The sequence below is a fragment of the Colwellia sp. MB02u-10 genome (assembly GCF_014077185.1).
GTDB lineage: Bacteria > Pseudomonadota > Gammaproteobacteria > Enterobacterales > Alteromonadaceae > Cognaticolwellia.
This window is the reverse complement of the sequence record NZ_JACGVK010000104.1, coordinates 173,015-230,685: the sequence shown is the minus strand read 5'-3', so window position 1 is coordinate 230,685 and position 57,671 is coordinate 173,015. Positions and strand designations below refer to the sequence as shown.

General features: G+C 40.1%; 44 protein-coding genes and 1 tRNA gene (2 of these 45 running past the window's edge). 22 read left to right on the top strand and 23 right to left on the bottom strand.

Annotated features, from left to right (window positions below):
- From H4J59_RS05110 to H4J59_RS05070, 9 genes are all read right to left on the bottom strand, one after another.
- Window positions 1-704: the 5' portion of a carbohydrate kinase gene (locus tag H4J59_RS05110; protein WP_182237354.1), read on the bottom strand. Its footprint begins 229 nt before the window's first position; only the first 704 of its 933 coding nucleotides appear in the window; the start codon lies at window positions 702-704; its stop codon lies off the left edge, out of view.
- A gap of 117 nt (window positions 705-821) precedes the next feature.
- The gene (locus H4J59_RS05105; RefSeq protein WP_182237352.1) at window positions 822-1,781 is read right to left on the bottom strand and encodes a sugar-binding transcriptional regulator; all 960 of its coding nucleotides are present in this window, start codon (window positions 1,779-1,781) and stop codon (window positions 822-824) included.
- A gap of 3 nt (window positions 1,782-1,784) precedes the next feature.
- A complete protein-coding gene (locus H4J59_RS05100) occupies window positions 1,785-2,495 on the bottom strand; it encodes an HAD family phosphatase (protein ID WP_182237350.1) in 711 nt (236 codons plus the stop codon).
- 21 nt (window positions 2,496-2,516) lie between these two features.
- Complete coding sequence (locus tag H4J59_RS05095; protein ID WP_182237348.1) at window positions 2,517-3,983, bottom strand: mannitol dehydrogenase family protein; 1,467 nt, start codon at window positions 3,981-3,983, stop codon at window positions 2,517-2,519.
- Between the two features lie 28 nt (window positions 3,984-4,011).
- The gene (locus H4J59_RS05090; protein WP_182237346.1) at window positions 4,012-5,040 is read right to left on the bottom strand and encodes an ABC transporter ATP-binding protein; all 1,029 of its coding nucleotides are present in this window, start codon (window positions 5,038-5,040) and stop codon (window positions 4,012-4,014) included.
- Window positions 5,041-5,051: 11 nt separating this feature from the next.
- A complete protein-coding gene (locus H4J59_RS05085) occupies window positions 5,052-5,882 on the bottom strand; it encodes a carbohydrate ABC transporter permease (RefSeq protein WP_182135254.1) in 831 nt (276 codons plus the stop codon).
- Between the two features lie 3 nt (window positions 5,883-5,885).
- Entirely contained in the window at window positions 5,886-6,758 is an 873-nt protein-coding gene (locus H4J59_RS05080) for a carbohydrate ABC transporter permease (RefSeq protein ID WP_182183070.1), read from the bottom strand.
- A gap of 70 nt (window positions 6,759-6,828) precedes the next feature.
- On the bottom strand, window positions 6,829-8,139 hold the full coding sequence (locus tag H4J59_RS05075; RefSeq protein WP_182237344.1) for a sugar ABC transporter substrate-binding protein: 1,311 nt from the start codon (window positions 8,137-8,139) through the stop codon (window positions 6,829-6,831).
- A 182-nt stretch (window positions 8,140-8,321) separates the two neighbouring features.
- Window positions 8,322-9,662 (bottom strand): hypothetical protein, encoded by a 1,341-nt coding sequence (locus H4J59_RS05070; protein ID WP_259369391.1) that lies wholly within the window; start codon window positions 9,660-9,662, stop codon window positions 8,322-8,324.
- Window positions 9,663-10,590: 928 nt separating this feature from the next.
- Between H4J59_RS05070 and H4J59_RS05065 the strand changes: the two genes are divergently transcribed.
- From H4J59_RS05065 to greA, 7 genes are all read left to right on the top strand, one after another.
- Complete coding sequence (locus tag H4J59_RS05065; RefSeq protein WP_182237339.1) at window positions 10,591-11,595, top strand: ketopantoate reductase family protein; 1,005 nt, start codon at window positions 10,591-10,593, stop codon at window positions 11,593-11,595.
- A 156-nt stretch (window positions 11,596-11,751) separates the two neighbouring features.
- Entirely contained in the window at window positions 11,752-12,375 is a 624-nt protein-coding gene (locus H4J59_RS05060) for an FKBP-type peptidyl-prolyl cis-trans isomerase (protein ID WP_182189130.1), read from the top strand.
- A 71-nt stretch (window positions 12,376-12,446) separates the two neighbouring features.
- The gene (locus H4J59_RS05055) at window positions 12,447-12,896 is read left to right on the top strand and encodes a hypothetical protein (RefSeq protein ID WP_182237337.1); all 450 of its coding nucleotides are present in this window, start codon (window positions 12,447-12,449) and stop codon (window positions 12,894-12,896) included.
- A gap of 39 nt (window positions 12,897-12,935) precedes the next feature.
- A complete protein-coding gene (gene dapB, locus H4J59_RS05050; protein WP_182135267.1) occupies window positions 12,936-13,745 on the top strand; it encodes a 4-hydroxy-tetrahydrodipicolinate reductase in 810 nt (269 codons plus the stop codon).
- Window positions 13,746-14,048: 303 nt separating this feature from the next.
- Entirely contained in the window at window positions 14,049-15,206 is a 1,158-nt protein-coding gene (gene carA / locus H4J59_RS05045; protein ID WP_182237335.1) for a glutamine-hydrolyzing carbamoyl-phosphate synthase small subunit, read from the top strand.
- Window positions 15,207-15,235: 29 nt separating this feature from the next.
- Window positions 15,236-18,454: a carbamoyl-phosphate synthase large subunit gene (gene carB / locus H4J59_RS05040; RefSeq protein WP_182237326.1), complete on the top strand. Its 3,219-nt coding sequence runs from the start codon at window positions 15,236-15,238 to the stop codon at window positions 18,452-18,454.
- Window positions 18,455-18,608: 154 nt separating this feature from the next.
- The gene (gene greA, locus H4J59_RS05035) at window positions 18,609-19,085 is read left to right on the top strand and encodes a transcription elongation factor GreA (protein ID WP_146878345.1); all 477 of its coding nucleotides are present in this window, start codon (window positions 18,609-18,611) and stop codon (window positions 19,083-19,085) included.
- Window positions 19,086-19,246: 161 nt separating this feature from the next.
- Here greA and H4J59_RS05030 read toward each other — a convergent pair whose 3' ends face one another.
- Together H4J59_RS05030 and yhbY are read right to left on the bottom strand one after the other, a co-directional pair.
- Complete coding sequence (locus H4J59_RS05030) at window positions 19,247-19,591, bottom strand: rhodanese-like domain-containing protein (protein WP_182237324.1); 345 nt, start codon at window positions 19,589-19,591, stop codon at window positions 19,247-19,249.
- A 161-nt stretch (window positions 19,592-19,752) separates the two neighbouring features.
- Window positions 19,753-20,049, bottom strand: a complete 297-nt coding sequence (yhbY, locus tag H4J59_RS05025; protein WP_182135275.1) for a ribosome assembly RNA-binding protein YhbY — start codon at window positions 20,047-20,049, stop codon at window positions 19,753-19,755.
- 217 nt (window positions 20,050-20,266) lie between these two features.
- Between yhbY and rlmE the strand changes: the two genes are divergently transcribed.
- The 12 genes from rlmE to H4J59_RS04960 all read left to right on the top strand — a co-directional run bounded on the left by rlmE (window position 20,267) and on the right by H4J59_RS04960 (window position 30,201).
- Entirely contained in the window at window positions 20,267-20,896 is a 630-nt protein-coding gene (gene rlmE / locus H4J59_RS05020; protein WP_182135277.1) for a 23S rRNA (uridine(2552)-2'-O)-methyltransferase RlmE, read from the top strand.
- Window positions 20,897-20,973: 77 nt separating this feature from the next.
- Window positions 20,974-22,926 carry an ATP-dependent zinc metalloprotease FtsH gene (gene ftsH, locus H4J59_RS05015; RefSeq protein ID WP_220469722.1) on the top strand — a complete coding sequence of 651 codons (1,953 nt, stop codon included), beginning with the start codon at window positions 20,974-20,976 and terminating at the stop codon, window positions 22,924-22,926.
- A gap of 190 nt (window positions 22,927-23,116) precedes the next feature.
- Window positions 23,117-23,896, top strand: a complete 780-nt coding sequence (gene folP, locus H4J59_RS05010) for a dihydropteroate synthase (RefSeq protein ID WP_182237576.1) — start codon at window positions 23,117-23,119, stop codon at window positions 23,894-23,896.
- A gap of 68 nt (window positions 23,897-23,964) precedes the next feature.
- Window positions 23,965-25,302: a phosphoglucosamine mutase gene (gene glmM, locus H4J59_RS05005; protein WP_182237320.1), complete on the top strand. Its 1,338-nt coding sequence runs from the start codon at window positions 23,965-23,967 to the stop codon at window positions 25,300-25,302.
- Window positions 25,303-25,428: 126 nt separating this feature from the next.
- Complete coding sequence (gene tpiA, locus H4J59_RS05000) at window positions 25,429-26,199, top strand: triose-phosphate isomerase (RefSeq protein ID WP_182237318.1); 771 nt, start codon at window positions 25,429-25,431, stop codon at window positions 26,197-26,199.
- Window position 26,200: 1 nt separating this feature from the next.
- A complete protein-coding gene (gene secG / locus H4J59_RS04995) occupies window positions 26,201-26,596 on the top strand; it encodes a preprotein translocase subunit SecG (protein WP_259369390.1) in 396 nt (131 codons plus the stop codon).
- A 138-nt stretch (window positions 26,597-26,734) separates the two neighbouring features.
- Window positions 26,735-26,819, top strand: a tRNA-Leu gene (locus tag H4J59_RS04990).
- Between the two features lie 240 nt (window positions 26,820-27,059).
- Complete coding sequence (locus H4J59_RS04985) at window positions 27,060-27,587, top strand: hypothetical protein (protein ID WP_182237316.1); 528 nt, start codon at window positions 27,060-27,062, stop codon at window positions 27,585-27,587.
- A gap of 588 nt (window positions 27,588-28,175) precedes the next feature.
- A complete protein-coding gene (locus tag H4J59_RS04975; RefSeq protein ID WP_182237314.1) occupies window positions 28,176-29,045 on the top strand; it encodes an MBL fold metallo-hydrolase in 870 nt (289 codons plus the stop codon).
- A gap of 16 nt (window positions 29,046-29,061) precedes the next feature.
- Entirely contained in the window at window positions 29,062-29,478 is a 417-nt protein-coding gene (locus tag H4J59_RS04970) for a YeeE/YedE family protein (protein ID WP_182237312.1), read from the top strand.
- 5 nt (window positions 29,479-29,483) lie between these two features.
- A complete protein-coding gene (locus tag H4J59_RS04965; RefSeq protein ID WP_182237310.1) occupies window positions 29,484-29,894 on the top strand; it encodes a YeeE/YedE family protein in 411 nt (136 codons plus the stop codon).
- A 97-nt stretch (window positions 29,895-29,991) separates the two neighbouring features.
- The gene (locus H4J59_RS04960; RefSeq protein WP_310733160.1) at window positions 29,992-30,201 is read left to right on the top strand and encodes a hypothetical protein; all 210 of its coding nucleotides are present in this window, start codon (window positions 29,992-29,994) and stop codon (window positions 30,199-30,201) included.
- Window positions 30,202-30,587: 386 nt separating this feature from the next.
- Here the strand turns inward: H4J59_RS04960 and putA are convergent, their stop codons facing one another.
- From putA to H4J59_RS04945, 3 genes are all read right to left on the bottom strand, one after another.
- The gene (gene putA / locus H4J59_RS04955; RefSeq protein WP_182237308.1) at window positions 30,588-34,418 is read right to left on the bottom strand and encodes a bifunctional proline dehydrogenase/L-glutamate gamma-semialdehyde dehydrogenase PutA; all 3,831 of its coding nucleotides are present in this window, start codon (window positions 34,416-34,418) and stop codon (window positions 30,588-30,590) included.
- Between the two features lie 297 nt (window positions 34,419-34,715).
- Entirely contained in the window at window positions 34,716-37,835 is a 3,120-nt protein-coding gene (locus H4J59_RS04950; protein ID WP_220469721.1) for an efflux RND transporter permease subunit, read from the bottom strand.
- Window positions 37,835-39,097, bottom strand: coding sequence for an efflux RND transporter periplasmic adaptor subunit (locus H4J59_RS04945; protein WP_182237306.1), 1,263 nt, complete (start codon window positions 39,095-39,097; stop codon window positions 37,835-37,837). The genes H4J59_RS04950 and H4J59_RS04945 overlap by 1 nt, the downstream gene beginning before the upstream one ends.
- A gap of 853 nt (window positions 39,098-39,950) precedes the next feature.
- Between H4J59_RS04945 and H4J59_RS04935 the strand changes: the two genes are divergently transcribed.
- Complete coding sequence (locus H4J59_RS04935; protein ID WP_182237304.1) at window positions 39,951-42,500, top strand: excinuclease ABC subunit UvrA; 2,550 nt, start codon at window positions 39,951-39,953, stop codon at window positions 42,498-42,500.
- Between the two features lie 247 nt (window positions 42,501-42,747).
- Here H4J59_RS04935 and H4J59_RS04930 read toward each other — a convergent pair whose 3' ends face one another.
- Window positions 42,748-43,794, bottom strand: a complete 1,047-nt coding sequence (locus H4J59_RS04930; protein WP_182237302.1) for an NAD(P)-dependent alcohol dehydrogenase — start codon at window positions 43,792-43,794, stop codon at window positions 42,748-42,750.
- 524 nt (window positions 43,795-44,318) lie between these two features.
- On the opposite strand from H4J59_RS04930, the gene H4J59_RS04925 reads away from it, so the two are divergent.
- Together H4J59_RS04925 and dps are read left to right on the top strand one after the other, a co-directional pair.
- The gene (locus H4J59_RS04925; RefSeq protein ID WP_182237570.1) at window positions 44,319-45,236 is read left to right on the top strand and encodes a patatin family protein; all 918 of its coding nucleotides are present in this window, start codon (window positions 44,319-44,321) and stop codon (window positions 45,234-45,236) included.
- A gap of 148 nt (window positions 45,237-45,384) precedes the next feature.
- Window positions 45,385-45,960, top strand: a complete 576-nt coding sequence (dps, locus tag H4J59_RS04920) for a DNA starvation/stationary phase protection protein Dps (protein WP_182237300.1) — start codon at window positions 45,385-45,387, stop codon at window positions 45,958-45,960.
- Window positions 45,961-46,868: 908 nt separating this feature from the next.
- Here dps and H4J59_RS04915 read toward each other — a convergent pair.
- The 8 genes from H4J59_RS04915 to nosP form a co-directional block, all read right to left on the bottom strand.
- Window positions 46,869-47,525, bottom strand: a complete 657-nt coding sequence (locus H4J59_RS04915) for a response regulator transcription factor (protein ID WP_182189108.1) — start codon at window positions 47,523-47,525, stop codon at window positions 46,869-46,871.
- A gap of 225 nt (window positions 47,526-47,750) precedes the next feature.
- On the bottom strand, window positions 47,751-48,905 hold the full coding sequence (locus H4J59_RS04910; protein WP_182237298.1) for a porin: 1,155 nt from the start codon (window positions 48,903-48,905) through the stop codon (window positions 47,751-47,753).
- Window positions 48,906-49,109: 204 nt separating this feature from the next.
- Window positions 49,110-49,859 (bottom strand): ABC transporter ATP-binding protein, encoded by a 750-nt coding sequence (locus tag H4J59_RS04905; RefSeq protein ID WP_182237296.1) that lies wholly within the window; start codon window positions 49,857-49,859, stop codon window positions 49,110-49,112.
- Complete coding sequence (locus H4J59_RS04900; protein ID WP_182189105.1) at window positions 49,846-50,571, bottom strand: ABC transporter permease; 726 nt, start codon at window positions 50,569-50,571, stop codon at window positions 49,846-49,848. The genes H4J59_RS04905 and H4J59_RS04900 overlap by 14 nt, the downstream gene beginning before the upstream one ends.
- A gap of 104 nt (window positions 50,572-50,675) precedes the next feature.
- Entirely contained in the window at window positions 50,676-51,734 is a 1,059-nt protein-coding gene (locus H4J59_RS04895; protein WP_182237294.1) for an ABC transporter substrate-binding protein, read from the bottom strand.
- A 64-nt stretch (window positions 51,735-51,798) separates the two neighbouring features.
- Complete coding sequence (locus H4J59_RS04890; protein WP_182237292.1) at window positions 51,799-54,111, bottom strand: TonB-dependent receptor; 2,313 nt, start codon at window positions 54,109-54,111, stop codon at window positions 51,799-51,801.
- Window positions 54,112-54,320: 209 nt separating this feature from the next.
- Window positions 54,321-56,870 carry a PAS domain-containing hybrid sensor histidine kinase/response regulator gene (locus H4J59_RS04885; RefSeq protein WP_182237290.1) on the bottom strand — a complete coding sequence of 850 codons (2,550 nt, stop codon included), beginning with the start codon at window positions 56,868-56,870 and terminating at the stop codon, window positions 54,321-54,323.
- On the bottom strand, window positions 56,863-57,671 hold the 3' portion of the coding sequence (gene nosP / locus H4J59_RS04880; protein ID WP_182237288.1) for a nitric oxide-sensing protein NosP. It continues 358 nt past the right edge of the window; 809 of the gene's 1,167 nt are visible here — the last part of the coding sequence; its start codon lies beyond the right edge, outside the window; it ends in the stop codon at window positions 56,863-56,865. Before nosP ends, H4J59_RS04885 begins: the two co-directional genes overlap by 8 nt.

Sequence of the window (57,671 nt, the reverse complement as noted above, 5' to 3'; positions counted from 1 at the left end):
TTAATATTAAGGTTTTCGGTAATAAAGTGCGCACCCTGTTCACCTAAGGTCAGTACCACCATGCCGTTGGTCATCTGCTTAAGCATAGCGCTAGCGAGATGTTCTGGATCACCCGTTAAACCTTGCAATTGTAAGTCTTCATCACTGACTTTTACAATGTCGGCAAAGGTGACAAATTGTGCAATGGCGGCAACATATTTACCGTGGTCAATTTCAACACCATTACGGACATTGACATCGATACTAATTTTTACGCCTCTAGATTTCAGCACTGTCATCACCGGAATTAATACCTCAAGCATTTCAGGTACGAGTGCTAAAGAACCGGTATGAAAAAGGTCTAAATCTTTTGGCAGCATGGCTAAAAGCTGTTCAGCGCTAATATCTAAGTCAGCAACTGACTTACGATATAAGCTGTAATCTGGGTTACCTTGTTCATCTTTATACACTAACGCTAACGAGGTTTTTTGCACCGAGCGGTTATTAACCGGGATATTGATGCCTTCTTCGACGGCAGACTGGTAAATTTTATCGCCAAATATATCAGTTGAAATAGGTGATAAGTAACTACAGTCAAGTCCCTGTCTAGAAAAGCTTCTTGCTACGTTATAGGGAGAACCACCAATAAAAGGACGGTAATCGTGATTTTCTTGCTCGATCATATCAAAAAGCGCTTCACCGAAAACAGCTACTTTAAATGTCATGTTAATTCCTTTCATTTACCTGTTGTGGGTTTGTTAACACCCCACAGGTTGGTTTTAATTGTTAATGTGCTGAAATCGGTATTTTGAGGTGGAGTATGAATATAAATACCGTCGATTTTAATCTATGCTTAATAAGCGTTCAGCTGTGTATTCATTGGTGATTAAGCCATTGATTAATTTAGATCTAAGCGCACCTAGTATGGCAAATACCTTTTCTTCACCAGCGGCAATAGCATATACCGCCTTGTCAGAGTTTATTTTTAAAGGGGTACTGGCAACCCGTTGGTTAACGGCGCAGTCAATCAAATTACCCTTGATATCTAAAACCCAACTAATTAACTCACCTACAGCACCTTTGGTTTGTAACTCTTTGAGTTCTTTTGGAGTAACAAAACCATCGATATAAAGTGGAGAATTAATAGCTAAATTACCAACGCCAACAAAAGTAACATCAGCTTGTGCGGCTAACTTTAAATTATTAGCGACATAATGTTGCGCGTGCAACTGCTCTTTTTCTTCTTTACTACTGGGCAGTACAGGTAATGGCATAGGATAATGTTTAGCGTTAATTTGTTCAGCCATACGCATAACAACATCGTATGAAGAGGCTGAGCCATCGGAAGCCATATTACCCAATAGCGCCACTATTTGATGTTGCTCACAGTTCAATAAGGCGAGTTCTTCTACACAAGCGCGTAAAACTCGGCCTGTTCCCATCGCTATCACTTTGGGTTCAGATGACTTTAAGTACATCTCTATTTCCTGAGCACCTGCTTGGGCAAGTCCTAGGGTAGATGACGTTTTACCATCGTCACTTGGCACCACAATACACGATTTTAAGCCAAAGCGATTTCTGAGCTTTACTTGAAGATCCATGCACTTAGCTATTGGATGTTCTAGCCTGACTTTAATCAAGCCTTCGCTAACCGATAACGCCACCATGCGTTGTGCAGATTGACGCGAGACATTAAGCTTTTTGGCGATTTCTTCTTGTGTATTACCGGCAACGTAATATAACCAGCCTGCTTTAGCCGCATCGTCTAGCTTTCTTATTTCTGCATTAGATCGCTTTAACATGGTTTACCTCTCGATTTTAAATGATGAACTCAGCGAAGGTACCTGTTCAAACAACTGGTTCCAATGTCCTATTGTACTAACACCCTCAAGTATTTGAGTAGCGCTATCTTTATTTTTTAAATGACTAGCGCCAACATATCTAATGACATGCATGTTGGCTGCGAGTGCAGCACGGATACCTGCGTTGGAATCTTCTATTACTAAACAGTTTTGCGGTGCTACGGCCATTTTTTTCGCCGCATGTAAAAATAAATCTGGTGCGGGTTTGCCATTTTTCACCTCAGAGGAAGTAAATACCTTGCCATCAAAATACTGTTCAAGTTTGGTATAATGCAGTGAGTGTTTTACTTTCTCTGGACTGCCACTGGTAGCAACACAACTGTCGACATTAAGTTGAGACAATAGCCACTGCAAATGATCCGTCTGTTGGAGCTCAGCGGCAAAAACCTCTATCAAGGCTGCTCGATAACGCTGGCGAAATTCACTGGTTAAAATAACCGCGAAATCTGCGAAAACTTTAGCGGTAACATGCTCAAAATTAAACCCTAAGAAGTGAGTAAGAAAATAATCCTCTGACACCACCACACCGATTTTTCCAAGCATATTAAGTAATACGCGCTGGCTTAATATTTCACTATCGACTAAGACTCCGTCGCAATCAAAGATGACTAAATTTATCGCGTTATGTCCAGATAAAACCATAGATTCAGTCATCTTTTTTTTCCTATTGTGTGGTTATTTTAAATAAGTCTTTAGAGTAGCAAGAGTACCGATATCCCAAAGCATTTCCAACCAAAAGGTAAAGTTTTTAGTAAAGTTGTCATTATTACTAAGATTGCCAAAGATATCATTCATTTGTAAAAATACTGACGGGTCTTCTTTGGCTAAAGTCGCTTGTGCTATTAACCTTGTTGCTTGTGGATCATCAAGCGTAAAGTTACTGTCAACATTACCGCCTTCAAAACAAAGTCGGCACCATAAAGCCACCACAAGCGCGAGGCCTTTACCGTCTTTATTATTTGCTATATTGGCGGCTATTATGGGTAGAATAAACTTAGGTAAGCGGTTTGATGCATCTTGGCAAAGCCTAGGCACGGTATCGCGTATCTCTGGATTAGCAAATCTAGCTTCGATAATGGCAAAATAATCATCAAAACTAACCCCAGGTACAGGTGCAAGTGTTGGGATAATTTCATCACTGACCAGCTTTTTAAGGTACTTACTGATCAAGGGATCGGCCATCACGTCATGCACAAAAGCAATATTTAACAGCGCGGCAGGGTAGGCAATAGCGGCATGACCGCCATTAAGAATGCGCAATTTCATTAATTCAAATGGTGCGACATCGTCAACAAATTCAACGCCTACTTGCTCTAAAGGTGGGCGACCATTGACAAAGTTATCTTCTAATACCCATTGTCTGAACGGTTCACAAAAAACCGGCGCTTGGTCTTCAATATCAAACAATGTGGTTAAACGTTCACGCTCTTGAGCCGACGTTGCAGGCGTAATACAGTCAACCATCGAGTTTGGAAACGTCACATGAGTGTTGATCCACAAGGCTAGTTCTGGGTCAATCGCATTGGCCATTTCATTAACCACACGTTGCACTACACGACCATTATGTGGAATGTTGTCACAAGACATGACCGTAAAAGGGGCTATTTCTTGTGCTCGGCGAATTTTAAGTGCCGCAATAATTAAACCAAATACGGTTGAAGGTGAGTCGATATTCGCAATATCGGCTTGAATTTCTGGATGAGCCAGGTTAAAAGCACCTGTTTTGTCATCCATAAAGTAACCACCTTCAGTAATGGTTAATGAAACGATTCGAATTTCACTTTCACTGAGCGCAGCAATTAACGTGGCGGCGTCATTTTCAATAAAATCGATCATCGATGCAGTAACTTGAGCGGTCAGGTTATTATCATCTAATTCAACAACCGTTGTTAACCAGTCTTGTTGCTTAAGTTTATCTCGCATCGCCGCATCGTATGACTTAATGCCAGCACCGCGAATAGCCCAATCGTGAGCCGTTCCTGTGTTAAATAATTTGTGCATATACATAGCTTGATGCGCACGATGAAAATTACCGACACCGATATGAATGATGCCTGGCGACAAAGATTCTCTACTATAGTGAGGTTTTTCAACCTTACTTGGCAGTGTATCTAGGGTTTGATTGTTTAGCTTAATTGACATATATAATTGCTCTTAGGTATTCAACCGGCTAAATAGCAACAACGCTAGCGTGTTGTTGAGGCAAAGTGATACCTGCGGCATCAAAATGTAGCATCTTGTTTTCTACGGCACTTAAATAAATATTGTCGCCATAAACATAAGGGCAATCGCCACCGGCTTTTACGGTAAAGGTGGCTTTACCTTCAACATGCACATGTAAAAAAGTTTCAGAGCCAAGATGTTCGATAACACCTACTTTTCCAGGCCAGGTACCTGACGTTGTTGATATAGTAATATGCTCAGGTCTTATGCCTAAGCAACAAGTGGCATCGGTAGCCGTTGGCTCAACATCTATAAAGTTCATTTTTGGCGAACCAATAAAACCCGCCACAAATTTATTCACTGGCGTGTTGTAAAGCTCAAGTGGGCTGCCAACTTGCTCGATGATACCGGCATTAAATACCGCAATACGATCGGCCATTGTCATGGCTTCTACCTGATCATGGGTAACATAAATCATGGTAGTGGCAAGGGTTTTATGCAGCTCAGAAATCTCTAAACGCATATTGACCCGCAAAGACGCATCTAAATTAGATAAGGGCTCATCGAATAAAAAAGCAGAAGGCTGACGCACGATGGCACGACCAATAGCAACACGTTGGCGTTGACCGCCAGATAATTGCCCTGGTTTACGGTCAAGGTAATCAGATAGGTTTAATGTTTTGGTGACACTCGCTATTTTTTTCTCAATCTCTTCTTTGCTAACTTTCGCACGCTTTAAGGGAAAGGCGATATTGTTGCGCACCGACATATGGGGGTACAAAGCATAAGATTGAAACACCATAGCTAAACCTCTTTTAGCCGGTGGGGTATCAGTCGCATCTTGGCCATCAATTTCTATGTTGCCACTGGTGGTGTCTTCTAAGCCCGCAATCATTCTTAATAAGGTGGATTTACCACACCCCGACGGACCCACAAAGACAATAAACTCACCATCTTTAATGGCTAAATCAATCGGTTTAATGACGCTAACATCACCAAAATCTTTTGTTACTTGTTTTAAATTAATACTGCCCATTTTGAAATTTCCTATTTAACGGCGCCGAAACTTAATCCACGCACTAATTGTTTTTGACTAAACCAACCCAATATCAGGATCGGCACTATCGCCATCATTGACGCGGCAGACAACTTGGCATAAAACAAACCTTCAGGGCTTGAATAGCTAGCAATAAAGGCGGTTAATGGCGCGGCGTCGGCGGCGGTTAAAATTAGCGTCCAAAAGGCTTCGTTCCACGCTAAAATTACCGTTAACAATAATGTTGATGCTATACCCGGTAAGGCGATAGGTAATAGTACATACCAAATTTCCTCAGCAATATTGGCCCCATCCATGCGAGATGCTTCAAGCACTTCACTGGGGATTTCTCTGAAATAGGTGTAGAGCATCCACACCATGATAGGTAAGTTAATTAAGGTCATCACAATCACCAAACCTACTTTAGTATCGAGTAAACCAAAATCACGGAACAACAAGTAAATGGGAATAAGCACACCAACCGGCGGTAACATTTTGGTTGAAAGCATCCACATTAATAAATGTTTAGTGCGTTTAGTTTGTACAAATGCCATGGACCAAGCCGCAGGGATAGCAATGAGTAGCCCTAAAATACTTGACCCTAGTGAAATCACGATAGAATTCCAAAAGTGGTTAAAGTAAGGCGATCGGGCTAATACCTCTTCATAATTCTCCAGCGTCCAGTCAAACATAAATAAACTTGGGCTAGCAGAGATAGCTTCAGCTTCTGTTTTAAAGCTAGTGATCAAGGTCCATAATATTGGGAAAAATATTAAGCTACTGATCGTCCAAGCTAAAAAGGTATAAATAATTTTTGATCTATGACTATTTTTTATCGACATCGCTTAATCCTCCAAGTTCTTACCAATTAATCGCATTAAGAAAATAGCAACTATATTGGCGATAATAACAGCAACAATGCCGCCTGCTGAGCCACCACCGACGTCGAATTGTAATAATGATTGGGTGTAAATCAGATAGGTGATATTGGTTGATTCATAGCCTGGACCACCGCTGGTGGTGACTAATATTTCGGCGAAAATTGACAGTAAGAAGATAGTTTCAATTAAAATTACCGCGGTAATGGCGCGCGATAAGTGCGGCAAAACGATGTAATAAAATTTACTGAAGGGACCCGCACCATCTAAATCGGCGGCGTCAAGTTGCTCTCGATCTAACGATTGAATTGACGTCAGTAATATCAGCGCTGCAAACGGTAACCACTGCCACGAGACAATAATAATGATGGACAATAAGGGTATTTGAGCAAAGAAATCAATTGGCGTCATGCCAAGCCAAGTAGCAAAATGTGCAAATAAACCATTAACCGGGTTCATCAGCATATTTTTCCACACTAAGGCAGAAACCGTCGGCATAACAAAGAAGGGGGCTAGGACCATAATACGGACGTAGTTACGACCCCAAATAGCTTGGTCAAGCAAAATAGCTAAACCAATACCACCGCCAAGGGTGATCAGTAAAACACCACCCACCAGTAATATTGTATTGAAAAATGAGGCAAAAAATGCCGGATCGGTCAGGAAAAATTCATAGTTTAAAAAACCAATAAAGGCATTATTTCCAGGGGTAAGTAGATTGTAATCTAAAAATGAAAAATACAATGTCATGCATAGCGGTACCAACATCCAAGCCAACAGTAAAACAACTGAAGGAAATAACATTAATCGAGCTAGTGTTCGTGAATTTGACGTCGCCATCACCAGAACCTTTTAAAAGTAAAAATTTGGACAAGCCATTACGACTTGCCCACTAAGAAAAACTAATGTTCTATTTTGGATAACCTGCTTTGCGCATAGTACGGTCTACTAAACGCTGAGAGGCTTTTAACGCTTCCTTCACCGTCATGGTGCCGGTTAGTGCCGCCGCAAATTGTTGTCCAACTGCCGTGCCGATACCTTGAAACTCAGGGATAGCAACAAATTGCACACCCACATAAGGAACAGGTTTAACGGTTGGGTTAACAGGATCAGCCGATTGGATAGAATCTATAGTGATTTGTGCAAAAGGTGCCGCTTTCATGTACTCAGGGTTGTTATATAATGATGCTCTAGTACCTGGTGGTACTTTTGCCCAGCCTTTATTTTTAGCCACAAGCGCAGAGTAGTCTTTAGATGTCGCCCAGCTAATAAACTTTTGAGCCGCTGCAGATTTTTCACTACTTGCCGGAATAGCTAAGGTCCAAGCCCACAACCAGTTTCCTCGTTTGCCTAAACCTTTATCCGGGGCTAAAGCAAAGCCAACCTTGTCTGCTACTGCAGAATCTTTTTCGTTAGTAACAAAGGCTCCGGCAACAGTGGCATCAATCCACATACCACATTTACCCGTTTGGAATAAGGCCAAGTTTTCATTAAAACCATTAGCTGATGCGCCCGGAGGACCAGACTCTTCCATCACATCTACATAGTATTGCAAGGTGTCATGCCATTCTTGAGTGTCAAATTGTGGTTGCCAGTTTTCGTCAAACCAACGGGCACCAAATGAGTTAGACATAGAGGTTATTAGGGCCATATTTTCTCCCCAACCCGCTTTACCACGTAAACAGATACCATAAACACCGGCTTCTTTATCTGTCATGGCTTTAGCTGCTTGACGAATAAAGCCCCAACTTGGCTTTTTAGGCATTTCAAGTCCAGCTTTTGCAATCAAGTCGGTGCGATACATCACCATCGAACTTTCACCATAAAATGGGGCGGCAAAAAGTTTTTTGTCTACGGTTAAGCCACTTCTTATCGCTGGTAATAAATCATCAACATCATAGCTCGCGCCTAGGTTATCAAGTTCAGTTAACCAACCTTGTTTGCCCCAAATTGGCACTTCATATGTGCCTATGGTCATCACGTCATATTGCCCACCACCCGTTGCCACATCAGTCGTGACACGTTGGCGAAGGATATTCTCTTCTAAAGTAACCCACTTTAAGGCGATATCAGGGTTCTGGCGGGTGAAGTCATTGCTGAGTTCTTTCATGGTGATCATGTCACCATTGTTAACTGTGGCGATGGTGATCGTCTCTTTTGCTGCGGCTGCGGCACTCATGGTCATCACGCCACAAGCTAGCATCATCAATTTATTTTTCATCAGGTGTTCCCCATATTCAACGTTAATGTCTCACCTAAGGTGTTAAATGAGACTTTTATTATCATTATCATTGTTATTGTAAGTTATCAAAGTCTAGAAAAAAATAGACTTGCCATGTAGCTTGGGCTTAAGCACAGGTCAACATGGCTAGCGTTAATTAGCCGACAACGCCGGCTAATTTCTTAGAACTTAACTGAAATCTCTGAGGTGAAGCCGTCAAAGCCTGTGCCGATTTGGCCACCTGAATTAACGCCTTCTTCTTGATCAACATATTCAAACTTCAACAATGTTTTGTCATTAAACCAGTAACCTGCAGCTACTTGGATACGCTCAACCGTGTTGTCAGTTTGTGCGATTAAATCTGAGGTGTTTTCAGCTTCTGAATAACGAGCCGCTAGATAGAACTTGTTCGGTATTATGTAGTGCTGTGCTTCAAAGGTGTAGTACTCAACAGAAGAGTCGCCTTTAATGACACTATTTGAGTCGAAAGTTGTACCATTAGTATCGGCAATACCGTCAACACCAAAGTAAGTAATGCCTGCTACGGCGTTACCGGCAGCATCGGCGAAAGTGTAATCATCAGTCGACTTACCTAACATGAAAATTAGGCTAGTTTCTGGTGTAGGTTGATACGCTAGGTTTAACTGAATAATTGACTGTTCAACCCCTGGCATAGCGCCAACATGGGTATCACGCTCACTTGAAGCACCTGCAGAGAAGTTGTAGTTTTCACCATCACCAAAGCGATAGTTAGTGGTTGTAACACCAGCAAGACTGGCTACACCATTTTCAAAGCGTAGTTGGTCGCCTTGGTTGGCTTGGAAATAATTTAAACCCGCTTTAAAACCGCCAGCAAATTCAAGTGTTCCTTGTAGTCGAAAGTTAAAGCCGCGATCTTCTTGGAAGGCTTCACCAAAACTTGATGTAGTGACATGGCCGGCAACATTATAACCGCGGATCATACCGCTATCGCGTGTCTCGCTGTAGCTTAATTGCATCCCATTTTCTGCGGTTGCATAGTCGGTTATACCGTTACCAATAAGGGCATTGCCTTGGTTGTCAGCGCCATCTTGAAAACCTTTAAATTGGAAAGGGGCTGCGCCTATGTTACCTAAACGAAGTGTTAGGTTAGCGTTATCGCGCGCTGCGCCAGAAAGGCCGAGTAGTTCAAATTCAATACCGGCGAAATCTTGGTGAAAGGCGAAATCTCGGTCGCCGTTATTACCAAAATCATTTGGCTCTTCTGCGATGTCGACATCAGCGACGATATACTCGTTGATGTGAAATTTTAATTGTAAATTAACTCTTAGACGACCAAAGCCTGAAGACTGTTCTTCATCTACTGGACGAAATGCTCCCTCTTTTGCTTGAATGGCTTGGTAGTTTTGCAAGGCTAGAAAGTTAACTTCTGCAAGGCCGTCAAGAAATTCGGCAGATTGAACGTATGCCGGTGCTGATGCCGCCATAACAGCTGCTGCGAGTAAGCCAAACTTATGAGTTTTGCGGATTATTGCTTTAGACATGGTAATTCCCCTTTTGTTGTTTGATGAAACTAATGTTTTTTGTATATCTTGTATATTTTTCAACATAGTTAACCTGTTATATTTGATATGTTATTTGTAAACTTATTAATTTGTTTACATTTACTGCTCTTGTTGGCATAAGGCCCGATATGGGCATATGCCCAACAGATGTTTATAATCCCACGGTAATTTATTGTCGTCAACCAGTTTGTTTGAAAAACAGGCGAAATTTTAAATATAAATTATATTAAGCTTTTAATTCATTGGCTTAGTGTGATTAATTAATTTTTTTTATGCAGCGAGAAGGTTTTTTTGCTGTGTAAATGGCTTGTTTTTGTTCTTTTTAAGGTATTAAAAAGCTATTACTTCAAAGTATTTAATGAGCGTGAATGAAGGCTGATGATGCAAAAATCTATTCTTTAGGTATGATTTTTAGCGTGAATAGCGTCGTTTTTTACGAATATAAAGTGGCAGTATGTCAGCGTCTAGCATCATAGAAAACTACATTTATTTCGCCGGTTATTGATAAATTTTATCTTCATATTCATCAATGTGGATGACTTAATTAGGTTTAAGTCAGCTTATATAGGCTTAAGAACGCTTTATTTAAACAAAGCTTTTATCTTAAAGTAAAAAGGGTAGAGAGCTTAAGCATGAGTTTGCTGTTATGCCTAGCGTTGCAATATTTACTTGAGAACATACTATTTACAGGTCATTTTTAGGTGACAAAATTAATTGAAAAACCTGATTGAAAAATCTAATTGAAAAACCTATGTGTCATCATTTAGTTGGATTGCGCATTATTAATGCTAGCGAGTTATATTGAAATAAAGTGTACTTTTGCCACTATTTTTAAGCTTAAGCGCCTGACCATTTTAATTTCACCATGGTAAACTTGAACATAATTTATCGTATAGAAGGAAGAGTAATGCATTTTGTTATCGTGGGTTGTGGTGCTGTGGGTGGTTATTTTGGTGGCCGTTTAGCGCAGCATGGCGAAAATGTTACTTTTGTTGCCCGTGGTCAGCAATTTCAACGCATGCAAACCTCTGGCTTAACCATTAAAAGTATTGAAGGCGATGTGCAGTTTGATAAGGTTAATGTGGTTAATGCACAAAGCCTAACGGCAGAAACTTTGCCAACGCCTGCAGATGTTATTTTTCTCTGTGTAAAGTCGTTTCAATTACCGGCGGCAATTGCCCAAATAAAAGCCCTAATTTTACCTCATACGCGAGTAATACCCTTATTAAACGGTGTTAATGCTGTTGATGTTATGCAAGAGCACGGCATTGCTTTAGAAAATATTTTTGGTGGTTTAGCAAAAATTATTGCTGAGAAAACAGCTGATGGCGTGATAAATCATACCGCTTCAAAGCCTCATATCACCTTAGGCGCTTTTAGTGATGAAGTGTTAGAGGACTCGAGAGTTGACTCAAGAGTTGAACAACTTGATGAAGTAAAAGCTGCTCAAGTTAAGGCAGAAGTAACAGAGCGGCTTAGTGCGATAGCGAAATGTTTTAAATTAGCGGGTGTCAGCGTCGGGGTAACCAGTGATATTAAGCTGGCATTATGGCGAAAATTTATACTTGTTGCTGCTTGGGGGGCATTGGCTTCGGCAAGACAATTGAACTTGGGCGAAATTCGAGCACAAAGCCATATTATCTTTTTATTAGAACGTATTGTTAATGAATATGCCGATATTGCGCGCAAAGCAGGGGTAAAGCTTGGCGATAAGCATATAAAGGAGACTTTAAGTTTTTTATCACGCTTACCTGATAGTAGCGAAACATCAATGCAACGAGATTTGGCCGCTGGACAGCATTCAGAGTTTGATGTGTTAATAGCTTATCCTATGACCTTAGTGACAGAATTTAATCTCTCAGTGCCAGTGTTAACTCAGTGTTATCAGAAAATAATGGCAGGTTCGCCATAGAGAAATAAGATGGCTAGCGATGAGTTCTCTAGCAGGATTAAGGTTAAAAAATTATAATAAATAACAAATTCACCCGTGCTAGCACTACAGAGAAGGTTAAATTTGTGCTATTGTATCGGCGAATTTTTATCGTATCAATTAAGTGAAGATTAAATAATGTCTGAAAATAAACTTGAATCAATCGAACAACGCGTAAGTTATGGTGTAGGTCGTCAACTAGGTGACCAACTACGTAACAATCCTTTTAAAGATTTTGACGTATCTGCTGTGCAAGCTGGTTTAGCTGATGCAATTGCTAATACTGCAAGCCAAGTATCTGACGAAGCACTTAATGAAGCATTTGGTGTTGTATCACAAAAGATGCAAGAGCTAGAGCAAGCAGAAGCTAAAGAAAAATCAGCTGAAGGCGAAGCTTTCTTAGCAGAAAATGCAAAACGTGAAGAAGTAACAATAACTGAATCAGGTTTGCAATACGAAGTAATAGCAACAGGTGAAGGCGAAAAGCCAACAGCTGCTAGCACAGTTCGTGTGCATTACCACGGTACATTTAGCAATGGCGATATCTTTGATAGCTCTGTTGATCGTGGCCAACCTGCTGAATTTCCAATTAACGGCGTTATTGCTGGTTGGACTGAAGCATTACAATTAATGGCTGAAGGTTCAAAATGGCGTTTATATGTGCCTTACGGTTTAGCTTACGGTGAGCGTGGCTCTCAAGGTGCAATTCCTCCGTATGCTACCTTGGTATTCGACGTTGAGTTATTAGCGATTATTAGCTAAGTAAACTATTTTTTAAAAGCCCTCAAATGAGGGCTTTTTTATAAGTATAATTTATATAAAGTAAATCCAGTTTGAGTTATATATCACTGATGCATAAATCAGCTATCGAACAATTTTTCCAGCGCTACCTAACAGCGTTTCATCAGCAAAACATGTCAGATATGCAACAATGCTATCAGTTGCCTTGTACTTTGCATACGCCCGATAAAGTGGTGTTAATTGCGAGTGATAAAGTATTTAAACAAGAATTTTTAGATATATTTACCGTACTAAGTCATGCAGAGATAAAGCGTTTTGTCGCCTTAAAAGCCAGCTTTAGTCAGTTGAGTGAAACTCTGATACTGGCTTGTGTTGATTGGCAGTTTATTGGCCCTCAAGCCGAAGTTTTTACCGATTTTTCAGCATTTTATCATCTAGCTTTGAGCGAAGGGCAATGGCGAATTTTTAATGTAGTGTCACAAGACCTGAGCCAATCAATTGATTTAAAGCACGCTTTTAATATTTTTTATAATAAAGTATAGAATACCCCTTATAACATTACCGAGTAGGAAGACGTTGTCATGAAAGTGAAAGTAGCTATTTTAGGCTGTAGTGGGCGCATGGGCCGAAATTTAATACAAGCGGCAATTGAGCACAAATCAGTTGAACTTGTAGGGGGTAGTGTTCGTGCGGGTTCATCATTTGAAAATTTTGATTTAGGTGAAATCGCTGGTATCGGTGCGATTGGTCAAAAAACCACGACAGACTATAAAGCCTTGTTGGCTGCCGATGTGTTAATTGATTTTACCTCGATTGAAGCTACGCTTGAGCATCTTGACTGGTGTCAGCAGCACAACAAGGCCTTGGTCATTGGCACAACAGGTTTTTCTGATCAGCAAGTAGAAACGATCAAAATGGCAGGTAATAACATAGCCGTTATTTTAGCCCCTAATACTAGTGTTGGTGTAAATTTATTATTCAAGTTGCTTGAAGTCACGGCCAAAGCGATTGGCAACCATACTGATATAGAAATTTTTGAAGCACATCATAGATTTAAGAAAGATGCACCATCAGGCACAGCGGTGAAAATGGGCCAAGTTATTGCTGATACCTTAGGCCGAGACCTCAATAAAGTAGCCGTGTATGGCCGAGAAGGTATTACTGCAGAGCGCAGCCGAGAAACTATTGGCTTTGCTACCGTAAGGGCGGGTGATATTGTCGGTGAACATACCGCTTATTTTGCTGATATTGGTGAGCGCATTGAGTTGACTCACAAAGCAAGTTCAAGAATGACTTTTGCTTTAGGCGCAATGCGTGCGGCGTTTTGGTTAAGCGAAGCTCATGCCGGATTTTATGACATGCAAGATGTTTTGGGTTTTAAAGATAACTAAAACCCTACAATAATTTAGCCAAATATTAGCGGGTTAATTTGTGCTATTTTGGGTTAACTTTATAGAAAAGTGTTGTTTTTGGCGTCTTTACATCAATAACGTCAAAAACAGAGAGTTTTTACAATTATTACTAGACGAAAGAGGCTTAGAAGCGTATTATAAGTGGATTTTGTCAAAAATTTACTGTTCATGACGAACGGGTTAATATTTTTGACATTTTTTGTGCGTATCGCTTTTTATCGTTAATGGTTAAATTCTTAGTTATTTTACCATTAATTTTCTTTCTTCTTAACGGAGGTTACATTGACTAAATCTGCCATTTTAGTGCTTGAAGACGGCACTGTATTTAAGGGCACCGCTATCGGTGCAGAAGGGGCTGCTGTAGGTGAAGTAGTATTCAATACTTCAATGACAGGCTACCAAGAAATTTTGACAGATCCCTCGTATGCAGAGCAAATTGTTACCCTTACCTATCCACATGTAGGTAACACAGGTACCAATAGCGAAGATGAAGAGTCTGACACTATTTGGGCAAAAGGTTTAGTAATTCGTGACTTACCACTGTTAGCAAGTAATTTTCGCAGTGAACAAAGTTTAGGTGACTACCTAAAAGCGAAAAATATTTTAGGCATTGCCGATATCGACACCCGTAAACTAACGCGCATTCTACGTCAGAAAGGCGCACAAAACGGTTGCATAATCGCGGGTGACTTAGTTGACGCCAGTGCAGAAGAAGCCAAGGCACTAGCACAAGCACAAAGCTTTCCTGGCCTTAAAGGTATGGACTTAGCCAAAGTTGTTTCTACTACAACAGCTTACCAATGGCATGAAGGGAGTTGGGAACTAGGCAAGGGCCATAGTTCTTTTCAAGATAAGCCTGAAAAACTGCCATTTCATGTCGTTGCTTACGATTTCGGTGCTAAACGTAATATTTTACGTATGTTAGTAGACCGCGGCTGTAAAATAACGGTAGTACCGGCGCAAACTTCTGCTGAAGAAGTATTAGCCATGAAGCCCGATGGTATTTTCTTATCAAATGGCCCTGGTGACCCAGAGCCGTGTGACTATGCTATTACAGCAATCAAAAAATTCTTAACCACAGATATTCCAGTGTTTGGTATTTGTTTAGGCCATCAATTACTGGCGTTAGCCAGCGGTGCTAAAACGGTTAAAATGAAATTTGGCCATCATGGTGGAAATCACCCAGTTAAAGACTTTGCGCGAAATATTGTCATGATCACAGCGCAAAATCATGGTTTTGCTGTTGATGAAAATAGCTTGCCTGAAAACTTGAAAGTAACCCATACCTCATTATTTGATGGTTCAATTCAAGGTATTCATCGTACAGATAAAGCTGCATTTAGTTTTCAAGGTCATCCTGAAGCTAGCCCTGGCCCTGCAGATGCCGCACCATTGTTCGATCATTTTATCGATTTAATCGTTGCTGCTAAAAAAGCGTAGACCCTAGACAAGAGAAGAGAGAATATAAAATGCCAAAACGTACTGACCTAAAAAGTATCTTGATCTTGGGCGCGGGTCCAATTGTAATTGGTCAAGCATGTGAATTTGATTATTCAGGTGCACAAGCCTGTAAAGCACTTCGCGAAGAAGGCTACCGAGTTATTTTAGTTAACTCAAATCCTGCAACCATTATGACTGACCCAGAAATGGCCGATGCAACTTACATCGAACCTATTCATTGGGAAGTTGTTCGCAAAATTATTGAAAAAGAACGTCCTTGCGCGGTATTACCGACAATGGGTGGTCAAACGGCGTTGAACTGTGCTTTAGAGCTTGAAGCAAAAGGCGTATTGAAAGAATTTAACGTTGAAATGATTGGCGCAACAGCTGATGCGATTGATAAAGCAGAAGATCGCTCTCGTTTTGACAAAGCAATGAAAGCAATTGGTTTAGACACGCCAAATGCTGAAATTGTACACACGATTGAAGAAGCACACGCCGCCAGTAAAATTTTAGGTTTCCCTTGTATCATTCGTCCTTCATTTACCATGGGTGGCACGGGTGGTGGTATTGCTTATAATATCGAAGAATTTACTGAAATATGTACGCGTGGCTTAGACCTTTCTCCAACGTCAGAATTACTGATTGATGAATCATTAATTGGTTGGAAAGAATATGAAATGGAAGTGGTTCGCGACAAAAATGATAACTGTATCATTATTTGTTCGATTGAAAACTTTGACCCTATGGGTATTCACACCGGTGATTCTATTACGGTTGCTCCTGCGCAAACGTTAACCGATAAAGAATACCAAATCATGCGTAATGCCTCGATTGCGGTATTACGTGAAATTGGTGTTGAAACCGGTGGTTCAAACGTACAATTTGGTATTTGTCCTGAGACTGGCCGCATGGTTATTATTGAGATGAATCCTCGTGTTTCTCGTTCATCAGCACTTGCTTCAAAAGCAACGGGTTTCCCCATTGCCAAGATTGCTGCCAAATTAGCCGTAGGTTATACGCTTGACGAGTTAACTAACGATATTACTGGCGGCGCAACACCAGCGTCATTTGAGCCGACTATCGATTATGTTGTGACTAAGATCCCACGTTTTAACTTTGAAAAATTTGCGGGTTGTGAAGACAGATTAACCACTCAAATGAAATCAGTTGGCGAAGTTATGTCAATTGGTCGTAATCAACAAGAATCACTTCAAAAAGCATTACGTGGCTTAGAAGTGGGCGTAAATGGTTTTGACTCTATGGTTGATGTAACTCAACCGGGTGCTAAAACTAAAATCATGCATGAGCTTCAAGAAGCGGGCGCTGACCGTATTTGGTATATTGCTGACGCGTTTCGTTTAGGCTTAACGGTTGACGACATTTACCGCTTAACCATGATTGACCGTTGGTTCCTCATTCAAATTGAAGATATTGTTTTAGAAGAAGCAAAAGTCGCTGAAGGCGGTTTAAAAGTATTAACAGCCGATTATTTACGTAAATTAAAACGTAAAGGTTTTGCTGATTCTCGTCTTGCTGATTTAATTGGTATTGCTGAAGCTGAAGTGCGTAAGAAACGTCATAAAGCGAATATTTTTCCAGTATACAAACGTGTTGATACTTGTGCGGCAGAATTTAGTTCAGACACCGCTTATATGTATTCAACTTATGATGAAGAATGTGAAGCAAATCCGACAGATAAAGAATCAATTATGATCTTAGGTGGCGGTCCAAACCGTATTGGCCAAGGTATTGAATTTGATTACTGTTGTGTACATGCGGCATTAGCATTACGTGAAGATGGTTATGAAACCATTATGGTGAATTGTAACCCTGAAACGGTTTCAACGGATTACGATACATCAGACCGTTTATATTTTGAATCTATCACTTTTGAAGATGTTTTAGAGATTGTACGTATTGAAAAACCTAAAGGTGTCATCGTGCAATATGGTGGTCAAACACCACTTAAATTAGCCCGTGCTTTAGAAGCGGCTGGCGTACCTATTATTGGTACATCTCCTGATGCCATCGATAGAGCAGAAGATAGAGAGCGTTTTCAACAAGCTGTAGACCGTTTAGGTTTGTTACAACCTGAAAATGCTACGGTAACGTCACTAGAAGAAGCCATGGCTAAAGCTGAATCAATTGGCTTCCCATTAGTTGTTCGTCCATCTTATGTATTAGGTGGTCGTGCAATGGAAATTGTTTATGACCTAGATGATTTACGTCGATACATGACGGAGGCTGTTAGCGTTTCAAATGACTCGCCAGTATTGCTTGATCACTTCCTTGATGATGCGATTGAAGTTGATATTGACCTAGTTTGTGATGGTACCGATGTAGTTATTGGCGGCATTATGCAACATATTGAGCAAGCAGGTGTTCACTCAGGTGATTCTGCATGTTCATTACCGGCATATAGTTTAAGTCAGGAAGTACAAGATGTTATGCGTCAGCAAGTGACTGACTTAGCTTTTGAACTTGGTGTTATTGGTTTAATGAATACACAAATGGCTGTAAAGGATAACGAAGTTTACATCATTGAAGTGAATCCTCGTGCTGCTCGTACCATTCCATTCGTTTCAAAAGCGACAGCAGTGCCTCTAGCGAAAGTGGGTGCGCGTGTTATGGCTGGCACAACATTGAAAGAACAAGGGATCATTAAAGAAATTATTCCTCCATACTTTTCTGTGAAAGAAGTTGTTATTCCGTTTAACAAGTTTCATGGCAGTGATCCTTTAGTAGGACCTGAAATGCGCTCTACGGGCGAAGTAATGGGTGTAGGTAATACGTTTGAAGAAGCGTACGCAAAAGCTTGTTTAGGTGCTGGTGTTTCAGTACCTAAATCGGGCCGAGCGTTAATTTCTGTTCGTAACAGTGATAAAGTACGTGTAGTTGAATTAGCAAAACAGTTGGTTGCTTTAGGATACGACGTAGATGCTACTCATGGCACTGCAGTGATATTAGGTGAAGCTAATATTCCTTGTCGCCTGGTGAATAAAGTGCAAGAAGGTCGACCGCATATTCTCGATAGAATCAAAAATGGTGAATATAACTATATTATTAACACCACAGAAGGTCGTAAAGCGATTGAAGATTCTAAAGTTTTGCGTGGTGGTGCTTTACGTTACAAAGTCGCATATACTACAACCTTGAACGCTGCATTTGCCGTTTGCCAATCGCATGCTGCAGATGATCGTAATACCGTAACTTCAATACAAGAGTTACATAAACGCTGCAAATAAAAGCTTAAAAAATGAATTTACTCGTTGTGTGAAAACATGAAAATAGAGTAAATTCATTTTAAACTTTATTTAAGTGAATTATTTTCTAAAGGTGGTTAACCTGCTCATAGTAGTTAGGGTAAGCCGCCTTTCTTGTTAGAAAAAGAAGAGTGAAATGACAAAATACCCAATGACACTTCTTGGTGCTGAACAGTTAAAAGAAGAATTAAGAATTTTAAAAACAGAAAGACGCCCACGTATAGTCAAAGATATTGCTACTGCTCGTGAGCATGGTGACTTAAAAGAAAATGCTGAGTACCATGCGGCGAAAGAAGAACAAGGTTTCTGTGAAGGCCGCATTCAAGATATTGAAGGCAGGTTATGTAACGCACAAGTCATTGACGTAACAAAAATCCCTAATACCGGCAAAGTTATTTTTGGCACAACAGTGAAACTGCTTAATCTTGATACTGACGTTGAAGTAACTTACAAAATAGTGGGTGATGATGAGGCGGACTTTAAAACCGGACGTATCTCATTAAACTCGCCAATTGCTCGCGGTTTAATTGGTAAAGTAGTTGATAGTGAAATTGAAATTACTACACCTGGTGGCGTGGTTGAATATGAAATTATTTCGGTAGATCACCTTTAGCATCTATGGTCATTTAACCTTATTTGACATGAGTTACCTATGTTAAATAGTGAAATGGTTAAATAGTTAAATGATAACTATGATAACTGAAAAGCAAACCCACTTAATAGTAGATAAGTGGGTTTAAGGTGATAAAACCAGTGACATTAATTTATTATATGTTACTGGTTTTTTTGTGCTAGACAAACACTGTTATGATCGCAACTAATCGCTTTAACATTAGTATAGCCAATGCGTTGTAATTGCTCAGCAGCCAATGTGGCGCGACCACCAGAAGCGCAATGGACATAAATTTCCATATCCCCATCAGTGCAATATTTAGCAATGTTCATCTCTAATACACCACGTGGAATGTTTATTGAATTTGTTACTGGCGAGGCAGCAGTCTCAGCAGGCTCTCTAACATCAATAAATGTGGCATTTTTGTGCGTAAATGCTTGTGCGGCGCTAACACAATCAACAGAATTTTTAGCTTGTGCAACTAATTCAGGTACCGATAAAATCATTTTTAAACCTTACATAAATTTATGTGATAGCTATAGTCTATGCTAAGCATAAAAGTTTGTATATTAGTTTTTCCTAATGTTTGTTTTTAACAAAATATAAAGTCCAAGATATAAAAAAAGAGCCGAAGCCCTTTTTTACATTACCAAAGCATTTAAATTAATTACATTTTTGGTATACGAATTTTCTTTTCTTCTGTTTGGCGAAAGATAACTAAGGTTTTACCGATCACTTGTACTTGAGTTGAATTAGTTTCACGACCAATAGCTTCAATAATAAGTGCTTTGGTTTCACGATCTTCTGTAGGGATTTTAATCTTAATCAATTCATGGTGGTTTAACGCGTAGTCAATTTCTGCAACTACTGCTTCGGTAAGGCCGTTATTACCTAGTAATACAACGGGTTTAAGGCTATGTGCCAGACCTTTTAAATACTGGATTTGTTTTTTATTTAAGTTCATTAACAATTATCATTACAAGTTAGCTTGAATTTTTGCTATTTTAACTCCATCTAGTGTGTATTACTAATTTTGTTTACGAAGTGTCAGCTTTTTACCGTATTTTTATGGTTTTTTTTTGGTTAATATAGTCATGTCGTTATTTTATTGGCAAATAAGACAAATCGGTATCTCGAAATGCAAGCAAGCTTTAAACAACAAAAATATATAAGTGGATTGAATGAGTAAGAATAAAGTCAGTGTCAGTAGTGCCCGATGGCTAAAAGAGCACTTTGATGATGAATATGTAAAAAAAGCACAAAGATTGGGCCTACGCTCACGTGCTATTTTTAAAATTGAAGAGATAAATAATAAAGATAAATTGATCAAGCCTGGCATGAAGGTGGTTGATTTAGGTGCGGCTCCTGGCGGTTGGTCTGAATACGCCACGAAAGTGGTTGGTGATAACGGGCAAGTTGTTGCATGTGATATTTTAGCGATGGCTCCTATTGCCGGTGTTGATTTCCTGCAAGGTGACTTTCGCGAAGAAGCGGTACTCAATGCTTTATTAACTCGCATTAATGGTAAGAATATCGACGTTGTTATGTCTGATATGGCAGCAAATTTTACTGGTAATGATACTGCAGACGCGGCCCGTAGCATGTATTTAGTGGAACTAGCACTTGATATGTGTAATCAAGTTTTAAAGAAAGACGGCGCTTTTGTAGTGAAAGTGTTTCAAGGAGAGGGCTTTGAGCAATTTATGAAAGATGCTCGAGTCGCATTTAAAACCGTTAGAACTCGCAAGCCTGAATCATCACGTGCTCGTTCACGTGAAGTTTATCTTGTGGCGACTGGCTTTAAATTGTAGTAAATTATAGTATATCGGGTGGAATTATTTCATCGCACCATTTTGAACATTAGCAAGAGGTCATTAAGTTGAGCGATATGGCAAAAAATCTTATTTTATGGTTAGTTATTGCAGTTGTATTGATGTCTGTCTTCCAAAGTTTTACCCCTGGAAGCGGCAAAGAACAACAAGTGGATTACACACAATTTGTCCAAGACGTACGTCAAGGTCAAGTTAGAGAGGTCGACGTTGATAGAAACGGCGTCATTAATGGTATTAAACGTAGCGGCGAAAATTTCGTTACCGTTATTCCTGGTGGCTATGATCGTGATTTAATCAACGATTTAGTGAAGCAAGGTGTTAATGCATCAGGTGAGTTACCGGAAGAAACTAGTTTCCTAACTACTATTTTTGTTTCTTGGTTCCCCATGATATTGCTTATTGGTGTATGGATTTTCTTCATGCGTCAAATGCAAGGTGGTGGTGGTAAAGGCGCGATGAGTTTCGGTAAATCGAAAGCGCGTTTATTAGGTGAAGATCAAGTTAAAACTACTTTTGCCGATGTTGCGGGTTGTGACGAAGCAAAAGAAGAAGTTGCTGAATTAGTAGATTATTTAAAAGAGCCTTCACGCTTTCAAAAATTAGGTGGTCGCATTCCATCAGGTGTTTTACTGGTTGGACAGCCAGGTACGGGTAAAACTTTGCTAGCTAAGGCTATTGCGGGTGAAGCGAAAGTACCTTTCTTTACTATCTCTGGTTCAGACTTTGTTGAAATGTTTGTCGGTGTGGGTGCTTCTCGTGTTCGTGATATGTTTGAACAAGCGAAGAAAGCTGCGCCTTGTATTATCTTTATCGATGAAATTGATGCTGTAGGTCGCCAACGTGGTGCTGGTATGGGTGGCGGTAATGATGAGCGTGAACAAACACTAAACCAAATGCTAGTTGAAATGGATGGTTTTGAAGGTAATGAAGGCGTTATTGTTATTGCCGCCACTAACCGCCCTGATGTATTGGATCCAGCATTATTACGCCCTGGTCGTTTTGACCGTCAGGTAACTGTTGGTTTACCGGATATTCGTGGTCGTGAACAAATTCTTAAAGTGCATATGCGCAAAGTACCTTTAGGTGATGATGTTAAAGCATCAGTCATTGCTCGTGGTACCCCTGGCTTTTCAGGTGCTGATTTAGCTAATTTAGTTAACGAAGCCGCTTTATTTGCTGCACGTTCAGCACGTCGCGTTGTTGGTATGGCTGAATTTGAAAAAGCAAAAGATAAAATCATGATGGGCTCTGAGCGCCGTTCTATGGTGATGAGTGAGTCAGAGAAAGAAATGACCGCATATCATGAAGCAGGACACGCCATTGTGGGTCGTTTAGTGCCAGATCATGATCCAGTGTATAAAGTCAGTATTATGCCTCGTGGTCGTGCCCTAGGTGTTACTATGTACTTACCGGAACAAGACCGTTTTAGTCACAGTAAGCAGCATTTAGAAAGTAATATTTCATCTTTATATGGTGGTCGTATTGCCGAAGAACTTATTTACGGTTTTGACAACGTATCAACGGGTGCTTCAAATGACATTGAACGTGCAACACAACTTGCACGTAAAATGGTCACGCAGTGGGGCTTTTCTCAAAAAATGGGTCCTATGCTATTTGCTGAAGAAGAAGGTGAAGTGTTTTTAGGTAGATCATCGTCTAAGTCGTTAAATATGTCTGATGAAACTGCCCGTGCTATTGATGACGAAATTAAAGACTTCATTAATCGTAACTATGAACGTGCGTCAACTATCTTAAAAGAAAATGAAGATATTTTACATGCGATGAAAGATGCCTTAATGGAATATGAAACTATTGATGCATTACAAGTTGATGATTTAATGAATCGGACTAAAGTTCGTCCACCAGCTGATTTTGGTGCCAATGACTCTGATGGTAAATCAGATAATAACGCCGATTCAAGCAAACCATCAGAAAAAAAAGATGAAGATAAGAAACCATCAGCTGAGCCTACTAACGCCGATGATGCTTCAGATGCTCCTGCTAAATAATTAGCAATACAGTATTAAGAGCCCCAATGGTTTAAATCATTCGATTTATTAACTATTGGGGCTTTATATTATGTGAAGTTTGATTATTTATTTCAATTGCTATTAATTAACAAAAATCAACAGAGAGAATGCGGTGTTAAATCGTCTTAATTTTTCAAATTCATTAGTAGATTTATCAACACCACAGGTAATGGGTATTCTTAATGTTACGCCAGATTCATTTTCAGATGGTGGCAAATATGCTCAATTTGATTATGCGCTTGAGCAAGCTCAGCAGATGATTGCTGATGGCGCCACCATTATTGATATTGGCGGCGAGTCAACACGCCCTGGCGCTGAAGCAGTTAGCGAACATGATGAATTAGCACGGGTTATTCCGGTATTAAAGGCAATTAAACAACGATTTAATATTCTAGTCTCTATTGATACCAGTAAAGCCTCGGTGATGAGTGCTGCGATAGATGCAGGTGCTGATATGATCAATGACGTGCGTGCATTACAAAACGATGGCTGTTTAGCCGCTATTGCAAACAGTAATATTCCGGTTTGTTTAATGCATATGCAAGGCATACCTAAAAACATGCAAAATAGCCCAAGCTATGACCATGTTATTAATGATATTATAGTGTTTTTTCAACAACGTATTGATACTTGCCTAAACGCGGGCATCGCCCGAGAGCGGCTCATATTAGACCCAGGTTTTGGCTTTGGGAAAACCCTAGAGCAAAACTTTTATTTACTGGCCAATTTGTCTAAATTTAATCAATTAGGTTTACCTTTACTTGCCGGCTTGTCGCGCAAGTCTATGATTGGAAATTTGTTAAACCGAGAGGTTGAACAACGTCTTGCGGGCAGTTTAGCTACTGCAATTATTGCAGCTCAGCAAGGAGCTCATATTATTCGTGTTCACGATGTTCAAGAAACTGTGGACGCATTAAAAGTATTAAAAGCGGTAACTGATCAGCAATAAACGGTTACGTTAAACACTGATGTATTAAAAAGGCTAATGCTAAAGCGATTAGCACAAGGGAGAAAGTAATGTCAGAAAGAAGATATTTTGGTACCGATGGAATTCGTGGCTTAGTCGGTCAATACCCAATTACCCCCAAATTTGTGATGAAATTAGGCTATGCCGCAGGTCGTGTTTTGGCTGCACAAGGCACTAAAAAGGTCTTAATTGGCAAAGATACTCGTATTTCAGGCTACATGCTGGAATCTGCATTAGAAGCGGGCCTTTCTGCCGCAGGTATCGATGTAGGTTTATTAGGGCCAATGCCAACACCCGCTATTGCCTATTTAACAAAAACTTTTCGTGCTGAAGCCGGTATTGTGATTAGTGCTTCACATAATCCATATTACGATAATGGTATTAAGTTTTTTTGTCAAAACGGACAAAAGCTACCTGATGATGTTGAATTAGCCATTGAAGCTGAATTAGATAAAGACATGGGTTGTGTTGAATCAGCGCATTTAGGCAAAGTTACCCGTATTGCTGATGCAGCAGGTCGCTATATCGAATTTTGTAAGAGTAACTTTCCAAGTCACTACTCATTAAAAGGTATGAAGATTGTTGTCGATTGCGCACATGGCGCCACATACCACATTGCCCCTAGTGTTTTTCGGGAGCTAGGCGCCGAAGTGATTGAAATAGGTACCTCACCTAATGGCACCAATATTAATCATGAATGTGGAGCAACATCGATGGCAGCTATCAGTGCTGCGGTTATTGAGCACCAAGCTGATTTAGGCATTGCACTCGATGGTGATGGTGATCGCTTAATGATGGTTGATCACACAGGTTACGTGATGGACGGTGATGAAAGTGTTTATGTTATCGCTTGTAACGACTTAAAAAATGGCAAAATTGACGGTGGTGTTGTTGGTACTTTGATGAGCAATATGGGCTTAGAGCTTGCACTTGCTGATTTGGATGTGCCATTCGCCCGCAGTAAGGTGGGTGACCGCTATGTCATGGAAATGCTAAAGCAAAAAGGTTGGAAATTAGGCGCAGAAAACTCAGGACATGTCATTAACCTAAATCATACCTCAACAGGTGATGGTATTATTGCTGCATTGAATGTATTAACGGCTGTGTGTAATACCGGTAAAACGTTATTTGAATTACGCCAAGGCATGAAAAAATTACCACAAATTTTAGTCAATGTAAGGTTTTCAGGTAACAGCGATCCTTTAATTGATCGTGATGTTGTTGCCGCGGTGAATAAAGTTAATGAAATATTAACGGGTCGTGGTCGTGTGCTATTAAGAAAATCAGGTACTGAACCCTTAATTCGTGTGATGGTTGAAGGTCCTGAACATCATGAAGTTACTGACTTAGCACATGAAATTGCCGAGGCTGTAAAACAAGCTTTTTAGTCAAGAATGTTAGTTGATTTTAACGGTCGAGTGAATAATGAGCAATTAAACATGATATTGCTTGAATTACTTGTATCTTGCCGGCAGGTTAGTTAATATCTCGCCGCTTTGATTTAGGAATGAAAAATGAATAGACGTGCAATAGTTGCAGCAAACTGGAAAATGAATGGCAGTTTGGCATTAGTCAACTCAATGGCTTCAGAGTTAAGTAAGGTTACGTTAAATGAAAATGTTGAAGTTGTCGTTTGTCCTAGCTTTCCATATTTAGCGGCATTTAGTTTGGCAAGTTCGAAGGCGAACTTAGCAAGCACGTTTAGTTTAGGTGCGCAAAACCTAAGTGAACATGCTAAAGGCGCTTTTACAGGTGAAGTATCAACATCAATGTTACAAGAAGTGGGTGTTAACTACGTTATTGTTGGACATTCTGAACGTCGTAGTATTTATAAAGAATCAAGTTCATTGGTTGCAGAAAAAGTTCAGGCGGCATTAGCTGCTGGCCTTAAACCTATTTTGTGTGTAGGTGAAAGTGAAGAAGAACGTGTAGCTGAACAAACCGAACTCGTTTTAGCCGCGCAATTACAGCCGGTTATTGATGAAATTGGTATTGAGAAATTTGTAGATGTTGTTATTGCGTACGAGCCTGTTTGGGCAATAGGTACTGGAAAAACAGCATCGCCAGAAATGGCGCAAACAACCCATCAGTTTATACGCGAATTTATCGCGAAAATTGATGAAAACGTCGCAGTTAAAGTGCCATTGTTGTATGGTGGCAGTGTCAATGCGACAAACTGTGAAGAATTATTTGCACAAGCTGATATCGATGGTGGATTAATCGGCGGTGCTAGTTTAAAAGCCGAGGAATTTAAAATAATTTGCTCGGCAGCAAAGGGAAAATAAAATGTTGTATCAAGTGTTAATTGTAGTGTATTTGATCGTTGCGTTGTGTTTAATTGGCTTAGTGCTGATGCAACAAGGTAAGGGCGCAGATATGGGCGCATCATTTGGCGCTGGCTCATCAGCCACTATTTTTGGTTCAAGCGGTTCTGGTAACTTCTTAACAAAAGCGACAACTTACTTAGCGATAGCATTTTTTGCCATCAGCTTAGTTTTAGGTAACTTAACCGCTAACCGTGTTAATGCAACTGACGAGTGGAATAATATTGAAACTCCTGCTGGGCAAATAGCTCCAGCGACAGATGCTATACCTACTGAAAGCGTTGAGCCTAAAGCTGAAAACGCTGACGTACCTGGTAGTGACGTTGCGGTAAAAAAAACTAGCGACGTACCAAACTAGTTTTAAGATATTTACAGATTTGGCGTAATTGGTAGACGCGCCACACTGAGGGGTTGTAGCCTCAAAAAGTTAACTTGTTAATTAACCTCATTATTAGCAAGTTAACTTAGTAAAACAGATAGTATAGTTTAGTATTGCGCGGTTGTGGCGGAATTGGTAGACGCGCCAGCTTGAGGGGCTGGTGATTTAGGTCGTGGGGGTTCAAGTCCCCCCAACCGCACCACTAAACTTATACAAATAGATATTTAAAGGCTGATTCGTAATGAATCGGCCTTTTTTCGTTTGGTTGCTAATTGGTTGCTAACTATTTTGGTGAGTTATCAATATCGGCAGATACTTCCCTGACATAGATCTTATATTTGTCTTCATCCTAGATAAAATTTATATTTTTAATCTGATATGCCACTCAATTAGTCGGCTTTCAAATGACCATCAAACCATCAAACCAATGCACTTAAACTAAATGATGCATATTGTTATTAATATTACAGAAGATCTTGATTCTCTTGATAATAATGACAAAATTATCGCCATAGGCTCATCAAAAATAATTCAGTATCAATATCAATCCTCTGCAGAAATGATGGGGAATTACTTCAAAATAATTGATGAGTCTAATTCGCAAATTCTTACTCTAATAAACAAGTACACCATCCAAAGCTCTCAATATTTCCCCGTTTTTTCGTTCAGTAATATTTATTCAGGTATAAATAATATTGAAGTGCTCAAGGAAAGGCAAAGAACTAAGGTGCAATCTGCAATAGATTCGATAACAGCTCCTTGTAAGGTCAAACATAATACAATTTCGGAGATCATGGCTGACGCTAGTGTCACCGAAAGTAATAAGTACAATGCCATTCTTTGGTCTACATATAACGGAGATTTGTCATTGCAAGAAGTCGAAGAATTCTTAAGAATATTTCCGAATAAATCTGATACGCCCTATAGGCGATTATTATGTGCTTATGACATTAAAAAATATGATATTTAGTAGGGCTATAACAAAGTATTGCACCGGACTCGCTGCGCTCGCGCGATGAATGCGGCGTTGGTAGTTAACAGGACACCCATGATAACGAGCAGCCCAAAAAAATAGTTTTGTGATTTATTACGATGAGTGTCTTTGTCATTTGTCTTTGTAATTTTACAGCTTGGATAGCGCGCGATATATGGTTGGCAAGCAAAACAAACTGGTCAGTTAGTTTGGATTCACCTATCAACAGTTCTAATCTTGGATTTCAGCGGCATTTCTGCTACCGGTAAAATGGCCACCGGCTGGGCTGCGATCAACTTTCGATAGTGGACAGCGGCTGGTCCAGATTACGCCATTGTTCAATGCCGCCTACTATTATTAATGAGCTGGTGACCGCAGTATTCTCATTCATGCTCATCCATGCCCAGGAAGAAGGTCAGTGCTGGCGCCGTTAATATTGAGCCACCCGCCCCAACAAACCCAAACTTAAACCTATGATCACGGCGCTTAACAGCAACATCACTAGCATTAAGTTGTAGATACCTTGATTTATATCAAATATTACGAATATATGATATAAAGGGTAATTTAATCAAGGAGTTAATTGTGGCGATTCAGGTTAAGGTTTTTTTTCACCAGGACACCGGCACACTAAGTTACCTGGTGGTCGACAGTCAGGCGCAACATGCGGTAATCATCGACAGCGTGTTGGATTTTGATATCGGCTCAGGGGAGGTTAAAGCAGAGTTTGCCAATCGGCAGTTGGCATATATTGCTGATAACAACCTTCAGCTAGTGTGGATCCTGGATACTCATGCCCACGCAGATCATTTCAGTGCGGCCAATTACTTACGCACGAAAACTGGGGCCAAGACCGTAATAGGCCAAGGGATCACCGAGGTTCGATCACGCTTTTCCAAGACCTTTAATCGGGCCACTAGTGGGCTTGGCGAACAGCCTGATTTTGATTGCTTGTTAGCAGAGGGGCAACAACTGGTGTTTGGTTCAGCTGCTTTGTCTGGCATCAGTACCCCAGGTCATACTAGTGATAGCCTCAGTTATCTGATTGAAGACAATGTATTTGTTGGCGATACCCTGTTTATGCCAGATGCAGGTACGGCCCGTTGTGATTTTCCTGGCGGTGATGCAGATACTTTATGGGATAGCATCGCTCGCCTGCATAGGCTTCCGGATCATTATAAGATTTGGGTATGTCACGACTATCAGCCGGATGGGCGTGAACTGCGCTATCAAACCACGGTAAAAGAAAGTCGTGAATCCAACATATATGTGGGTAGTCACAGGCAAAAAACTGAGTATGTCGCATTACGTAAAAAGCGTGACGCAACACTCGGCGCGCCCAAATTGTTGTATCCGTCTTTACAAGTTAATTTGTGGGGCGCATCTTTGCCTGAATGTGAAAGTAATGGTGTTCGATATATTAAGATCCCCTTAACCGATAGAGTAACAAGCTGAAAAGGAAATAAAACTGATGGAAAATATTTATCTACAGGCCTTGATGGGCGGGGGCCTCATAGGTGTCGCGTCTTTGCTGCTGATGTTATTTAACGGCCGTGTCGCAGGGGTGTCTGGGATTACCCACGGCGCGATCACCTCATTGGCGCCCGCGAATTGGTGGCGCTGGTTGTTTTTAGTAGGATTAATTATCGCGCCGTTAATTACCGCCCTGTTTGGTTATGGCTTACCCACTAGTATGCCAGTTGGCTTACCGCAATTGGCTATCGGCGGATTAATCGTTGGCGTTGGCACCCATTACGGCTCAGGGTGTACTAGTGGCCATGGGATATGCGGTATTGGCCGTTTATCTAAACGCTCGTTGGTCGCCACATTAACCTTTATGCTCAGCGCTATCGTTACTGTCGCTGTGATCAATCACGTCATTGGATAACTGTTATGAAACATAATTTAACTGCCTTGATTGCGGGCCTGCTATTTGGAGCGGGTTTAACCATTTCAACTATGATCGACCCAGCCAGAGTTCTGGGGTTCTTAGACATATTGGGCGCTTGGGATCCCACTTTAGCCTTCGTCATGTTAGGTGGTATAGCGGTCTACTTACCCGGTTACCATTTTCTAATCAAGCCTCGTCAAAGTACTTTATTAGCAGGCGATTTTCATGTGCCGCAAAAAAAAAGGGTAGATAAACCCTTGCTTATTGGCTCAACTTTATTTGGAATTGGCTGGGGATTAAGCGGCATTTGCCCAGGGCCAGGATTAGCCAATCTTTCCGGCGGTTTGCCCGCTATTTGGGTCTTTGTGTTGTGCATGCTGCTTGGTATGTTAGTGGCATCCAAGTTAAAATAAGCACTATTAATGGAAATCAACGACATGTATGCCAACGCTGGAAAGGCCGCCATATGGTTAAAAGCCATGGCGAATCAGCATAGGTTGATGATTTTTTTTGTTAAATGACGGGGAGCGCTGGGTCTTAGAGTCAAACAAACAGATAGCGATCCCACAATCTAGCTTGTCACAACATCTCAGCCAGTTGCGCTGGGAAAAGTTAGTGGCCACCAGACGTGACGCGCAAACTATCTATTACTCGTTGGCCAGCGCAGCAGTGCAAGCGATCATTGCCACCTTCTATCAAGTGTATTATGCGCCAAAGTAAACAGCATAGAAAAAGGAATCTGACAGAGAGGAAACGTTTTCAACAGAATTTTAGCCGTTACTTAGAGCATGGAATAGAGCATGGAAATTTTAGCTTCAGGTTTGGAAAGGTTAGGGAATATAGCGAAAGAGTGCGTTACAGCACTTTATTTTACCTATATACAAGAGCGGCTTAAGGTAAATGTTGTCTAGGATTTATAGCCTCGAACGTCCTTGTAAAGCTATAGTAAAATCCTTTGCCCTACGATTATCATATGTGCTAAAAGTAGGGCAGAGGTCAGCGTCGCGTTGCTGATTTTGTTTGTCAATAATACCTTAAGATGACGGTTGCTCAGTCAAGGGCTTCGCTTTGAATGTTAGTATCCAAAACGAACCGCCCATTAATCGCTAATCTTCTTCATCTAAGGTCATCAGTGACGTATTACCACCAGTAGCTGTGGTATTAATACTGATCGCTTTTTCTGTTAATAATCGTTGCATTAAATTATCAAAATATTTTGAACTGATCACAGGTAAAATTGCACCTTGACGTTCTGCTAATTTTTCACTGATATAATGTTTACGGTCGCAATGACTATCCACAACAACACCTGATAATCCAGGCTGTGCCAGCAAGGTTGTTAAATGGCATAAGCGGGCAATTTGAAAAATATTCTCATCTTCGCCTGTGGCAATAAGTTCATCTCTAACAGCGATTGCTTGATCATAAAACAAGTCAGAAACAACCGAGATCACGGTATTACCGGTTGCCAAGGCCGTTACGACAGAAAGCAACCAAAAGTGAAAAGTAACATTTTCGTCAGCAAAACAGATGATGTTGCCACGATTTTCTAAATATAGCATATTAGACTCACCCGTTGGACCCGGTAAAACGCTTGGCTCCTTCAAGTGTTTTTCAATATCAATTAATTGTGAGCGCGCCGCTTGTAAAGTCTGGGTTAAATCGTCTGCTAAATTATCCATGATATCGATATGAGCTATTTTTTCTAATACTTCGCTAACACAAGATATACGGGTATTTAACTCGCTCAAGCGCCAGATTTTTTCTGCTGTACTCGCTCTGTCCATAAATAATACGGCTTGTGCATCGGTATCGCTGTTTGAGTCTTGTGCTTGCTGTGGTATTAAATTCAGTTTCTTGGCATCGGGCGTTGTTATTTCTTTAACTAAACGCGTTAAATAATATGGGCCACCTGCTTTTGGCCCTGTACCTGAAAGGCCACGACCACCAAAAGGTTGCACACCGACAATAGCGCCAATCATATTGCGATTTATATACACGTTACCTGCTCGTGATAGTTTCGCCAAATTTATCGCTCGCTGTTCAATGCGGGTATGTATACCCATAGTTAAGCCAAAACCTGTGCCGTTAATATCATCAATGACTTTTTCTATTTCATCACCTTTAAAGCGAACAATATGAACACAAGGACCAAATACTTCCTGTTTCAGCACGCTAATATTCTCTATTTCATAAAGTCGTGGCGCAAAAAAGAAATGTTCGTTATCTGCTATTTCATTTGTTATCTCATCAGCAATATCGCATTGGTATAATAGTTGACCATGGGTTTTCATATAGTCACTGTGAGCATTGAGTGAATCTAGCGCTTTTTGATCAATAACAGGACCTACGTCAGTACGCAGTTTTTCTGGGTTACCCACATGCAATTCTGCTAATGCGCCTTTAAGCATGGTAATAACATCATCAGCAATATCTTCTTGTAAAAATAATACTCGAAGTGCAGAACAACGTTGACCTGCAGATTGAAATCCTGAAGAAATAACATCATCAATGACTTGTTCAGGTAGGGCGGTAGAGTCAACTAACATACAGTTTTGACCACCCGTCTCAGCAATAAAGGGCACTTGATCGCCGCCTCTCTCAGCCAATGTTTGCGAAATTATAGTTGCTGTTTTACTAGAACCGGTAAAAATAACCGCTTGTATACCTGCATTAGGAATAATAACGCTACCCACATCACTACCCTTTGCAATAACGGCTTGTACAACGCCATGGGGTAATCCAACAGAGGTCATTAATTCAATAGCGCGCAATGCAATTAAACTTGTTTGCTGGGCCGGTTTAGCTAACACAGTATTACCCGTAGCAATGGCAGCAGTCACTTGACCTATAAATATAGCTAACGGGAAGTTCCAAGGGCTGATACATAACACCACACCACGGGCTTCTGAACGATTATCTTCTGCAAGTTCAATCGCTTGTTGTGCATAGTAGCGACAAAAATCAACTGCCTCTTTGACTTCATCAATACCATCTTGTGCCGTTTTCCCTGCTTCCTTGATGCATAAGGCAATTAACTCGTCGATATGCTGTTCAAGAACATCAGCAACACGGCATAATAAGTCCGCGCGTTCAGATACAGGCGTTTGTGACCATGAAGCAAATGCGTTTTGAGCGGTTTCGACCATCGCAAGCATTTCATCCTTGCTGTGATGTCGTTGAAAACCAATAATTTCACTATGCTTTGCTGGATTTCTAATAGCGATTGACCCTTCTGGCAGATCATTTTCAGAAAACAAGTGATTCACAAGCCAGTTATCCAGTGATTTTTTTAAAGGGGTTACTGTATTGATATCGGTTAAATCTAGGCCCTTGGAATTATCTCGACCGACACCTTTTTCATCATGGTATAACGCGATGGGTTTGATTATTTGGCCGTTATATTTGTCTTTTAAGCGATGAATTTTTTCAATGGGATCGACAAGTAAAGATTCGACCGGTTGTGACTCATCAATAATGGCATTAACAAAGGAAGAGTTAGCGCCATTTTCTAACAAACGACGCACTAAATAGGCGAGTAGATCTTTATGAGGACCCACAGGTGCGTAGACGCGACATTGAACATTTTCATTGCTAACAACTTGGTCATATAACGAGCCACCCATGCCATATAGACATTGAAATTCAAAACTTGTTTTGTCATCGCCCGCCAGTTCAAGAATAGTAGCGACAGTATAAGCATTATGCGTCGCAAACTGTGGAAAGATGGTATCTCTATATTCTAATAATTTTTTCGCACAGGCGATGTAAGATACATCAGTAGAAGCCTTGCGAGTGTATACCGGAAAATGCGGATAACCCCCTTTTTGGCTGTTTTTAATCTGAGTATCCCAATAAGCACCTTTTACTAAGCGCACCATCATTTTTCGGTCAACACGCATGGTTAGTTCACGTAACCAGTCAACTATAAAGGTGGCGCGTTTTTGATAAGCTTGCAGGGCCATTGAAAAGCCATTCCAACCTGCTAACTCATCATCACTAAATACCGCCTCAATAACATCAAGAGATATATCTAATCGCTCAGATTCTTCCGCATCAACAGTTAAACCAATATTGTAGCTTTTGGCTTGCAAACAAAGTGCCTTAAGTTTGGGAGCAGCTTCAGCCATTACCCGTTCTTTTTGGGCAAATTCGTAACGCGGATGGATAGCAGAAAGCTTAACTGAAATACCAGGCAATTTGCGAGGGTCGTTCTCACCTGACGCACGAGCAACTGCGCCTATGGTATCTATGGCAACTTGATAAGCTTTAAAATACTTTTCAGCGTCGACCATGGTTCGCGCACCTTCACCTAGCATGTCGTATGAATATACGAAGCCTTGCTGCTCTTTCTTGGCAGCATGATCAGTTGCTTCTTGAATCGTTTCGCCCATAACAAACTGCTCACCCATAATTTGCATGGCGTAGTTCATTGCCTTACGAATGACAGGCTCACCTAATCGACCAATAACCTTCTTCAATAAACCAAAGCTATCTTTTTCCCGTTCATTAGCATAGTCAACCATGGTTCCGGTCACTAATAACCCCCAAGATGAGGCATTAACGAACAGTGAATCACTGCTGCCTATATGACTGTCCCACTGCCCTTTAGATATTTTGTCACTAATTAGGGCATCTTGAGTATGCTTATCTGGTACACGTAATAAGGCTTCGGCTAAACACATTAACACCACACCTTCTTCACTTGATAATGTGTATTCTGCCAGTAAGGCATCTATCGCACCGTTTCCCGATTCGTCTCTACGTATTTTCAGCGATATTTTACGGGCTTTTTCCCACGCTCTGCTGACAGCATCATCGTTAACTTCAGCTAACGGTAAAATATGCGCTACCGCAACACTTTCATCAATACGATAGAACTCGCGAATTTTTTGACGCGTAGGGGACTCAGTGATGTTTGAATGATTAAAAAGCATATGCTTCACCTCAAATTTTTTAAAAATGTTTTGCAATTACATAAGTTAATTACAATTTAATTTACTGCTTCGATTGAATGTAAAATTCAGTTGGTGTGAATCAACAGAAGCTCACATTGTCATTAGGGTAGTCTTCATCATTTTTATGCAGATTAAGTTAATATTTTTCGCTCATCAAAATAGCGCTAGACTGACCACTGAAGCCTAGTTCACTAAAATATTTGAATACACTTTGACCCATAAAAAAGCACCTAACCTAAACACTTTTTTTGCGCTGAATAAAATTGAATTTTTGCCCTAACTTTGACGGTCACTTTTTAACTCTTCAGTTTTAAATAGGCGCATGACCCATATAAAGAAGAAGGGCGCGAAAAATAAAACCAATATTGTTGTAGCCGTAATACCCCCTAGTACACCAATGGATATCGCGTTTTGCGCTCCTGACCCTGGCCCTGCGGCAAATGCCAAAGGCATCACACCTAAAATAAATGTCAGTGATGTCATCAAAATAGGGCGAAGTCTTTGTTTAGCCGCCATCACCGCTGAATCATAGGGATTCATGCCTTCTTCGAGGTTGGTTTTTGCAAATTCAATAATCAAAATTGCATTTTTGGCCGCCAAGGCAATGGTCATTAATAAGCCCACTTGAAAGTAAACATCATTTGCTTGTCCAGACCACCATGTGGCCAAAACAGCACCAAATATACCCAGTGGGACCGTTAGGATAATTGCCAAGGGAATTGTCCAGCTCTCATATAAAGCTGCCAATGCTAGAAACACAGCTATGATTGAAATCATGTAAACAATCCATGCCTGACCACCCGATTGTTTTTCTTCATAGGATAAGCCGGTCCACTGCAAACCAATTCCACTTGGCAAGCTTTCAGCGAGTTTTGATATCTGGTTAAGGGCTTCACCTGAACTAATGCCTTGTGCGGCCTCACCTTTAATTTCAAGAGAAGAATTGCCGTCAAATCGCGTTAGCTTGGATGCGCCATATGTCCATTCGCCTGATCCAAACGTTGACAGAGGCACCATTGCACCCGAGTCATTGCGCACGTGCCATCGTTCTATATCAGTTGGCAGCATCCGATACTCAGCGTCCGCTTGCGCGTATACTCTTTTTATGCGGCCGTTTTCTATGAAGTCGTTGATATAAGAACCACCAAGAGCGGTACTTAAGGTTTGATTAATTGTTGCCATTGACACACCTAATGCTAACGCTTTGCCGGCATCGATATCAATATCATATTGTGGACTAGGCGGCAGTCCGTTGAAACGAACCCTATTTAGCAGATCGCTTTGATTTGCCTCTCCAATGAATTGTTGCATTGCCTCATTAAAGGCGACTTGTCCCAAACCGGCCCTATCGACTAGTTGAAATTCAAAACCACTTGAGTTTCCTAGCGCTGATACTGCTGGCGGCACAATTGGAATGATCATGGCGTCTGGCACAGTTGACAATGCCTTGCCAGCTTGTTCACTGATCTGGAAGACGCTTTGACTTTCTTCGCGCTCCGCCCAAGGTTTCATTTTAATAAAACCGATACCCACATTTTGACTGTTGCCAGAAAAGCTGAAACCCGCAGCAGTGAATATTCCTTCAACCGCACCGTTTGTCTGGTCTAAATAGAAGTCCTCGACTTGCTTATTTTTCTCAACGGTTTGTTGTAGCGTTGAACTTACAGGCCCGCTAACTAGGGTGAACATACGTCCTTGATCTTCATCAGGCAAAAATGAAGTGGGTATTTTAACGAATAAACTAATTGCAGCCGCAATCATGGCTAAGAAAACTAATGGTAAAAAAATTCGACTTGCCAATAATTTCACTAGTAAGTTTTCATGTCCTCTCTTCAACTTTTTAAAGCCCCGATTGAACAAGCCAAAAAATCCTGTTTTCTTTTCTGTCTTGCCTTGTTTTAAAACGATGGCGCACAAGGATGGGGAGAGACTTAGCGCTATAAAAAGCGAAATGCCCATGGCTACGGAAATTGTCACCGCAAATTGTCGATAAATTACGCCTGTTGAACCTTCAAAGAAGGTAATCGGAATAAACACCGCCCATATTACAACCGTTGTGCCAATAAGCGCCCCTGAAATTTCTTTCATGGCTTTAATTGAAGCAGCCTTTGGTGTCATATCAGGATTATTTTCCAATTTGTTTTCAATGTTTTCGGTAACCACTATCGCATCATCAACCAACATACCAATGGCTAATACCAGCGCAAATAATGTTAAAATATTGATGGAGTAACCAAAAACATAAAGAAACGCAAACGTGCCGAGTAACACAACGGGTATTGCCACAGTTGGGATCAAAGTCGCACGTGATGTTTGTAAGAATGCGTAAAGGACTAAAATAACCAATAAGGCAGCAATCACCAGCGTTTTGATTACTTCATAAATTGACGCTTGTACAAAAGGTGAAATATCTACTGGATAGGCGATTTCTAATTGCTCAGGAATGATGTCGCTAAATTCTTCAATTCTGTCTTTCACCGCTTGAATGGTTTGTAAAGCATTGGCATTAGGAGTCAACTCGATCGCAATTCCTGATGCAGGCCGGCGATTGTAGCGTCCAATGACACTGTAACTTTCTGCACCAATTTCAACGCGGGCAACATCACCTAAGGTTGCTTGGGAGCCATCTTGATCAACCGTTAGTAAAATTGCTTCGAATTCCGCTACGGTTTCAAGTAATGACTGCGACGTAATTGTAGCGTTGAGTTGCTGTCCTTTAACACTCGGCGCACCACCAATTTGACCGGTAGCTAGCTGTACATTTTGCTCCTGAACGGTATTAATGACATCTTGTGTTGTAATGTTGAGATTGTACATGGATTGTGGATTGAGCCAAATACGCATAGCGTGCTCAGGGCCGAATGTCCTAATTTGTCCTACGCCATCAATCCGGCTGAGTGGTTCTTCTAGATTAGACGCCAAGAAGTCAGAGATTTCATTTCGTCCATATGAATCATCCGTTGAATAAAAACTAACGATAAGGGCGTAACTGCTTCCCGCTTTTCTGACCGCAACGCCTTGTCTCTGGACGGCTTGAGGAAGCGATGATTCTGCTTGCGACACTTTATTTTGTGTTTGTACCTGCGCGATATCAGCGTCAGTTCCTGGCTCAAAAGTAAGATTGATATTTGCACGTCCAGATGAGGAACTTTGAGATTGGATATAACGTAAATTATCGATACCCGTCAGATTTTGCTCGATTACTTGTGTCACCGTATTTTCGAGTGTTTGCGCCGATGCGCCTGGATAAGTAACCGATATTGATATCTTAGGTGCGGCTATATTTGGGTATTGTTCAACCGGCAGTGATGTAATGGCTAGAGAGCCTAAGCCCATAATAACGATGGCAATAACCCACGCAAAAATGGGTCTGTTAATAAAAAATTTAGAGATCATTAATTCGAGCTCGTTTTGTTATTGTTAGCGTCACCTGTAGCACTGTCATCAGATTTCGTTGCTCCAGAGGACATACCAGAGGACATATTAGTTGAATCCTTCGATTTGATTTTTTTAGGCGCGACTTTGGCGCCCGGCTGCAACATCATTGCCCCCACTACAATAATGGTATCGCCAATTTTAAGACCGCTTTTGATTACCCAATTATTTTTGTAAGTGCCGCTGGTGACCACTGCACGCTTGCTTGCTATATTATTAGCATCAACAATCCAAACCGTCTTTGAGCCATCGGCCTCTATACTGACGGCTTTTTGCGGCACTATGATTGTTTCTTCAATTCCTATTTCCTCAATGGTTCCACGCACGAACATGCCAGGTAACAAAGCCCCATTTGGGTTTGGAAAGACAGACCTCAACCGAATCGTACCTGTGTTTTCATCTACGGCTAAATCAGTAGCATACATGCTACCCTTGTGGGGATAGGTAAAATCGTTATTGCCAAATAAAAGCGTTACCTCAAATTTTGCATCTTCGCCTTTGGTCATGCGACTGGTCATCAAACTTTGCTGCAAAGTCTTTGCATCGGCCGCCGACTGAGACAAGTCGACGTAAACTGGGTCAAGTTGTCTGATTGTTGCTAAAGCTGTTTGTTGTTGGGCAGTAATGAGGGCGCCCTTAGTCACAGTCGATGGGCTAATATAGCCTGAAATGGGGGCATGTACTTTTGTGTAATCAAGGTTGATTTTTGCTTTTTTTACCTCAGCCAGCGAGAGGGCAACAGCGGCGTTGGCTTTTGCCACATTTGCCTTTGCGCTATCAAACGTTTGCTCGCTTACTGTGTTGGTTTTTATCAGGCTTTGATAGCGGCTTTGGAATGCAAGGGCAAGCTCAAGTTCAGCTTTGCTATTTTGCAAACTCGCCTTTGCACTTTGATAATCGGCCTGATATCTTGCCGGATCAATCTGGTAGAGTTGCTGACCTTTTTCAACAAGGCTACCTTCTTCAAAAAAGCGTGATTGAATGATGCCGCTCACTTGAGGACGAATATCAGCCGTCATAAATGCTTTCACGCGGCCAGGCAACTCATGATTTAAAGCGATTGCTTGCTCTTTTATTGTTACCACGCCTACTTGGTGTGCAGGGCGCTCTTTTGTTTGCAATTCATTATCTTGAGAAGCGTCTGATGTGCTTTTATCAGCGTTATCTCCACAGCCGGCAGTTATAAGTAAGCCAAGCGCTGCGATGAAAAAGAAATACTTCATCTTCCTCCTTAAGTTTTTATTAATTACGAATTTTTAAGTCTTAGCAGAAATTAAGTCCAGATAAATTTTAGATAAGACCCTACACCATCTCATGTTTAAAGACTCAATGATACCGGTGCAAGTGACCTGGACTCATGCTACTTGTGAGGATGTATCAATTTTTGAAGCTGAAACGTCTTGCAACCCTTAATTTATCGTATCTATTATCGTACCTATTATGGTGCCTATAATTTTGTAAAATCGCTTAAAGTTTCAAACTGATAAAATCAAAGCTTATGGACAATAAATGAGACAAATTAATCTTTGGAACTCAGTCGTCTTATCCCACTTTCGTGGACAGACAATAATCGTTGTACGGATACATCAGGAGATGTTTTATGACAAAAGGTAAAAGCTATCAAAGATACTCTGTTGAGCTTAATCGTATGGCGTTACTCAAAGCTTACGAATATGGTGTTACTGCTAAAGCGTTTGTGAAGAACTAGGACTCAGTTTATCTATAGGTAGAATAAAACGTCATTTTTCATAAAATGAAAATATATGATTCATTTTCTATATTTACCTCTCTTTTACATTCTTGAGTGAGACAAAATCGGTTATTTTCGTCTATGAATCAACGGATTTCACATAATTCATAATTTAAAAAGAACAATAGATAAAGTGGTAAAAGTTATTTTAATATGAATTGCTTTCAAGATTTTAGTTTTTTAAGCGTTCCATTTATTAATTAGCGGAATACAAAATAACACTGTTTTATGTGCTGTGTTAGTTAGAATAGGTTGGGCCCCATCAGTATGGGTCATGGCACTATTACTTAGACAACGTGACGCAACAAAAAGAAGTAAAAGTTTAAATGAGTAAAGCTAAAGGAGGATCAACTATCGCCCCAAAGAAAGTAAATAGCGTCCCTTGTGATGCTGAACACTGTGTTCAAGTGCGCGGAGCTCGCGTTCACAACCTGAAAAATATCAATATAGACTTACCTCGTAACGCACTCGTTGTATTTACGGGCATCTCTGGTTCTGGAAAGTCTTCACTTGCTTTCGGGACTCTGTTTGCAGAATCACAGCGCCGCTATCTTGATTCAGTCTCTCCTTTTGCTCGCCGATTAATCGATCAAGTAGATGAACCAGACGTAGACTCAATCGACGGTCTGCCACCAGCGGTCGCACTGCAGCAGCAAAGAGGCACGCCCTCTGTTCGCTCTTCTGTAGGGAGTGTGACAACAATTTCCAATGCATTACGCATGCTTTATTCTCGTGCTGGGCAGTATCCGCAAGGGCAAAAAATACTGTATGCAGATTCTTTTTCTGCAAACACACCAGAAGGTGCTTGCCCCAAATGTCATGGCATTGGGCGAGTTTTTGAAGTCACAGAAAAGATGCTTGTTCCTGATGATACTAAGACGATTAGAGAGGGTGCCATTGCAGCATGGCCACCTGCGTGGCAAGGTAAGAACCTTAGCCGCATACTGGTTTCTCTTGGACACGACATTGATAAACCGTGGAAGATGCTACCGAAGAAGACGCGTGACTGGATCCTGTTTACTGAAGAAACACCCACCGTGCCGGTTTACCCCGAATATGATTTTGCACAAACGTTAGAGGCGATTGATAAAGATGAAAAGCCTCATTATATGGGCACGTTTGCGAGCGCTAAAAACTTTATTATGCACTCCTTTGCGACCACCCAAAGTCTAAGAACTAAAAAACGTGTTTCCCAATTCATGCATATTTCTCAATGCCCAGACTGTAAGGGAAAGAAATTAAAACGAGAGTCTTTAAGGGTTAAATTTGCTGGACTTGATATTGGTGAACTGTCGCGCTTAACTTTAAATGAGCTAGCTAAACGCTTGCGCTATGCTGCCAATAAAGCCTCAAAAAACAGTGACCCGCATCAAGAAAAAAACATTGTTGTTCAGCGAATTACCCGAGATATTTTGGTTCGCGTTGAAGCGCTCACAACGCTTGGTTTGGGCTATCTGTCTTTGGAGCGCAGCACACCAACCTTGTCAGGGGGAGAACTACAGCGCTTGCGCTTGGCAACACAGATCCGTTCACAGCTGTTTGGCGTCGTTTATGTATTAGATGAACCTTCGGCAGGTCTGCACCCAGCCGATACTCAATCCTTGTTAGGGGCATTGGATGAACTGATTCGAGCTGGCAACTCCTTATTCGTGGTTGAGCACGATGTCAGCGTTATTCAACATGCTGACTGGATTGTAGACATTGGCCCGAACGCGGGCAACCACGGTGGCGAAGTGATTTACAACGGACCGTTAGAAGGTTTGCGTGCAGTGACAGGATCACATACCAGTCACCATCTTTTCTCACCCCTTGCTAGCGCGAAACAGTTGCCAAGAAAGCCTACAGCATGGTTGAAGTTAGAAGGGGTTGAACGAAACAATCTTCAGGGGCTAAATATTGAGTTCCCTCTCGGTGTTATGTCAACTGTTACTGGCATTTCAGGTTCGGGTAAATCTAGTCTAGTGAGTCAGGCACTTGTCGAACTGGTTTACGATGCGCTGGGTCAAAAAAAGACCGTTGAGGTGCCCAGTGGCGAGACGGCCTTACTTGAACGAGAGTTAGAAACATCAACCAGCGGACAGATCGTTGCGGGCATGGAGCTGGTGCGACGATTAGTCAGCGTTGATCAGAAGCCAATTGGTCGCACTCCGCGATCAAACCTTGCGACCTACACCGGCCTGTTTGATCATGTGCGCAAGTTATTTGCCTCGACTCGAAAATCGAAAGCACGCGGTTACGACGCTGGTCGTTTTTCTTTCAACATTGCTAAGGGACGCTGCTCGAATTGTGAAGGCGTGGGATTTGTTAGTGTGGAATTGTTATTTCTCCCTAGTGTCTACTCCCCTTGTTCAGTGTGTCGAGGCCAGCGTTATAACGACAAGACACTTGAGGTAACATATCGCGACAAAAACATCGCCGAAGTCCTTGCTTTGACGGTAGAGACTGCGCGCGAATTCTTTGAAAATGAACCTTCAGTAGTGCGGGCACTAGATGCGTTGCTGCAGGTTGGGCTAGGCTACCTCAGACTTGGTCAGCCTGCCACAGAACTGTCGGGAGGTGAAGCTCAGCGGGTTAAACTTGCAACAGAATTGCAGCGGTCACAGCGCGGCGATACGCTTTATGTGCTCGATGAACCCACTACGGGCCTGCATCAAGAAGATGTGTCGATGTTAATGCTGCAATTAAATGGATTGGTTGACTCAGGTAACACCGTTATTATGGTCGAGCACGATATGCAGGTTGCTAGCAGCAGCGATTGGGTTATCGACATTGGACCTGGCGCTGGTGATGAAGGTGGATTAGTTGTCGCACAAGGACCACCAGCACAAGTAGCAAAATCGAAGACCAGTCTAACGGCGCCATTTATGTTGTCTTAGAGTCAGGAAAATGTGCGAGCATATTAATGTATGAAACTGGCTGTTAATGTTTGCGATAAGACATTAAAGTTTGAAACTCACACTAACATTATGAGAGCGCTTTTAAGTGGTTGTTGATTTATTTCTAATATAACTTTACTTGTCTGTCGCTGTTTTAAAATGTCATGAAAACTATGCAATCGGCGCGGCAAAAAAAACCAGCTCTGCTTACAGTGCTGGTTTTAGTTATTAATTACTCATTAAATAATTATGCGCTTAACGACGCCATATCAATAACAAAACGATAGCGAACATCAGAGCGTTCCATTCGCTCGTATGCGGTATTAATTTCGTCAATATTGATCATTTCACACTCGGGCAATACGTTATTTTCACCACAAAAATCAAGCATTTGCTGAGTTTCTTTAATGCCACCAATTAATGAGCCCGCAATACGACGACGACCCATTAATAATGGTACCGTGTTAACTTCGTCAACTGGACCTATTTGTCCAACAATAACAAGCGTCCCGTCTATATCGAGTAGTGGTGTGTAAATTGATAAATCATGTTTTACAGGGACGGTATCAATGATGATATCAAATGCAGACTTCGAACCTTCCATTTCATCATCGTTTGTTGACACTAAGTAATGTTGTGCGCCTAAGTTTATCGCATCATCTTTTTTAGACTCACTACGGCCAATGACGGTGACGGTTGCTCCCATAGCGACAGCGTTTTTAACTGCCATATGGCCAAGTCCGCCTAAGCCAACGACTGCAACACGGCTGCCTTCTTTAACGTCCCATTTGTGTAGTGGAGAATACGTAGTAATACCAGCACATAAGAGTGGTGCAACGCGTGATAGCTCTAAACTTTCAGGAACGGAGAGGACAAACTCTTCACGCACAACAACATGTTTTGAATAACCGCCTTGGGTCATTTCTCCACTTATTCTGTCTTTACCCGAGTAGGTTCCAACCATACCCTCGCGACACAGTTGTTCTTCGTGGTTATCGCATTGGTCACAGCTTTTACATGAGTCCACCATACAACCAACAGCGACTGTATCGCCCTGCTTATATTTTGTAACGTCGCTACCTACCGACATTACTTTACCGACAATTTCGTGTCCAGGTACTAGAGGGTATTTGCTGCCGCCCCAATCGTTTCGTACGGCGTGTAAATCTGTATGGCACACACCGCAGTAAAGAATTTCAATTTCTACATCGTTATCGCGTAAATCGCGGCGCTCGAAAGAAAACTCAGTGAGTTGAGAGCCTTGGCTTTTTGCTGCATATCCTGTTGTCTTCATCATAACTCCATAGTCTATTAAAAATTTAACACTATGGCAGTATGGAACATGAGTTCTGAATGTAAACCCCCCCTTGTATCAGGATAGTGGTTGCCTCAATTATTTTATAAATAAACAGGGTGGGGTAAGTTAACGTTGGTGAATTATCAAAGGTACTCAAGCAAGTTTAAATAAGCAATATTAAACAAACTCAGTCAAAGTGGTTTGTCGGCTAGAATGGACTTCCAGTTAGACGCTTTTACTTGTTAAGTGTATAGTTTAATTGGGTTTGTAATGACACATCTACCTATTGTTGGAGCTTACTTTTAGACTTTAACGACCTTAACCTATGTTAAGTTGATTTTTTTTATTTAGTTAATTCAAAGGTTTAATGGTTTTTTATTGAATTGTGATAGCCTTTATATATTAATAAAAAATTGACCTTTAACTCATGTTAGAAGTTTTCTGCTTTAGATTGCATTTGTCTGAGCCACAAAGGGTGCTCGGGGAGTTATCTTCACGAACAACAAAGTGTAAGATCAACAATAAAAAGGCGAATTGATTTGAGTGTAAAAATAGCCCTGATTGCTGAAGGTGGCGGTCAACGAGGAATATTCACTGCAGGTGTTTTAGATGCCTGGTTAGAGAATGACTTTGATCCTTTCGATTTATTTATAGGGACGTCATCGGGCTCGCAAAATATCACAAGCTTTTTATCTCGTGAAAAAGGCTATGCCAAAAAATTAATCCGTGGTTTATCGCGTCAAAAGCGTTTTTATAAGCTAGGCCGTGGATTAGTCGGGGGCAATGTTGTGGATTTGGATTGGTACTTTGATAACACCATTCAAGGTAGATTTGCCTTAGACTTTACGGCGGCAAAGAAATCATTGGGAAAACGAGAATTATTGATCACCGCAACAAATTCACGTGATAGGCAAGGTTATTTTTTGCGCCCAAACGGCAATAGTAATCATTGGCGAAAATTGCTCAAAGCCTCGAGCGCATTACCTTTTTTATATAAAGAAGGAGTTAAACTTACGCCTAGGTTAAATGCTCGTTCGTTTAATAAGGCACAAGCACGTCAAGCTGATTATTACCTTGACGGTGGCCTAGCTGAGCCGTTACCCGTGCGTGAAGCCTATCGCCGCGGTGCTCGAAAAATAGTTATTATTCGTACTGTTAATGCTGATCTTCATGCTCAGTCGGCTTGGCTAAAAAAACTAAAGTCATGGATTTACTCGTCTGGACATTGCCCAAAAACCATTGATTACTTGGTTCAGCATGAGCAAGCCTATCGCCAAGAGCTTGCCTTTATCGCTGACCCTCCTGACGGTGTCGAGCTCATTCAAATTTTTGCTAAAGACCCTCTTCGAAGTAAAAGCTTAGGCAGTTCGGATATGGATTTACAGCATGATTATCGTGCCGGTATCGATGCAGGTAATACTTTTTTGCAGACATCATAAATGTTTCACTCATGATACCCAAGACGCTTTCTGTTGTTTGACAAAGGGTTTGCGCATTTGATAGTGTGAATGGGTCAGGGAGAGGCGCTTTATGCCATTTTTGGCAAGGTATACCTCTCCGGTTATGTTGAAGCATATAGGAGAAACAATGACTATAAGTAATCAAAGAAATCAGCAAAAATCAACTAAATTCACAGTGCCAGGTATGGATGAAACGTCTGCTAACCGAGCAATATCCACTTTAGACAACCGTATGGTAGCACTGATCGATTTGGCCCTTACGCTAAAGCACGTTCATTGGAACGTTGTTGGCCCCAATTTCATCGGCGTTCATGAAATGCTAGACCCTCAAGTAGAAGCTGTGCGTGAGATGACCGACACCATCGCAGAACGAATAGCTACTTTGGGCGGATCACCGGTAGGAACTCCGCAATCTATTGCTGACCGTCGCACTTGGCATGACTACTCGCTAGGCAAAGCATTGGTCATCGAGCATTTGGCCGCACTTGATTTAGTGTATAACGGGATAAACAGTGATCATCGCAAAGCAATGGGTGAAATGGCAGAACTTGATCCGGTATCGGAAGACATGCTAATTGGTCAGTTGACTGATCTTGAGCAGTTCCAATGGTTCATTCGTGCGCATCTTGAATCCTCTGATGGTGATTTACTCACTGCCAACAGCCAAACCGAGTTGGCTGCAGCAAAATCTGCACTTTCTTAAAGCCAGCGGATCGAATTACATTTATCTATGATGGCGCCTTTGGCGTCATCAATCTTCTCGACATATATTTCAATACGGTATCAAATTCCACGAATTCATCTGAAGCTTAAATAACTTAGCTATAGCTAAGATTTGCTCTTTTCTGACTCGTCATTGGCATTCTCGTTCTCAGTGCCTGCGTATACATTGTTCATCATAAGCTTGGCGTGTGATACCAATAAAATAGCAAGCCTTTGTAATTGTTAAGGTATTATATGTTTTTGTTTGATAACTTCTCTTTGTGCTTTTTTGTTAGGTGTACCCCGTAGTCACTTTCAATGACATTAACGACAGCCTCAAAAAATTGCGCTTTGAGTTGACTGTCTACCAGTTGTTGTTCTAGTTCTTTAATACCTTGCTTGGGAGTTTTTTTGGGGGGGATTTGGAGATAGTAAAACCTTGGGTTAAAAAATTTGGTGTTCCTGTAGAGTAATCTAATCGGCCATGCTTACTAAAGTAAGAACCTGTGCACTAGCTACACTATGAAACAGGTATGACGTGCAGTAAGATATATTGAATTACATAACCATGTGGTGCAACAAGCATAGGCTTCATTTTCATTTGGATTTCCAAAGCCTAAATAATTTTTAGTTAGTAGGTAAAGCATTAAAAATGGTTGTTTAATTAGGGTGACTGAATTTGGTTGACCCGGTCAGTGTAGACTCTATTTACCGCATACACTCAAGTTCATATATTTTTATAAATGAATTACTATTCTCTAATTGAGTTTGAATTGAAGTCATATATAGTTTTTTTGATAATAATGGATGTTAATACTGAAACCTGTAAGATGCCGTTATAAAAATTTACGATTTTATTTAAGTAAAATATATACTTAAGTAAAACATATATTTAAAACGTTTTAAATATTAACGTTTTAAATATTGATTAAAATCTATATTGCTACAACCGACAACAACTTTCACACGATTTGATGCGCCTAACTTTTTCAAAATAGAAGAAACATGTGATTTTACCGTAGTTTCAGAAATATTTAAGTTAAAAGCAATTTGTTTATTTGCTTCCCCTTTGGTTAAGTGTTTTAACACCATTAATTCTCTACGTGTTAATAAAAACATTTTTTCTGGTAACACTTCGAATTCTTTTGATGTGTTAACTGTTGTTTGTGAACGCATAATATCTGCCGGTAAATAAACATTACCTTCAAAAATACTCTTAAGAGCGTCACCAATGACACCTTTCGCGGATGACTTTGCAATAAAGCCAACAGCTCCATAAGCAATAGTTTGCAATATTACTTGTTTTTCAGTTTCTGCTGAAATAATAACGACTGGAATTGTTGGATATTGATTTCGTAAATCAAGTAAACCGGCAAGGCCTGACATGCCAGGCATGTTCAAATCTAGCAGAATAAGATCGATATCATTAGTTTCTTGCGCTAAAGCGAGCGTTGACTCAATGTCTTTGGATTCAAAAATTTCAGACTCAGGGAAAGTTTGAGAAATAATATTTATAACAGCATCCCTAAATAAAGGATGGTCATCAGCGACTAAAATTTTATACATGGTGTTGCCTGTTGAATAAATACACCTTTATACTCTACCAGAGAGAATTTAACTATTTAATCATCCCTTAGTCGTAAGAATCTCATCTTTAAGTTATAAAACAATCAATTTTAAACTCTATTTGTTATATTATTTTAATGTGGCTAATTGATGTGGCTAATTGATAAGGAGCAGAAATGAATTTTCTGCTCCTTATGACAGGCTATAAGGCTATAAAGTTATAAATTAGAAGGTTACCACTGCACCAATTGAGAAAACATTATTCTCTTCTGCAACTGTAGTCTGGTTATTATCTATTTCAGTTTTATTCAATTCAGCTACCACAGTTACTCCAGGAATCACTGTTCTGAAATAAGAAACATTGGTATTGCTACTTTCTGTCTCTGTTGTACCGTCATCTACTGTAGATTCGCCGTAAGATAAGACAAAACGGTTATCACCCATAGTGTATGAGGCTTGTACTAGATGACCATCAGTCTCATTAGTGTCAGCTCCAACAAAAGTATCTAAACCTGCAACATGTCCTACACCTTCAGCGCTAAAACCAGAAGCTGTTAATGATAATCCTGAAAATTTAATGTTAGCGCCGTAACCAACACCTGATGAGTCATAATCAACACCCGCTAATTCACTTGTTTGTGACATACCGTTAACCCAAGCGGTTAATGAACCATCATCAATTGTCGTGTTGTATGTTAATTCAGCTTCAAAACGTGGTGTTTCTTCATTTGAAGTTTTAGATACTTTATTAGGGTCCATAATACCAGCCGCTAATTTAAAGCCGCTCATATCAGGTGATCTATAGGTGATTTGTGCTTTTGGAAAAGCATAGGTGTAACCGGTAGAAATATTACCAAAAGAGACATTATTGCCTTCAACTAAACCGAGAGTGTTAGATGTTTGACCATGACCAATGAGTAGTTCATCGCCAAAAATATTAGAACGGTTAAATAGACCAAAATCTTTACCAATTAATACTTCACCAAAATCACCGCTTACCGTAGCATAAAATTGACGAACATCAATTAATGTTCCCGTACCTAAATCACCAGGAGATTCATCACGACTATTGTCTGTATCACTTAGAGAAACCCAAAATGAAGAACGCGTAGCTACTTTAAAATCACCCACTTGGTTAGACGAATTTAAACCAATATAGCTTGGTAAAAAGCCTGTTCGTACACGTGATTGTTTACTGTTTGTCTCTACGCCTTCAGCATCAGTTTGGTCACTATCACTGCTAGAATAAAATATGTTAACTAAACCATCGGCAGTAAACGTCATTCCATCATCATTGTTATAAAGTTCAACCGCGGCACTTGCATTAAACGCTGAGGTACAGGCTAGGGCGATTGCAGCTAATTTAAATTTCGTAGTCATGTTTTATTTCCTTTATGTTTTTTAGGTTTTATTGTAATTACATCGTTTTATATGATGTTTTATTGTAATTACAGCAATAATAAAAAACTCTATGAGTAAGGACTACTGGTAATGATGTTGAAAAAAAACATTCCTTAGTCTTACTTCGATCGTTTACTACTTAAGGAGGGTAAAAGCAGGTGAAGGACGATAAAGCGTCTTTTTTTAATCGCTACAGAGACTGCCAGAGAGTATTTGAGGGTACTGATTCATCAATTTTGCTTGCCAAGCAAGCTCAATATTACCTGAGCCTTTTCTCGGCTTAGGTAAATCAACAGTGACTTGATGAATGATTGAACTGGGTGAGTTGCTCATAAAAATAATACGATCAGCTAAGTTAATCGCCTCACTTAAATCATGAGTAACAAAAATAACCGTACTACCACAACTTTTACATAGATTTACCAGTAATAGCCTGAGTTTAGCTGCTGTTGGCGCATCAAGAGAGTTAAATGGCTCATCAAGCAAAATTAGCTCAGGGTTAACAGCAAAAGCTCTTGCAATAGCTACTCGTCGTTGCATGCCGCCAGATAATTGTTTGGGATAATAGTCACCTTTACCTGCTAAGCCAACTTGCGTTAACAAGGTCTCAATTTTTTGCTCTTGTACTGTAGGTAACACTAACTGTATGTTTTCGTTAACCGTTAACCAAGGCATTAATCTTGGTTGTTGAAATACGTAACCTAGTTGATATTCTTTACAGTCATTAAGTGCTTTTGCGTTCCATAATAGTTTTTGTCCTGTGGCATCTTCAAGCCCAGAAAGCATATTTAGTAATGTGGTTTTCCCCGAGCCAGAAGGGCCAATGATGGCAATAAATTCCCCTGGTTTAACGCTAAACTGTATATCTTTTAATACCATAGAAGGGCTATTCGCGTAGTACTTATCTTTAATGGCAATATCAAGTTCTATCATGATGAACTCCCCTAGCAATTAACTTATCCAGTGGTCTGAAAATTAGGTTTTCGATAACTAACACAATTGAAATAAAAGCAAAGGTATAAGCAAGAATTCCTGCAATATCAAAAAACTGAAATAAGGTGTTTAATGCAAACCCGACACCGTCACTTCTTCCAAGAAGTTCAACCACCAAGACAATTTTCCATATTAAAGACAAGCCCGCACGTGCTGAAGCCATAATGTAAGGGTAAAGTTGCGGTAAAAATACCTTAAAAAAGGTTTTACTTAATGATAATTTATACACTTTAGCAACATTGAGTAAATCTTCATCTACCACACGGGCACCTTCTCTTATCATCACAACAACAGTAGGTACTTTATTAATGACAACAGCCATAATTGCTGCTGATTCCACTAAGCCGAACCAAATGTAGCACAGTAAAATAGTCACTAGAGCAGGGATGTTAAGGATGATTATGAGTAAGGTGTCTGACAATTGATTAAGGCGTTTACTTATGCCCATTAAAATACCAATTATGACACCTAAGACCATAGCTATGATAAAACTGATCAATACGCGACTTAGGGTTACACTGAGATTAACCAACATATCACCTTGAAAAAAATGATAAATAAAGCTTTCTAATACAATGAATAATGACGGAAAATCTGAGCTATCAACGAACCAAGCGATACTTTGCCAAGCGCTAGCGATGATTATTAACATTAATAATCGGCCATATACTGGTGATGTCAATACAGACACTAACAAGGTAAATAATCGACTTGTTAGTGCGGGCTCGTTGGCATGTTGGTTAATGGTCTATGATCCTATTTTATCGGGCATGTGACTGAGTGCTTTGTTGTGTTTTGTGCCACTTTTTTGGAGAAGGATGGATTGCTTTTAGCTGTTTGCCAAAATGTTCCCTCTGCCAATGATGTTGCTTTACCCACTAAATTTCGGCCTCCTTGCTCTGCTAAAATAGTGAAGACTTGCTTACTTGCTTTCATTTCTTCTGTACCGAATTTATGTAGTAATCTAGTTCTATATTCATTTTTTAACGCAATAAAGACATTATCATTTTCTGCTTTTGTTAAGGGGCGAATACGTTGCCATTCATCATCACACAAAAGTAATATTTGTTTAGCTTCATTAGACGCTTGCAGAAAACCAGTGAGTTTTTGGTTGTTCTTAATAGCCCATTCTTGTTCAAATACCCAGCCCAACAAAGGCACGTTATTGGTTATGCCTAACTCAGCTAACATTTGTGGCACACTCACCAACAACCTGTAGCCATTAGCACTCAGTCTAGCGCTGTAATGCCAAAAGTTTATTGCCGCATCTAGCTCATTACGTTGCATTAAACGGTTTAATAATGGTGGTGTTGCGAACACTATCTCAGCTTTGTCTTTAATATTTAGCTGATATTTTTTTTGTGCATAGGCTTGTAATAATAACCAATTTTTATCTACTGAACCGCCAGCAATCCCAATTTTAGCTTGAGTAAGGTCGTGTAGTGATTTTGCACTAGATTTACCATTCACATACAAACCACCCGAGGCAATTGATGTAGCAACTAAGGTATAATTTTTATTATTAAAACGTTGGCGATTTACCCATAACCAATCACTTAGAATAATATCAACCGCTTTGCTTTGTAGCGCCACTGCAGAGGCATTTTTATTACTTAGCGGCATTACTTGTAAATTGAAGTTATATTTTTTATCTAATTGATAATGCTTTATTACAGCCATTTCCCAATTAACTGTGCCATATTTTAATACCCCAACACTAACGTTTGGTAAATTTTTATACGTGTCTGCATTAATTTTTACGCAACTAATGCAAAGGGTAATAATGAGTAATAATCGAGCAGCGGGTATATACATCAACAACACCTAAAATATTAAAAGAAAAAATATATTTGCCTATAGTGCAAATAGCTTTTTATTGTCAGAACTTATAATTAACGTTTACAGAGTAAGATCTTGGTCTAGCGGGCCCAACAAAATAAGGCGATTCAATATCAGGGTAAAAATCGGCTAATACTTCATCAGCTTCGCCATAAGTACCAAAAGTATCATATTGATGATCAAATAGATTATCCACTTTTGCTGATAATCTAAGTCGCTTGGTCATTTGGTAAGAAGAATAGATGTTGATTAATGAGTATGCAGATATCATTTTATTCTCATTAGCCTCATCACCACGATAATACGAATCAGACGCATATAATAATTCTGTACCAAGGCTAATGTTTTCATTGATTTGCCAATCTGCATGGAGTTTTAATTGATGCTGTGGTTGACCAGGGATAATATCTCCGGGGCTAACTTGGCGATTTGCTCCACGTGGATTTACTGGGCTAAAGGATATAAAAGGTGACTCAAAGGTCGCCTTTAAGTAATTATAGCTAGTGCCAACTGTTACCTCAGTAAAGGCTACAGAGTAGGCTAACTCTACTCCTTGGCGTTGTATTTTATCTATATTGACAAAATATCCTTCAGATGAGGTTGACCCCGCTTGTTGAAAAATTATGTCATCAATAGTTTTAGTTGAAAATAGAGTAGCAATAGCTGATACCGAATCAGCATTATATTGTAATGATGCTTCAAGCGTTTTAGCGATTACTTGTTCAAGCGGTGGATCAGCAACAAAACCGTTGGGCAATTTACATGGGTCGTCTTCATCAGCGCAACTTAACTCAGCAGGGCTTGGAACACGCGATGATTCGCTATAGCTAAGCTTAGCTGTAAATTCTTTATTCAGTTGATAATTCAGACCTACAGCAGGATTAAAACGATGAAATTTATGATCACCATCAAGTGAGCCTTCACCGTCATCGATAAGGTCATTCATAATGATGTGACTGTTGTTGTAACGGCCAGCAACATTTAGTGTCAGCCTTTGATTAAAAACCATAGAATAAGAAGCAAAAATATATTGTTGTTCAGTGGTAACATCTAAACGGACTTGCGACTCACTATCAAAAAAACCGGTAGCTGAAACTGAACGATCATCATCAGAAAAATCATTATTAAGTATGCCAAATTGAGTATTACTCTTGAAGTTAATATCGGCTTTATCCATTCCTAAGCCAACAATAATTTCTTGTTCGTGATTGTCAAAGCTTGTTATATGGACCAGTTGGCTAGCAAAGCCGTAACTTGTATTTTTGGTATCCCCATCATTTAGTGTGCCATCGACTTCATCAGGATCGATAGTCGCGATATCACTAAATAGTGTACCTTCATCATAACCGACAAAATCAACCATGGTTAATGAGCCGTCTTCTTCATCTTCTTCACATAAGGTTTCACCAGCGCCAAAATCACAACCGTCATAATCACTGTCATCACCATTGATTGAATTGATTTTATTTTGGCGATAATACGCATTGGCTTGCAAAGATAACTGTTCATTTATAGTTGAATCACTAGAAATGCTAATTGTTTTATAGTCGTTATTTGTTTTATCTGGGTGGGTATATACTGTTTCTCGACCTTCAATAGCAATGAGCTCTTCAGGTGCAGCACCATTGCCTGTCATCTCATTATCATTAGCAGACAACAATAATTCAAAATAATTATTGTTGTCTTGAAAACTAAACGAGGCTAATGCTTGTTTTAATTCACTTTGAGAAAAATCGCGCCAGCCATCTTCTGTATAACGGTTAGCGATAAAGTAATATCCCCAGTTGCCGTTGTTACCACCTGATTGAACTGTGTATTGTTGTTGACCAAAACTACCAAAGCGAACATCAGTTTCATTTTCAGTATAACTAAAGCCATTTTTAGTTTTTAGTGCTAGAGCACCGCCTAAGGTGTTTTGCCCGAAAACCGGGTTAGAGCCTGAAAATAAGGCAACACTATCAAGCGCAGCTAAAGGAATGAGATCCCAATTAACCGTATCGCCAAAGGGTTCATTAAATCTTACACCGTTCAGATAAACAGAAATCCCTTGTGGTAAGCCTAATAAAGGCGAAGCAGTAAAGCCACGGTATTGAACATCAGGTTGGAAAGGGTTGTTTTGAACGTCACTAATATTAACACTAACTAATTGATTTCTCATGTGATCAGCGAGTGATGTCGCTTGAGCACGGGTGATATCCTTAACGCTAACATATTGTGCGCTACCAATAATATTTTTGTCTGCAGACATTTTGCTTGATAGGGGCGTTTGCCCAATAACACTGATTTTTTCAATATCATCAGCTAATACTGGCAAGGCAAAAAGCAAAATCGTTAGTGTAATAAGGCGAGCCATTAATCTTCCTAAGTTATAAGTTCACTGGCAATGTAACGCGAATAATTAAGTAATGGAATGTTATGGGATATTTGATACAGAAAACAAATTAACTATAACTTGTTTTAAATCAATTGGTTGATTTTAATTTTTGATGTAATCCTCCTACTAAGGTAGGAGGCTTTTACAACTAATTTCACTAATAAAATACTGAACAGTATCTCTGGACTTTACCTCAACAAATGTAACATAGATGTTTTTAGCTTCATTGGTTTTATGGGTTTATTGAGCAATAAAATCCCCGTATTTTCCAACTCTTTTTTTAGTGACTTGCTATAGTTTGCAGTGATCATTAAGGTCGGTATTATTGATTTTCGTCCCTTATTAATAGCTTTAGCGGCAGAGTAGCCTGTTTTATTATCATCTAAGTGGTAATCGACAATTAAAATATCAGCATGATCTTGATAAATATTAACTTGTTCCTCTAAATGTTCAAGGCTGATTGCCGTTATAACAGTACAATCCCATCCGCCGAGTAAACGCGCCATACCCGCACATATATTGGCATCATTGTCGATAACCCAAACAATGCGTTGCGCTAAAATAGTACTTTGCAATATTTGGCAAGGGATATAATTATTGCTAGGCAGTTGATCAATTTTTCCTATGGGTACTTGAATCGAGAACATTGATCCTTTGCCGTGAACTGAATCAACTTTAATTGAATGCTCTAGTACTTTAGCTATCTTATCTACGATAGCTAAGCCTAAACCTAAACCATTTCTAAAGGCGACTTTAGATGATTTTAGTCGTTTAAATTCTTGAAAAATTTCGTTTATTTTTTCTCTAGCAATACCAACACCATTATCCCAGACTTCAATAGAGACCTTATCACCTTGTCTTCTACAGCCGAGTAATACCTTGCCATTTTCAGTGTATCTAAAAGCATTAGAAAGAAAGTTACGTAATACGCGCGCTAATAGAACACTATCACTATGTACAATTATATCGGTCGATACGTAATGTAAGTTAACCTCGTACTGTTCTGCTTGTTGTTGATATTCATTGGCTAGATTATCAAGTAAATCAGCCAATTTAAAAGCAGATTTATCTGCTTGAACAACACCGGCATCTAGCTTGGAAATATCGACTAAGGTACAAATTAAGTTCTCTAAATCGTTGAGCGAAGCGTTAACAGAATTTACAATAGGCGCTAAACTTGTGTTTAATACTTGTTCTGATATAGAGCTATTAAATAATTGTGCAGCATTTAACGGTTGTAATAAATCATGGCTAACGGCGGCGAGAAATTTTGTCTTAGACATGTTAGCTTTGTCGGCATTTTTGATTGCTCTGACTAAATCAATTTGTGCTTGTTGATGGCCTTCAATTTCTATCTGTAATTCAGATGTACGCTCTTGTACGCGAATCTCTAATAAATCATGTGCTTTTTGTAGGGCTAAGGCATTTTTTCTTCGGTTGGTAATATCACGTATAAGCACAAAAAAACCAAGTACCTGACCTTCAATATCAATATTGGGAACATAAGACTTTAATAAATAACAAGGCTCGCCTGCTTGGTTTTTTTCTTCTGAATCAAAACTCACACTTTCCCCAGCAAGTGCTTTATTTACGTAAGGCTGCATTTTACTATAATCAAAGTTAGTTTGGCTGCGGATATCTTCTAATATATTCGGCTCTGATGCCGAATGACCATACCAATCCCTATAAACTTGGTTAGTAAATTGAAATTTAAGATCTGCTCCCACGTAAGCAATCATAGCGGGCACGTTATCTGTGATTAAACGTAACCAACGTTCATTCTTTTGTAATGACTCTGCATAGCGATGTCTTTCTGTAATATCAGTGAATGTTTTAACTACTTTACCGTTACTTAAATGATGATCTCGTATTTCTACAACCGTCCCATTCGATAAAATTTGTACATGGTATGCTTGTTCTTTTTTAGGCTTTAAATCAAGTTCAGTTAAATTTTTGATATTAGAGAAGTAAGGTTTCTCTTTGAGTAAGATAGGTGACAGTTGACTTATTTGTGCAAAGCGCTTATTCCACACTTCAATTTGTTGCTGACTGCTAATTAACACTACACCTTGAGAAAGGTTATCAACTAAACTTTGCAGTAATAACGTTTTGTTGGCCATGCCTTTTTCGTATCTGTCATTCTCGGCAGTTTTTAAAGCCGTAATGTCGCTGTAAAGCATTACCCAACCACCTTCCATCGTGCGACGTTCATTTAACTGAAACCATCGACCATTCGATAATTTATAAACGGGGTTAATATTGTAGGCGTCACCAGGATGAACATGGCGAATAATGCCAAGTCTTTTTGCTCTATCTTTTAAATCTCTTAGGTTCACACCTACACCAGTAGAGAGACCAAGGCTTTCCCAAAAAGAAGAAAAAGTGCTGTTTTTTAGTATGATTCTGCCATCAGAATCGAGTAAAACAAACGCTTCAGATATGCTTTCAATAGCATCAATAAAACGTTGTTTAAATAGATTCGCTTTATCATTTGCATGTATTAAGGCCCGGTTACTACCTTTTAAATTTGCTAAGGCGACTTTTAATTCTTGGGTTTTTTCTCTTACCTGTTCAGCTAAATAGACTGAGTTTTCAAATGCATCGTAAGGAGCAAAGTGATTACCATGATTTTCTACCCGCTCCATTAAGGCATAATTAATTTTTTTTAATTTACGATTCTCTTCTTTTAGAAGTGCTATGTGATCAAGTAATGATATTTCACTGCAGATATCATTCATTAACGTTATCCTCCTTGGTCTCATTTTCTGCAATAAAAACAGCTGCAAAAGTTTGGTTTAAGTGGATACCGTTAATATGTTCACCATAACTATTAAAGCCTGCTATGTTATATTTGGCATACAAGGACTCTATTGCTTTATTTAATTCTTTTTGTTCAATTTCAATACGACGTAAAAAACAATCGAAGGCAAGTACTAGCTCAGATTTACCCAGGCGTTGAGTAATATTTTCTAGTTTGTTGTTTAATGAATCACAAATATTATCCATTTCAACGGCAGCAAGCACAATGCCAACATCAATAGCGCAATAAAAAGTTAAACTTAAATCCTCTACATTTACCTTTTGTATAGAGCGAATATAATACTGCCCCCCTACTTTTACCGCTAAAGGGTTGAGTGAAAACACTTCTGGCGTTAAATCCTTTACATCGATATTGAGTAAGTTAGCGTATTCTACTGCCGCGGGCATAGCGTTGAGTTCATACACAGTTCTATTTTCAACATCAGCCTCTGTTACCACTAATTTTTCGGTAGGGCATTTAATATGATTGCAATTAAATACTTCAAAGGCGCACTTGGTATTGATTAAAATGACAACAGCCGCTTGCTGATAAAATTTATTTTGGTAAAAAACGTGGGTGTTGGCTAAATTAACATCATCACCCGCCGAGCCACCGAAATGTGGGATTCCATAAGTAGCAGAATTTAACGTTTGTAAGAACAACTCTTCTTTTCTTGATAACCCATCGAGTAAAGTCACTAGAAAACTATTATCTTGGATTGGCGCAAGTTCATTTAAGC

Coding starts and splice junctions, on each gene's coding strand:
- yhbY (WP_182135275.1), bottom strand. CDS start 20,049: ATGAACTTAAATAAAAAACAAATCCAGTATTTAAAAGGTCTGGCACAT.
- H4J59_RS05070 (WP_259369391.1), bottom strand. CDS start 9,662: ATGTCTAAAGCAATAATCCGCAAAACTCATAAGTTTGGCTTACTCGCA.
- folP (WP_182237576.1), top strand. CDS start 23,117: ATGGGTATTCTTAATGTTACGCCAGATTCATTTTCAGATGGTGGCAAA.
- H4J59_RS04900 (WP_182189105.1), bottom strand. CDS start 50,571: ATGTTAATAATCATCGCTAGCGCTTGGCAAAGTATCGCTTGGTTCGTT.
- H4J59_RS05080 (WP_182183070.1), bottom strand. CDS start 6,758: ATGGCGACGTCAAATTCACGAACACTAGCTCGATTAATGTTATTTCCT.
- rlmE (WP_182135277.1), top strand. CDS start 20,267: ATGAGTAAGAATAAAGTCAGTGTCAGTAGTGCCCGATGGCTAAAAGAG.
- H4J59_RS05105 (WP_182237352.1), bottom strand. CDS start 1,781: ATGTTAAAGCGATCTAATGCAGAAATAAGAAAGCTAGACGATGCGGCT.
- H4J59_RS04950 (WP_220469721.1), bottom strand. CDS start 37,835: ATGATCTCTAAATTTTTTATTAACAGACCCATTTTTGCGTGGGTTATT.
- H4J59_RS05075 (WP_182237344.1), bottom strand. CDS start 8,139: ATGAAAAATAAATTGATGATGCTAGCTTGTGGCGTGATGACCATGAGT.
- H4J59_RS05090 (WP_182237346.1), bottom strand. CDS start 5,040: ATGGGCAGTATTAATTTAAAACAAGTAACAAAAGATTTTGGTGATGTT.
- H4J59_RS04945 (WP_182237306.1), bottom strand. CDS start 39,097: ATGAAGTATTTCTTTTTCATCGCAGCGCTTGGCTTACTTATAACTGCC.
- greA (WP_146878345.1), top strand. CDS start 18,609: ATGACAAAATACCCAATGACACTTCTTGGTGCTGAACAGTTAAAAGAA.
- H4J59_RS05095 (WP_182237348.1), bottom strand. CDS start 3,983: ATGTCAATTAAGCTAAACAATCAAACCCTAGATACACTGCCAAGTAAG.
- secG (WP_259369390.1), top strand. CDS start 26,201: ATGTTGTATCAAGTGTTAATTGTAGTGTATTTGATCGTTGCGTTGTGT.
- ftsH (WP_220469722.1), top strand. CDS start 20,974: ATGGCAAAAAATCTTATTTTATGGTTAGTTATTGCAGTTGTATTGATG.
- dps (WP_182237300.1), top strand. CDS start 45,385: ATGACTATAAGTAATCAAAGAAATCAGCAAAAATCAACTAAATTCACA.
- H4J59_RS04890 (WP_182237292.1), bottom strand. CDS start 54,111: ATGGCTCGCCTTATTACACTAACGATTTTGCTTTTTGCCTTGCCAGTA.
- H4J59_RS05060 (WP_182189130.1), top strand. CDS start 11,752: ATGTCTGAAAATAAACTTGAATCAATCGAACAACGCGTAAGTTATGGT.
- dapB (WP_182135267.1), top strand. CDS start 12,936: ATGAAAGTGAAAGTAGCTATTTTAGGCTGTAGTGGGCGCATGGGCCGA.
- H4J59_RS04965 (WP_182237310.1), top strand. CDS start 29,484: ATGAAACATAATTTAACTGCCTTGATTGCGGGCCTGCTATTTGGAGCG.
- tpiA (WP_182237318.1), top strand. CDS start 25,429: ATGAATAGACGTGCAATAGTTGCAGCAAACTGGAAAATGAATGGCAGT.
- H4J59_RS04970 (WP_182237312.1), top strand. CDS start 29,062: ATGGAAAATATTTATCTACAGGCCTTGATGGGCGGGGGCCTCATAGGT.
- H4J59_RS05100 (WP_182237350.1), bottom strand. CDS start 2,495: ATGACTGAATCTATGGTTTTATCTGGACATAACGCGATAAATTTAGTC.
- H4J59_RS04930 (WP_182237302.1), bottom strand. CDS start 43,794: ATGAAGACAACAGGATATGCAGCAAAAAGCCAAGGCTCTCAACTCACT.
- H4J59_RS04985 (WP_182237316.1), top strand. CDS start 27,060: ATGATGCATATTGTTATTAATATTACAGAAGATCTTGATTCTCTTGAT.
- H4J59_RS05085 (WP_182135254.1), bottom strand. CDS start 5,882: ATGTCGATAAAAAATAGTCATAGATCAAAAATTATTTATACCTTTTTA.
- putA (WP_182237308.1), bottom strand. CDS start 34,418: ATGCTTTTTAATCATTCAAACATCACTGAGTCCCCTACGCGTCAAAAA.
- H4J59_RS04895 (WP_182237294.1), bottom strand. CDS start 51,734: ATGTATATACCCGCTGCTCGATTATTACTCATTATTACCCTTTGCATT.
- H4J59_RS05065 (WP_182237339.1), top strand. CDS start 10,591: ATGCATTTTGTTATCGTGGGTTGTGGTGCTGTGGGTGGTTATTTTGGT.
- H4J59_RS04905 (WP_182237296.1), bottom strand. CDS start 49,859: ATGATAGAACTTGATATTGCCATTAAAGATAAGTACTACGCGAATAGC.
- H4J59_RS04885 (WP_182237290.1), bottom strand. CDS start 56,870: ATGAATGATATCTGCAGTGAAATATCATTACTTGATCACATAGCACTT.
- H4J59_RS04935 (WP_182237304.1), top strand. CDS start 39,951: ATGAGTAAAGCTAAAGGAGGATCAACTATCGCCCCAAAGAAAGTAAAT.
- H4J59_RS04915 (WP_182189108.1), bottom strand. CDS start 47,525: ATGTATAAAATTTTAGTCGCTGATGACCATCCTTTATTTAGGGATGCT.
- H4J59_RS04910 (WP_182237298.1), bottom strand. CDS start 48,905: ATGACTACGAAATTTAAATTAGCTGCAATCGCCCTAGCCTGTACCTCA.
- carB (WP_182237326.1), top strand. CDS start 15,236: ATGCCAAAACGTACTGACCTAAAAAGTATCTTGATCTTGGGCGCGGGT.
- glmM (WP_182237320.1), top strand. CDS start 23,965: ATGTCAGAAAGAAGATATTTTGGTACCGATGGAATTCGTGGCTTAGTC.
- H4J59_RS05030 (WP_182237324.1), bottom strand. CDS start 19,591: ATGATTTTATCGGTACCTGAATTAGTTGCACAAGCTAAAAATTCTGTT.